Origin of the sequence: Halomonas sp. YLB-10 (assembly GCF_003856855.1) — a bacterium.
In the GTDB taxonomy this organism is placed as follows: domain Bacteria; phylum Pseudomonadota; class Gammaproteobacteria; order Pseudomonadales; family Halomonadaceae; genus Halomonas; species Halomonas litopenaei.
In genome coordinates, this window is sequence record NZ_RRCU01000004.1 from 169,748 (window position 1) to 226,354 (window position 56,607).

Consider the following 56,607-nt stretch of genomic DNA (forward strand, 5'->3'; position numbering starts at 1 on the left):
CCCGCTGCGGGAGCAAAGATGTGCCCCTGATGCCCCCCCGAGAAGGGGGTTGTCGTGTTATCATCCCGGCTTGAACTGATGCGAGGATTGTTTCATGGGTGTAGTGGCCAAGCGGTCGTCGATGATCTTCTACTCCGGTGGCGAGGACCATTTCAGCCATCGTGTGCGGATCGTGCTGGCTGAGAAGGGCGTGGCCGTGGATATTGTCGAGGTGACCGACGACAAGCATCCCGAGGAGTTGGCGGACCTGAACCCTTACAACAGCGTCCCCACGCTGTTGGATCGTGACCTGGTGCTCTACGAGTCCAAGGTCATGATGGAGTATCTGGACGAGCGTTTCCCGCACCCGCCGTTGCTGCCGGTCTATCCTGTCGCGCGTGCCCAGAGCCGACTGTGGATGCATCGTATCGAGCGCGAGTGGTGCCCGATGGTCGATCGCATCCTGTCCGGCAGCAAGAAGGAAGCCGACAAGGCGCGCAAGGAGCTGCGTGAAAGCCTGATCGGTATCTCGCCGATCTTCGAGGACATGCCCTTCTTCATGAGCGAGGAGTTCACCCTGGTGGACTGCTGCCTTGCGCCGATCCTGTGGCGTCTTCCTGCGCTCAATATCGAGCTGCCCGAGAAGCAGGTACGGCCGCTGATGGGCTACATGGAGCGCGTGTTCGCCCGTGATGGCTTCCGTGCTGCGCTGTCCGAGGCCGAGCGCGAAATTCGTCCCTGATGTTTTGCTTGAACGGAATGCCTGAGCCGTGTGTGTCCGGTCGCCACCGGAGTCGCCCGAGTTCCCATTCGCCAACCAAGAGGGCCATATCATGAAGTCGAGCCGTCCCTACCTGGCCAGGGCGCTGTACGAGTGGCTGCTGGATAATGAATTGACGCCGTATATCGTCGTCGATGCGGAGTACGAGAACGTCGAGGTTCCCAGGCAATTCGTGCAGAACGGCCAGATCGTGCTGAACCTTGGCCCTACCGCCGTGCGTGATCTGGACATGGGCAACGACGTGATTCGTTTCTCGGCGCGCTTCAGTGGCAAGTCGGAGTTGCTGTTTGTACCGCTGCCTGCACTGATTGCCCTGTACGCCCGCGAGAACGGCGTCGGCATGGTCTTTGGTCACGAGCCTGAGCTTCCCGTCGAAGAGGCCAACGACGTCGATGCGCCGGCCCTGGAGAGCGTCAAGGATTCGTCAGAGGAGGAGTCTCCTGCCGCTTCCGATGAGGACGCAGGCGGTGAGTCCGATGGCGGCGATGGCGTGGATGAAGGTGTCGAGAGGTCCAAGCCGCCTCGCAAGGGGCGTCCATCCCTCAGGGTGATCAAGTAAGGCCATCGGGCGCATCGCGCTCTAAAGGTGGTCGGCGGCGAGCTGTCGTCGGCTTGATCTGCTGGAAAAGCGTGACCTCTTCACAAGCGGGACCTCTTCACAAGCGTGATCTCATAAAAAGCGGCGAGCCCTCAGGCTCGCCGCTTTTTTGTGCATCTTTTGCGCTTGAGGGGCGTGCCTTCTTGCGAGGGCACGCCTGTCGCCATCAGTCGATGTAGTCGAATACCTTGACGATACGCTCCATGCCGCCGGCGTTGGATACCACATTGACCGCACGGTCGGCCTCGGCGTGGGTCACCAGGCCCATCAGGTAGACGGTAGCGTTCTCGGTGACCACGGTGATGCGGCCGGAGTCGACCTGATCGCTGGTGGCGAGGGCGGTACGTGCCTTGGTGTCCAGCCAGGCGTCGTTGAGGCGCTGACTGGTGGGCAGGTTGGCCGCCACGCTGAGTTCATTGTGGACCCGGCGAACGTTGCGCACCTGGCTGACGATCTCTTCGGCGCGCTGCTTGAGCTCTTCGCTGGGGACCTGGCCGGTCAGCAGTACCACGCCGTTGTAGCTGTCGACGTTGATCCTGGCGTCCTTCAGGCGTGCATCGACGCGTCCCAGGTTGTGGGCGGCCTTGGTCTCGATGCTCTCGTCCTCGACGGTCGCGCCCAGGGTGCGCTCGCCGTAATCCTCGTCGATGGTGCCGGGGTTGGTCACCGAGGTTACGGTGGTGCAGCCGGCCAGCAGGGCGGACAGCAGCAGGGCGGTAATCAGGGGGCGTGTCGAACGGGAATCGCGTTGCGTCATGTTATTCACTCGCACCAAAGAGTTGTTCGTCGATAAGGTCACACAGGCAGTGGATCACCAGCAGGTGAACCTCCTGAATACGGGCCGTGGAGGTGGCCGGCACCCGGATCTCGCAATCGTCCTGTCCCAGCAGGGAGGCCATGTTGCCGCCGTCCCGTCCAGTCAGGGCCACCACCGTCATGTCACGGTCATGAGCGGCCTGGATGGCCTGGATGACATTGGCCGAGTTGCCGCTGGTGGAAATCGCCAGCAGCACGTCGCCAGGCTGGCCCAGGGCGCGCACCTGCTTGGAGAACACCTCGTTGTAGCTGTAATCGTTGGCGATGGAGGTCAACGTCGAGGTGTCGGTGGTCAAGGCCAGGGCCGGCAGACTGGGGCGCTCGCGCTCGAAGCGATTGAGCAGTTCGGAGGAGAAGTGCTGGCTGTCGCCGGCGCTGCCGCCGTTGCCACAGGCGAGAATCTTGCCGTCGGTGACCAGGCTCTGGACCATCATCTGGCTCGCGACCTCGATGAACGGTGGAAGCACTTCGCTGGCGTAGGTCTTGGTGTCGATACTGTCGTTGAACTGTCCGAGAATTCGGCTCTGGAAATCCATGCTGCCTTCCTGGTCCATGGGGGCTCGCCGGGAGCCCGCTGTGTCAGTTTGCTTCGAATGCACCGGCGATCCACTGGATGTCGAGGCTCGGTGACGAGCCGGTAACGGCCAGGACATCGAAGCGGCAAGGACATGATAGCCCGTTGCGGTGGAGATAAAAACGCGCCGCCCGGATCAGGCGGCGTTGTTTGGTGATGGTGATTGTTTCTGCAGGATGGCCGTGGCGGATGCTGCGGCGGTGGCGCACCTCGACGAACACCAGGGTCTCGCCGTCGCGCATCACCAGATCGATCTCGCCTCCCTTGGCGCGCTGGTTGCGCGAGATCGCTATCAGTCCACGCTGGCACAGCCAGGCCTCGGCGTGACGCTCGATGGCCTGGCCGCGGGCGACGGCGTCTATGGCGTCAGGGCGCCGCATCACCGAGGCCGTCACTGAACACGGGAGCCGGCACGCCGCTGCTGAACTGCGCCCATGGCAGTTCGCGGTAGATGCGGCCATCGCCGGCGGCGCTCAGGGTGCCGGTAGCGCCCTGCATGCGTGAACCCGGCAGGGCCTGGATCTGCGGCATGCGGCGTGCCAGTTCGTAGGCGTCGACGCCCATCGCCATCAGGCGGAAGATGGCTGGCTTGTCCTCGGCCTTGAGCTCTCGATAGGTGTCGTAGAACGGGAGAGCCTCGGCACCGCCCACGGCGGCGTCGGGAATGTTCCAGGGGATATCGGGGAACTGCACGCCGTCGAGGTCGCGGTCCAGGCGCGACTGAGGGGTGCCTTCGTAGAGGTGTGAGGTGGCGTACACCGGCAGATCGGAGGCCGAATAGTATTCCAGTGTCGGTGGCACCTGGCGGGCGAAGTCCGGCAGGGCCAGCAGGAACAGCATGTCCGGACGCGGGTTGCTGATGGCGCGGCGGGTGCTGTCGGTGGCCGAGGCGCCGGGGTTGTAGCGCACCGCCGTGGCGATATCGCCGCCCAGTTCGCTCCAGGTGTTCCAGAAGGCCTCGCCGACCCGCTGACCCCAGTCGTTGTCCGGTACCAGCATGGAGGCGCTGCGGTGGCCGTCCTGCCAGCCGCGGCGGGCCGCCTGGCGGGCTTCGTCTTCTGCCGACAGGCCGTACTCGTAGAGGTTCTTGGTCTGGTTGGAGGCGGACTGGCCGTAGTTCAGCGCCAGGGTCGGCAGGGGTACCTCGGCGCGGCTTTCGAGTCGGGTCACGTCGCTCTTGTCCAGCGGGCCGATGACCACCTGGGCGCCGCTGCTCTGGGCCTGCTGATAGAGTTCGTCGAGATTGCCGTTGGAGGCGTCGAAGAAGCTGAGCTGGGCCCCGTTTCCGCCGCCGTTGACCACATTGGCCTGGTGGCTGCGAATTCCCTTTTCGATGGCGTCGGCGACGCCGGAAAGCGGGCCCGACTCGGGCAGCAGCACCGCGATGCTCTGCACGCTCTTGCCACGCAGTTCACGCAACTGGGTGATCTGGGTAGGCAGGCGACGGTTGGCGGGGTGGTCCGGATTAGCCACGCGCCAGTCATCGAGACGAGCGAATAGTCTCTGGATGTCACCGCCGCTCTGGTTGACCAGGCGGGTCAGCTCGAGCCAGCCGGTGACGATGGCATTGCCGGGCTCTTCAAGTGCCTCGAGCTGGCGGCCGTTGAGTGCGCTCAACTGGTCCCAGATGGCGTCGTTGATGTCCTCGCGGCCGGTGGCGCTCTGCACCTGCATCAGCAGGCGAGCCGACTCGAGTGGTTCGCCCAGCTGGCCCAGCGCCAGCCCCTGGCGCAGGCGCAGCAGATTGGCTTCATCGTTGGGCAGCTGCATCTCGTCGAGCACGCTGGCGGCTCTGACGACCGCCTGGGGATCGCCCTCACTGTCCCCCAGTTCGGACAGCAGCAGTGCCCACTGACGCCGGCTGTCGCCGGAGAGCTGGCTGTCGTCCAGGCTGTTGAGGACTTCCAGTGCCTGGGGGCGGCGTCCGGAGCGTGCTAGGATGTCGGCCGCCCTCAGCCGGGTCTGCGCCGCTTCGGTGCCTTGTTGCTGGGCGGCTTGCGCCAGTAGTTGGTCCGGGTCGTCGTCCATGGCCCGCTGTACGATGCTCGGCGTGAAGCTGCAGCCGGCCAGCGTGATGGCCAGTACAGCGGCGGCCACGGGGCCGCGAGTCAAAGTCCTCATGAATCCTTCCTTGTCCGTGTTCCGGATGGCAGCCCAGGGAGCCAAGATGTCAGAAGCGAAAGCTGGTTCATTGTACGTGGTCGCCACGCCAATTGGGAATCTGGAAGATCTCAGTCCCCGCGCCGCCCAGGTGCTGGGCCAGGTGGCGTTGGTCGCGGCGGAGGATACCCGCCACAGTGGCCGCCTGATGCGTCATCTCGGTCTGTCGCCGGCGATGATTTCCGTGCACGACCATAACGAGGCGTCCCGAGTCGAGACGCTCAGGCAGCGGCTCGCCCAGGGCGACGACGTGGCGCTGATCAGTGATGCCGGGACTCCCTTGATCAGCGATCCCGGCTACGTCGTGGTGCGTGAGCTCAGGGCGGCGGGTTTTCGGGTGGTGCCGATCCCCGGTCCCTGCGCCCTGGTCACTGCGCTGTGTGCCGCCGGGCTGCCTACCGATCATTTCAGTTTTCATGGCTTCCTGCCGGCCAAGGGTGCGGGGCGGCGAGCGCGCATCGAGGCCTGGAGGAATTCACCCGTCACCCAGGTCTGTTACGAGTCTCCCCATCGTATCCGCGACACCCTGGCCGATCTGGCCGCCGTACTGGGCGAGCGCAGAGTGGTGCTCGGGCGTGAGTTGACCAAGACCTTCGAAACCTTCCTCGACGGCAGCGCCGCGGAGCTGCTGACACTGATGGAGTCTGACCCTGATCAGGCGCGTGGCGAATTCGTGGTGATGGTGGCCGGGGCCTCGGGGCCGGCACCGGACCAGCGAGCGGTGGATGATGAAGCGCTGCTGTGCGCGCTGCTGGCCGAAGGAGTGGGGGTCAAGCAGGCCGCGGCCGTGGCCGCGCGCGTGCTCGGCGGGCCGAAGAAGCAGTGGTACGCCCAGGCGCAGGCGTTGAAGGACGCCGATTGAATCCAGTCCCGGTTCGCTGCCAGGCGGTCGTTAGGACGAGCTATGGGGTGTCCCGGGCCCGTCACGGCAAGGCGGGGATTGAGGGCGTCGAGAGGGCGTCGAGAGGGCATCAGGAGTGATCGCCTGAAGAGGCTGGGGGTTGTCCCGGGCCCGTCACGGCGAGGCGGGGATTGAGGGGGTGGCAGGGCACTGGTATGCTTGCCGCGGGAGTTGGCCAGACAGTCGCCGCCGCTTGATGCGGGGGAGGAAAGTCCGGGCTCCATAGGGCGGAGTGCCAGGTAACCCCTGGGCGGCGTGAGCCGACGGAAAGTGCAGCAGAGAGTAGACCGCCTACGTCTCCCTCGGGAGGCCGGCAAGGGTGAAAGGGTGCGGTAAGAGCGCACCGCGCGCCTGGCAACAGTGCGTGGCACGGTAAACCCCACTCGGAGCAAGACCAAATAGGAACCCGTTGGCGTGGCCCGCGCTGGGTTCGGGTAGGTTGCTTGAGGGCAGTGGTGACACTGCTCCTAGAGGAATGACTGTCCTCGACAGAACCCGGCTTATCGGCCGACTCCCCATTTTTCTTGCGCGCTCGGGCCTGGCTCGAGCGGCGCGATCACTAGTTTGTGCGGCCAGGAGTCCAGTGGCGTGAGGGTTTTCCACCGCTGACGGCGCTGATGGCTGGCCGCGCGTAGGAACACCGCCGTCGAACGAGACCCGCATGCCGTCACCTTCCCCTGAATCCTCCGTGCGCGGCTTCGCTCATGAAAGCGTCCTGCTCGACGGTGCCGTCGACGCCCTGGTGCATGATCCCGCTGGCGTATATCTGGATGGCACCTTCGGACGAGGCGGTCATTCCCGCGCCATCCTTTCCCGCCTTGCACAAGACGGTGGCCTGCTGGCCCTTGATCGCGACCCCCAGGCGATCGCCGAGGCGGCCAGCATCGATGACCCACGCTTTACCATCGAACGTGCCGAGTTTGCGCGGCTGAGAGAGGTCGCCCGCGATCACGGTCTGGATGGCAAGCTGTCCGGTATCCTGCTCGACATTGGCGTGTCCTCCCCTCAGCTTGACGATCCCGATCGCGGTTTCAGCTTTCTGCGCGACGGCCCGCTGGACATGCGCATGGACCCGACCCAGGGCGAGAGCGCGGCCCAGTGGATTGCGCGTGTGGGCGAGGCCGAGATGGCTTCGGTGTTCAAGCGTTACGGCGAGGAGCGCTACGCTCGTCGGCTGGCGCGGGCCATCATCGCTCGGCGCCAGGAACGGCCTTTCACCCGCACGGCCGATCTTGCCGAGGTGGTCAAGGCCGCCCATCCCGCCTGGGAGAAGGGCAAGCATCCCGCCACTCGCGTGTTCCAGGCCATGCGTATCGAGATCAACGGTGAGCTCGATCAGCTCGATCAGGCGCTGGAAGCCGCGCTGGAGGCACTGGCGCCCGGCGGACACCTGGTGGTGATCAGCTTCCACTCGCTGGAGGATCGACGGGTGAAGCGATTTATCCGCGATCACGTCAAGGGCGATACCCAGGTGCCCCGGGGAATACCGCTGCGCGACGATCAGATCGCGCGACGGCTGGAGTCACTGGGCAAGGCGATGAAGGCCAGCGCCGAAGAGGTCGAGGCCAATCCACGCTCCCGCAGCGCCGTCATGCGCATGGCGCGCAAGCGCTACTGAGGACCTTCCATGGCTCAAGGACGACTGGATATCAACGCCTTTGGCTGGCCGCTGCCGCGCACCATGTCGCCGCGCCTTTTGCTGGTGGTGGCGCTGCTGCTGGCATGCCTGGTGTCGGCGCTGGCGGTGATCAGCGTCAGTCACCAGACTCGCCAGCAGTATGCTCGGCTCCAGGAGCTGGAGCGTGAACAGCAGCAGTTGCAGACGGAGTGGGGGCAGTTGCTGCTGGAGGAGAGCGCCTGGTCGACGCCGTCGCGTGTCGAACGCCTGGCGGTGGAGCGTCTGGAGATGCGGCTGCCCGATATCCATGACATCGAGGTGATCACGCCATGACCGCGGAACTTCCCCGGGGCGTGACACCTCGCCGCCCGCCGCCGATGGAACCGATGGGGCGGGCGCGCTACGTGGTGATGATGACGCTGATCCTGCTGGGCCTGGGTCTGCTGGCCGGGCGGATCGTCGATCTTCACGTCATCGATCGCAACTTTCTTCAGGTGCAGGGGGACGCCCGTACCCTCAGAACCGATCCGATCCCCGCCCACAGGGGCATGATCACCGATCGTCACGGCGAACCGCTGGCGATCTCGACCCCGGTGGTGACGCTGTGGGCCAACCCCCAGGACCTGCCCGCCGACGACATCCAGCGGTTGCGTCTGGCCCAGGCGTTGGGCCAGGACCTCGATGCCCTCAACGAGCGTATCGCCCGCTACAGCGAACGGGAATTCATGTACCTGCGTCGGCGCATGACCCCGGCCCAGGCCGAAGAAGTGCTCAAGCTGCGGGTGCCTGGCGTCCACGCCCGGGAAGAGTACAAGCGCTACTATCCTGCCGGCGAGGTGACCGCCCAGTTGCTGGGGGTCACTAACGTCGACGACCAGGGCCAGGAAGGACTGGAGCTGGCCTATCAATCCTACCTGTCCGGTGAGCCCGGCAAGCGCCGCGTGCTCAAGGACCGCCGTGGACGTCTGGTGCGCGACCTGGAGGTGCTGCAGGAGGCAGAGCCAGGCGGCAACCTGACGCTGTCCATCGATCAGCGACTGCAGTACATGGCCTACCGTGAGCTCAAGGCTGCCGTGGATGAGAACGACGCCGACGGCGGCGTACTGGTGATGATGGACGCGCGCAGCGGCGAGGTGCTGGCGATGGCCAATCAGCCCTCCTACAACCCCAACAACCGCGCCGGCCTGGACCCCCAGGGGCTGCGCAACCGGGCCATGGTCGACGTGTTCGAACCGGGCTCGGTGATGAAGCCGCTGGCCATGTCGGCGCTGCTCGAGACCGGTCGCTTTCCACGTGACACCGTGGTGGATACGTCGCCTGGCTGGATGCGAATCGACCGCTACACCATCCGCGACGTCTCCAACAATGGCGAGCTGACCCTGGCCGGGATCCTGCGCAAGTCCTCGAACATCGGCATGGCCAAGCTGACCCTGCAGCTCGACGACCCGGTGGTGCCAGATCGCTACCGCGCGCTGGGCTTCGGCCAGGCCCCGGGCACCGGCTTCCCCGGAGAGGCCACCGGCAACATGCCGGCGCCGGCGGTGTGGTCGAGCAGTCAGTGGGCCGCGCTGTCCTACGGTTACGGTCTGTCGGTCACCGCCTTGCAGCTGGCCAGTGCCTATACCTCCATCGCCAATCATGGCGAACGCCTGCCGCCGTCGCTGCTGCGCCTCAACCGCGCCGCCCAGGGCGAGCCGGTCATCGAGCCTGACGTCGCCGACCGCGTCCTGGCCATGATGGATGAGGTGGTGGCACCAGGCACCGGCGCCCGACGCGCGCTGGTGCCCGGCTACAGTGTGGCCGGCAAGACCGGCACCGTGCGCAAGAGCGGCAGCGGTGGCTACGAGCAGAACGCCTACCGGTCGTTGTTTGTCGGGATTACCCCGGTCTCCGACCCGCGCATCATCACCGTAGTAATGATCGACCATCCCCGGGGCGACGCCTACTACGGCGGCGCCATCGCTGCCCCGGTGTTCTCGCGGGTGGCGGGCAGTGCCCTGCGCATCCTCGACGTACCGCCGGATCGCCCCGAACAGGAGGGCGACAGCCCATGACGCAGAAGGCGACGGAATCCGCCATGACCCTATCCCTGGCGCGTCTTGAAGACGTGCTGACCCAGTTCTGGAGTGAGCTTGCGCCGAACGCCGCGGTCGCCGGCGAGGTGGCGACCTGGCTCACTACCGACAGCCGCGAGGTGTCGCCCGGCGCGACCTTTGTCGCGATCCCCGGCGTCGCCGCCGATGGCCGCGACTACATCGACAAGGCACTGGATGCCGGCGCCGCCCTGGTGCTGGCGGAAGGTCCGCAAGACGCTCCGCCGCGGGTCGATGGTCGCGTACTGTGGCTGCCCGGGCTGCGCGCCCGACTCGGCGAGCTCGCGCGCACCCTGTATCAGGTGCCCGATGGGCTCGAGCTGATCGGTGTCACCGGCACCAACGGCAAGAGCTCGGTGACCCACTATATTGCCGAGCTGTCCCGCGCCACGGGCAGCGACTGTGGCCTGATCGGTACCCTGGGTCACGGTCGCCCGGGTGCCTTGACCCAGGGCATGCTGACCACCCCCGAGCCACTGGCGCTGCAGCGCCAGTTGGGTGAGCTCGCCGACCAGGGCATCACTCGGATAGCCATGGAAGTTTCCAGTCACGCCCTGGAGCAGGAGCGGGTGGCGGGCTGTCGCTTTACTGCCGCGGTGTTTACCAACCTGAGCCGCGACCACCTCGACTATCACGGCAGCATGATCGCCTACGCCGCCTCCAAGGCGAAGCTGTTCAAGCGCCCGGAGATCACTCTGGCCGTGGTCAATGGCGACGATCCCCTGGCTCGGCTGATGCTGGCGGGCATCGGCGAGGGCACCCGGGTGCTGGCCTGTGGTGAAGACGATGCCGTCTCGCTCAGGGTGCTGGATGTCGAGCCCGACGTCGGTGGGCAGCGTGCGCTGATCGCCACGCCGGAAGGCGAGAAGGTGGTGGTGCTGCCGCTGCTTGGTCGCTTCAATCTCGACAACGTCCTGCTGGCCATGGCCACCCTCTACGGTCTGGGTGTCGGCATCGACGAGCTGGTGACTGCCGCCGCGACCCTGACGCCGGTGCCGGGACGGATGCAGGCGTTGACACGGCCCGGGGCTCCCACCGTGGTGATCGACTACGCCCACACGCCGGATGCGCTGGACAACGCCCTGGCGGCGCTTCGCGCCCACCTGCCCGGACGCGGGGCGCTGTGGTGCCTGGTCGGCTGCGGCGGTGATCGCGATAGCGGCAAGCGCCCGCTGATGGCCCAGGCGGCCGCAGGCCAGGCCGATCGACTGGTGATCACCGACGACAACCCCAGAAGCGAGGACCCGGACGCCATTCGCCAGGCGATGCTCGCGGGGCTGGAGGGCCAGGCCCGCCAGCAGGCATGGAACATCGCCGGTCGCGGTGACGCCATCGCCCGTACCATCGCCGAGGCGAGCGCCGATGACGTGATTCTGATTGCCGGCAAGGGACACGAGGCCTACCAGGAGATTCAGGGCGTGCGCCACGACTTCTCCGACCTGGCCGAGGCCGAAGCCGCCCTGGACCAGTGTCGACAGGGGCGGGACCAATGAGCGCGCCAGGGCTCGCGTCGCTGGGGTCGGTGTGCCGTGCGCTGGGTGTCGATGAAGAGGGCCGCGGCCTTCAGGGGCTTGCCAACTCGCCGATAGCCGCCATCGTCACCGACACCCGTCGGGTGGCGGCGGACACGCTGTTCGTGGCCTTGAAGGGCGAGCGCTTCGATGCCCATGACTTTATTGCCAAGGCCCGCGAAGGCGGTGCCGTGGCGGCGGTGGTCGAGCACCCGGTGGACGACCCCTTGCCCCAGCTGGTGGTGGGCGATACCCGCATGGCGCTGGGGCTGCTGGCCCGTGAGCGGCGCCGGGCCTGGGGCGGTCCGCTGGTGGCGGTGACCGGCAACAGTGGCAAGACCACGGTCAAGCAGATGCTGGCGACATTGCTGGCTCGTCAGGGCGAGACCCTCGCCACCCACGGCAACCTCAACAACGATATCGGCGCGCCCTTGACGCTGCTGGCGCTTGACTCGGATCACCAGAGAGCCGTGGTGGAACTCGGCGCCAATCACCTGGGCGAGATCGCCTGGACGGCAGCGCTGGCCGAACCCCAGGTCGCCATCATCACCAATGTCACCGGGGCCCACGTCGGCGAGTTCGGTGGCATGGGGCGCATCGCCCAGGCCAAGGGTGAGATTCTCGGCGGACTCGGCCCCGAGGGCGTCGCCGTACTCAACCGTGACGACCGCTACTTCTCGCTGTGGCAGAGCCTGGCGTCGCCCAGTGAGGTGATCGATTTCGGACTGACGCCCGAGGCGCGACTCCATGCCGGGGAACTGGTCTGCGATACGCGCGGGCGCTATGCTTTCACGCTGACTTTCGACGCTCAGGTGCTGGGGCGTGTCGAGCTACCGCTGATGGGTCGTCACAACGTGTCCAATGCCCTGGCGGCTGCAGCAGGGGCGCTGGCCATGGGACTGTCCGCCGCCGACGTGGTGGCGGGGCTTGGCGAGGTGGTGCCGACGCCGGGACGCCTGACCGTGGAGGAGGGGTTACGCGGTGCGCGGCTGCTCGATGATACCTACAATGCCAACCCGGGGGCGATGAAGGCGGCCATCGACGCCCTGCTGGGACTGCCCGGCCCGCACTGGTGCCTGCTCGGCGCCATGGGAGAGCTGGGTGAAGCGTCTGCCGATCTGCACGCAGAGATCGGACGCTACGCGCGGGAACGCGGCATCACATTTCTCGGTACTCTGGGCGAGGCGGCCGAGACCGCCGCCCGAGCCTTCGGCGAAGGCGGGTACCATTTTTCTGATCAGGCGGCGATGGTCCGCCATGTGCGTCAACATCTGCCCGAGGCGGCCAGCGTGCTGGTCAAGGGCTCCCGCGCCGCGGGGATGGAAGGCGTCGTGGCGGCCTTGCGGCCGGATGTTTCAAGGTGAACCTGATACATGTTGCTTTTCCTGGCTGAATTGTTGGCGAACTATCAAAGCGCCTTCAACGTCTTTGGATACCTCACCCTGAGGATGATTCTGGCGACCATCACCGCGCTGGTGCTGTGTCTGTGGTTTGGCCCCCTGATGATCCGCCGTCTGGTGGAGCGTCAGATCGGCCAGGCGGTGCGCGACGACGGTCCCCAGTCCCACCTGTCCAAGGCCGGTACGCCGACCATGGGCGGCGCCATGATTCTGATGGCTATGGCCGTCAGTACCCTGCTGTGGGGCGATCTGACCAACCATTATGTGTGGGTGGTGCTGGTGGTCACGCTGGGCTTCGGCGCCATCGGCTGGGTCGACGACTATCGCAAGGTGGTGGAAAAGAACCCGCGTGGACTGCCGGCCCGCTGGAAGTACTTCTGGCAGTCGGTGATCGGCCTGGGGGCTGCCGTGGTGCTCTACCTGACCGCGGCCTCGCCGGTGGAGACCAGTCTGATCCTGCCGCTGCTCAAGGACTTCGTGCTGCCCCTGGGTGGCTTCTACATCCTGCTGACCTACCTGGTGATCGTCGGCTCCTCCAACGCAGTCAACCTGACCGACGGCCTCGACGGCCTGGCGATCATGCCCACGGTGATGGTCGCCATGGGCCTTGGCGTCTTCGCCTACGCCAGCGGCAACGCGGTATTCTCCGAGTACCTGCAGATTCCGATGATCCCCGGTGCCGGCGAGCTGGCGGTATTCTGCGCCACCATTTCCGGCGCCGGACTCGGCTTTCTGTGGTTCAACACCTATCCTGCCCAGGTGTTCATGGGTGACGTCGGCGCCCTGGCGCTGGGTGCGGCCCTGGGCGTGGTCGCGGTGATCGTGCGCCAGGAAGTGGTGCTGTTCATCATGGGTGGCGTCTTCGTCATGGAGACCATCTCGGTGATCCTGCAGGTCGGCTCCTACAAGCTGACCGGTCGTCGTATCTTCCGCATGGCGCCGCTGCATCACCACTTCGAGCTCAAGGGCTGGCCCGAGCCTCGCGTGATCGTGCGCTTCTGGATCATCACCGTGGTGCTGGTCCTGCTGGGTCTGGCCACCCTCAAGATCCGCTGAGGTGGCCATGGACGCCAGTCAGGATGTGCGACTGCCGCAACGCCATGTCGTGCCCGCCCACCTGAGCGTGGTGGTAGGGCTCGGCCTGTCGGGGATGGCGATCTGTCGTCATCTCAAGCGTGAAGGCCGCGATTTCATGGTGGTGGACACCCGCGAGGCGCCGCCGGGACTCGACGTCTTCCTGGCGGACTTTCCGGGGGTGCCGGTGCGCCTGGGGCCGCTCGATGGATTGGTGCTGGACGACGCGCGGGAGGTGATCCTGAGCCCCGGCATCGACCCCCATCAGGCGTGCTTCGAGACGCCGGCCAGGCGCATCGATCCGGACACCGGCGAGCCCCGTCTGGTGGGAGAGATCGCGCTGTTCCGGCGGGCCTGTCGCGCGCCGCTGGCGGCCATCACCGGTGCCAACGCCAAGTCCACCGTGACCACCCTGGTCGGCGAGATGGCCCGCGAGGCGGGGCGGCGGGTGGCCGTGGGGGGTAACCTCGGTACCCCGGCGCTGGACCTGCTGGTGCAGGAACCCCAGGCGGATCTCTTTGTGCTGGAGCTGTCCAGCTTTCAGCTCGAGACGACCCCGTGTCTGGGGGCCGACAGTGCTGCCTTCCTTAACCTCAGCGAGGACCACCTCGATCGCCACGGCGACATGGCCGGCTATCGCCGCGCCAAGCTCGCGATCTTTCGTGGTGCCAGGCACGCGGTGGTCAATGCCGAGGACCCCCTGACCTGGCCGGACGAGGCGTTGCCTGCACTGTCACGCTTCGGAGTGACGGCGCCGCAATCCGGCGACGACTGGGGCGTGGTGGAGCACCAGGGCGAGCCCTGGTTCTTCCACGCGGACCAACCGCTGTTGCCGGTGGCTCGCATGCGCCAGAGCGGCCGTCACCACCAGGCCAATGCGCTGGCCGCCCTGGCCATGGGCCAGCGTCTGGGTTTTCCGCTGGAGGCCATGGCCCGGGTGCTCGAACGTTTCAGCGGGCTTGCCCACCGCAGCGAGTGGCTCGCCACCATCGACGACGTCGACTGGATCAACGACTCCAAGGGCACCAATGTGGGCGCGACCCTGGCCGCCATCGCCGGTCTCGGCCCGACCCTGGATGGGCGTCTGGTACTGCTGGCCGGCGGTGTCGGCAAGGGTGCCGATTTCTCGCCGCTGGCCGCCCCCCTGTCGCGCTACGCCCGTGAGGTGGTGCTGTTCGGTCGCGACGCCGAGGCGCTGGCCCAGGCCCTGAAGGACGCGGTCGCCATCACCCGTGTCGACGACCTGGACGCCGCCATGTGTCGCGCACGGGAGGTGGCAAGGCCCGGTGATGCGGTGCTGCTGTCACCGGCCTGCGCCAGTCTCGATCAGTTCGTCAACTATCAGGCCAGGGGAGACGCCTTTCGCGCCTGGGTGCAGGACCTTTCCAGCGGAGCCAAGCCATGAGTCGTCTCGCCCGATCTCGCCAGCGCCTCGGTGCCCTGCGCGAGCGTCTTTCCACCCGCGACCATGCCTTCGATGGCTGGCTGGTGGTGGCTACTCTGTCGCTTCTGCTGATCGGCTGGGTGATGGTGACGTCGGCCTCCACCGAGGTGGCGTCGAGCCTGACCGGCAACGCCTGGTACTTCAGTATTCGCCACGGCATCTTCGTGCTGGGTGGGTTGACCGTGGGGTGCCTGGCGCTGCGCGTCCCCCTGGCCTGGTGGAAGGCCAATGGCCCGCTGCTGCTGGTGGTGGGGCTGGTGCTGCTGTTGCTGGTACTGCTGGTGGGGCGCGAGGTCAACGGCAGCCGCCGCTGGCTGTCGATCCCCGGGGTGCCCTTCAATCTACAGGCCTCGGAGGTCGCCAAGCTCTGCTTGATCGCTTACATGGCGGGCTATCTGGAACGCTTTCTGCCACAGGTCAGGCGTCAGTGGGGGGCCTTCCTGCGCCCGTTGGTAGTGGTTGGAGTGGTGGCCGTGCTGCTGATCCTCGAGCCCGACTACGGCGGTGTGGTGGTCATGACCAGCTGCGTCATGGGCATGTTGCTGATGGCCGGGGCGCCCTGGGGGCGCTTTCTGCTGTTGTTCGTGCTGGTGGGAACCCTGGGTGCCATCCTGGCGGTGGCCGAACCTTACCGCATGGCGAGACTGACAAGTTTCATCGATCCCTGGGCGGACCAGTTCGCCAGCGGTTACCAGCTGACCCAGGCGCTGATCGCCTTCGGTCGCGGCCACTTGATCGGCATGGGCCTCGGCAACAGCGTACAGAAGCTGTTCTACCTGCCGGAGGCCCACACCGACTTCGTCTTTGCGGTGCTCGCCGAAGAGCTCGGCATGGTCGGCGCGATCGCCGTGGTCGGCCTGTTCGCACTGCTGGTGTGGCGGGCCATGGCGGTTGGGCGTCGGGCCGAGCTTGCGAGGCTACCGTTTGCCGCCTACCTGAGCTATGGCATCGCCCTGGTGATCGGCGCCCAGGCCTTTATCAACATCGCGGTGAGTACTGGCATGTTGCCGACCAAGGGGTTGACCCTGCCGCTGTTGTCCTACGGTGGGTCGAGCCTGGTGGTGAGCTGTATCATGGTGGCGTTGTTGCTGCGGGTGGACATCGAGACGCGCGAGCGCCAGCGTCGGCAGTCGCCGGCGGCGCGGCGTGACCAGGCCCGCGAAGCGCCCAGGAGAACCAAGGCTGCAGGAGTGAAGCCGTGAGTGACACACAGGGAAGGCGAGCGCTGATCATGGCCGGCGGCACCGGGGGGCACGTCATCCCGGCGCTGTCGCTGGCCAGGGGATTGCAGCAGCAGGGCGTCGAGGTGGCGTGGCTGGGTAGTCCCAGAGGTATCGAGAATCGCCTGGTGCCCGAGGCCGGCATAGTGCTTCACCAGATCGCCATCAGCGGCCTCAGGGGCAACGGTCTGGCGGGCTGGCTCAAGGCGCCGGTGCGCCTTGGACGCGCCGTGTGCCAGGCGAGAAGCGTGATTCGCGAGTTCGACCCACAGCTGGTGGTTGGGCTCGGAGGCTTTGCCAGCGGCCCCGGCGGGCTTGCCGCCCGACTGTGCGGCAGACCGCTGGTCATCCACGAGCAGAACGCCGTGGCCGGGCTGACCAATCGTGCACTGTCGCACCTGGCCAAGCGAGTCTACGCCGCCTTTCCCCAGGCCTTCGGTGGCCGCGCCGAGGTCGTCGGCAATCCGGTCAGGGACGACATCGCCGCCCTCGGCGAGAGTGCACGCGTGGCCGACCAGATGCGCGGACGACGCCTGCGGCTGCTGGTGGTCGGCGGCTCCCTGGGGGCGCTGGCGCTTAACCAGCAGATGCCCAGAGCGCTGGCCGAGCTACCCCCCGAGTCGCGTCCCGAGGTGCGCCACCAGGCCGGTAGAGACAAGGACCAGGCGACCCGAGAAGGCTATCGTGCCGCGGGCGTGGAGGCCGAGGTCAGCGACTTTATCGGTGACATGGCCGGCGCCTATGATTGGGCGGACCTGGTGGTCTGTCGTTCTGGCGCGCTGACCGTGGCGGAGCTGGCGGCGGCGGCCAAGCCGGCGCTGTTCGTACCCTTTCCCCACGCCGTGGATGATCATCAGACGGCCAACGCCCAGGCGCTGGTCGGTGCCGGTGCCGCGGCGCTTATTCAGCAGCGTGACATGAATCCGACGTCCCTGGCCGAGCGCCTGGGGACCTTGCTTGAGCCCGACACCCTGGCGGCCATGGCGAGCAAGGCAAGGGCCGAGGCCCACCTTGACGCTGTGGAACGGCTGGTGGCGGGCTGTATGGAGACAGGTTTTGAGTAATTCGACCCAAGGGCCGGTCCCCGGCCAACTGAGCTCATCCGCTGCCACCAGGCCCGGTCTCGGCATGCGGCGCATTCGTCGTATCCACTTCGTCGGCATCGGCGGCGCCGGCATGTGCGGCATCGCCGAGGTGCTGGCCAATCAGGGCTACCAGGTCAGCGGCAGCGATCTGCGTCATTCGTCGGTGGTGGCGCGACTCGAACAGTGCGGCGCCCAGGTGTTCATCGGACACGCTGCCGAGCACGCTGCCGGTGCCGATGTGGTGGTGGTATCCACCGCCGTGGACGCGGACAACCCGGAGCTTGTGTGGGCCCACGAGCATCGCGTGCCGGTGGTACGTCGCGCCGAGATGCTGGCCGAGCTGATGCGCTTCCGTCACGGCATCGCCGTGGCCGGGACCCACGGCAAGACCACCACCACCAGCCTGACCGCCACTCTGCTCGGCGAGGGCGGGCTCGACCCGACCTTCGTCATCGGCGGCAAGCTGACCAGCGCCGGTACCAACGCCCAGCTGGGGCAGGGCGACTACCTGGTGGCCGAGGCGGACGAGTCCGATGCCTCCTTTCTGCACCTGCAGCCGATGGTCAGCATCGTCACCAATATCGATGCCGACCATATGAGCACCTATGGTGGCGACTTCGAGCGTCTCAAGCACACCTTCATCGAGTTTCTGCATAACCTGCCGTTCTACGGTCTGGCGATACTGTGCATCGATGACGACAACGTGCGTGGCCTGCTCGACCGCATCAATCGCCAGTTCGTCACCTACGGCTTCTCCGACGACGCCGACTATCGCATCGAGAACTTCACCCAGAGTGCCGGCGAAGTCCGCTTTACCGCAGTGCGACCCGGCAACCTCGAGGATCTCGATGTCAGTCTGGCCATGCCGGGCCGTCACAATGCGCTCAATGCGCTGGCGGCGATCGCCGTGGCCAGCGACGCCGGGGTCGACGCCGAGGCGATTCTGCGGGGACTTGCGAGCTTTGCCGGGGTTGGCCGTCGCTTCCAGGTACACGGTCACTTCGCCGCGCCCAACGGTGAAGGTGAGGTGATGCTGGTGGACGACTATGGTCACCACCCCCGCGAGGTGGAGATGGTCATCAAGGCGGTGCGCGATGGCTGGTCCGAGCGCCGGCTGGTGATGGTCTACCAGCCCCATCGCTATTCGCGCACGCGCGATCTCTATGAGGACTTCGTCAGGGTGCTGTCCGGCGTCGATACGCTGGTACTGCTCGACGTCTACAGTGCCGGCGAAGCCGCGCTGCCCGGCGCCGATGGTCGCAGCCTGGCGGGTTCCATCCGTCAGCGTGGCGAAGTCGATCCGATCTTCGCCCAGGACAAGGCGGAATTGCCGGCGCTGCTGGCCAAGGTGCTCAGACCCGGCGATATCCTGATTACCCAGGGCGCCGGTGACGTGGGTGGCATCTCCCAGCGTCTGGCGGATGCCCAGCTTCAGTTCGACGAGGTGATCCTGTGACACGACAAGTACAGTCCTACGGCCATGTGGTGGTCATCTACGGTGGCCATAGTGCCGAACGAGAAGTGTCGCTGAACAGCGGTGCCGCCGTGCTGGCGGCGTGTCAGCGCCAGGGCCTTGAAGTGACCGGCTATGACCTTGCCGAGGGCGGCGTTGCCGGGCTGCAGGCGCTGAACCCCGATCTGGTGTTCATTGCCTTGCACGGCAGGGGAGGGGAGGACGGCTGTCTGCAGGGGGCCCTGGAACTGGCGGGAATCCCCTATACCGGCAGCGGTGTGCTGGCCTCGGCGCTGGGCATGGACAAGCTCAGGACCAAGGCGCTGTGGCAGACCCTGGGTCTGCCGACGCCCGAGAGCGTGCTGCTGTCGCCCGAAGCCGACTGGAACGAGGTGGCCGACCGACTGGGTCTGCCGCTGGTGGTCAAGCCGGTCCATGAAGGTTCGACCATCGGCATCAGCATCGTCAACAGCCGTGATGAACTCGAAACCGCCTATCGTGAGGCCGCCACCTTCGATACTCGGGTGATGGCCGAGCGTTTTGTGTCGGGAGACGAATTTACCTTGTCGGTACTTGGCGACAGCGCGCTGCCGGCCATTCGCGTCGAGGTGCCCAGCGGCTTCTACGACTACGAGGCCAAGTACCTGTCCAACGAGACGCTTTACCACCTGCCCTGTGGTCTGGATACCGAGCAGGAGACCGCGCTGGGCGAGCTGTGCCTGGCGGCGTTCGAGGCGGTGGGCTGTCAGGGCTGGGGCCGCGTAGATGTGATGCGCGACGCTGAAGGTCGGTTCTGGCTGCTCGAGGTCAATACCGTGCCCGGCATGACAGATCACAGTCTGGTGCCCCAGGCGGCGGCCCATGCCGGCATCGACTTCGACGAGCTGGTCCTGCGTATCCTCGATACCGCCAGGGAGCGCGGCTGAGATGGCCAGGCGCGGCACCTGGCTTGGCGTCGTGCTGCTGGCTGCCCTGGTGGGCGCCGGTGGCAAGGCGCTGTGGTTGTGGCTGGATCGGCCCATCGAGCGAGTGTCCATCGGTGGTGAGTTGCACCACGTGGACGCCAGCTACCTCAAGGGCCAGCTGGCGCCGCTGGTCAGGGGCCGGACCTGGCTGTCGGTGGACCTGGAGGCGCTGCGTGAGCAGGCATTGCAGGTGGGCTGGCTCAAGGAGGTGCGCATTCGTCGCGAGTGGCCCAATGCACTGACCTTCGAGCTCGAGGAGCAGCGCCCGGTGGCGCGCTGGAACGACGATCAACTGCTCAACGGCGATGGCGAGCCCTTTGTCTTTGCCCCGGTGGAGCCGCCCATGGGACTGCCGGATATGGCGGGACCCGGTGGCGCCGGTCCCGAGGTGCTGGCCTACTTCGATGACCTGGGGCAGCGGCTGGACAAGATGGGGCTCGGGATCGACCAGCTACGTCTGGAAGCCCGCGGCGCCTGGCGCTTTCAGCTGGACAGCGGCGTCTGGATCATGCTCGGCCGTGGAGATCTGGACGCCCGCCTCGGGCGCCTCGAGGCGGCCTGGCGGCGTGAACTGGGTGAGGTCGCGTCGCACATTCGCTACATCGATCTGCGCTACCCCAACGGCGTCGCCGTGGCCTGGCATGGCGAGACGGAGCCGGTCGATGATGAGGCCGCGACTCGCGGTTAACGAAAAGACGGCATGGATCAGACGCGAGAACGGAATTATATGGCGACACTTTTCCGGCCATCGGCAAAGTTTTCTCGGTTTCTTTTGTTTAAATGTGTCCGTATCGTGGAATGAATGTACGCCCCGGGCTGGTCGAACAAGCGCTATTGTTCCTATAATCGTCCCAGGTTTTTTTATAACAGAGGCAGGTTCCGAGGTAACGGAATCCGTTCAAGGAGATTTCCCGGCTCATGGCAGGTCCATCCAACGTGTCCAATATGGTAGTCGGGCTGGATATCGGAACATCCAAGGTCGTCGCGATCGTGGGGCAACCCACCGACGATGGTGGTATCGAAATTGCCGGTATCGGCTCTCATCCCTCCCGTGGCATGAAGAAGGGAGTGGTGATCAATATCGAATCCACGGTCCAGTCGATTCAGCGTGCGGTTGAAGAAGCTGAGTTGATGGCCGGTTGCGACATACATTCGGTTTATGTGGGCATTGCCGGCAGTCATATCAGTTCCATGAATTCCGACGGGGTCGTGGCGATCAAGGAGCGCGAAGTTGCGCCTTCCGATATCGAGCGAGTGATCGACTCGGCGCGGGCCAGGGCCATTTCCGAAGGGCAGCGGGTGCTGCACGTGTTGCCCCAGGAGTTCGCCATCGACACCCAGGGCGGTATCCGTGAGCCGCTGGGCATGTCGGGTGTGCGTCTGGAGGCGCGAGTTCATCTGGTGACCGCCGCACTCAACGCGGTACAGAACATCGAGAAGTGTGTGCGTCGCTGTGGGCTCGACGTCGACGCCATCATCCTCGAGCAGCTGGCTTCCAGTCATGCCGTGCTTACCGAGGATGAGCGTGAGCTGGGCGTCTGCATGGTCGACATTGGCGGGGGCACCACCGATATCGCGGTATTCACCGAGGGCGCCATCCGCCACACTGCGGTGATACCGATCGCCGGTGACCAGGTCACCAACGATATCGCCATGGCGCTGCGTACCCCGGCTCAGTATGCCGAGGAGATCAAGGTCAAGTACGCCTGTGCGCTGACCCAGCTGGCTTCCAGCGACGAAATGATCAAGGTGCCGAGCGTCGGCGACCGTCCCGCCAGAGACCTGTCTCGACAGTCGCTGGCCGAAGTGGTCGAGCCGCGTTACGAGGAATTGTTCACCCTGGTGCGCGACGAACTGCGCCGCAGCGGCTTTGAGGATCTGGTCGCCGCAGGGGTGGTGTTGACCGGTGGCACATCACGCATGGAAGGTGTGGTGGAGCTTGCCGAAGAGATATTTCACATGCCGGTCAGGGTCGCTTGTCCGCAGAATGTGAGGGGCCTGGCCGACGTGGTGCGAAATCCGATTTATTCGACGGGTGTCGGTTTGTTACATTACGCTCTACATGAGGCCCGTCAGGGTCGTGTCCACCAGGGGCAGGGTGGCACCATCTCGTCGCAATCGAGACGCGAGGACGTCTCCCGGCGTGGACCAGAGGAAAGGACTCCGGCGCTGGAAAAGATCAAAGGCTGGTTCAAAGGAAATTTCTGAAAGGGCCGCACAAGCGGCTCAGGAGACGGGGCAAATGTTCGAAGTCGTAGATAGCGCGCCCTCAAGCAGCGCGGTCATAAAGGTCATCGGCGTCGGTGGCGGCGGCGGCAATGCCGTCAATCACATGGTCGAGAGCAGCATCGAAGGGGTGGAGTTCATCTGCGCCAATACCGATGCCCAGGCGCTCAAGCGCGTCTCCGCCAAGACCGTGCTGCAGCTCGGCAGCGAGATCACCAAGGGGCTCGGCGCCGGTGCCAACCCTGACGTGGGTCGTCAGGCCGCGATGGAAGATCGTGAGCGGATCGCCGAGTTGCTCGGTGGCGCCGACATGGTCTTCATCACCGCCGGCATGGGTGGCGGTACCGGCACCGGCGGGGCACCGGTGGTCGCTCAGGTCGCCAAGGAGTTGGGCATCCTGACCGTTGCGGTGGTCACCCGCCCGTTCCCCTTCGAGGGCCCCAAGCGCATGCGCGCAGCGGAAGAGGGCATGAAGGAGCTGTCCGAGCATGTCGACTCGCTGATCACCATCCCCAACGAGAAGCTTCTGTCCGTGCTTGGCAAGAGCGCGACACTGCTGACTGCCTTCAGCGCCGCCAATGACGTCCTGCTGGGTGCCGTGCAGGGTATCGCCGAGCTGATCACCAGCCCGGGCATCATCAACGTCGACTTTGCCGACGTGCGCACCGTGATGTCAGAGATGGGCATGGCGATGATGGGCACCGGTGGTGCCACCGGCGAAAATCGCGCTCGCGAGGCCGCCGAGAAGGCGATCCGCAGCCCGCTGCTCGAGGATATCGATCTGCACGGCGCTCGCGGCATCCTGGTCAACATCACCGCTGGGCCGGATCTGTCGATCGGTGAGTTCAACGACGTCGGCGCCACGGTGCAGGAGTTCGCCTCCCAGGACGCCACCATCGTCGTGGGTACCTCCATCGACATGGACATGACCGACGAGCTGCGGGTCACCGTGGTCGCGGCGGGTCTCGACAATCAGGTGTCACGCCAGCAGAAGCCGGCGGCGCAGCAGCAGGTTCGTCGTCCCGAGGCGCGCCAGCGTCCTCAGCAGAGTGCCATCAATCGCGCCCAGGGCGGCGCCGGTGTGGCCGCAGCGAGCAAGCCAGAGGCGCAGGAATCACCGCGACCGCAGGCCGAGAAGCGCAAGTCTCAGGAGTTGGACGATTATCTCGATATTCCCGCCTTCCTGCGGCGTCAGGCGGACTGATCGAGAGCAGAGTGCGCGAAATTTCCGGGGTGCAGGGATCGAAAGGCGATGTTTTTTTGTTGAAACGTCCGTTTGGTGTTATAGTGAACGGTGTTTGATAACCAACGACTGCCTGGCGACTGCACAATGATCAGACAACGTACCCTCAAGAATGTCATCCGCGCCACGGGCGTGGGACTGCACTCCGGCAAGAAGGTCTACCTGACGCTTCGCCCCGCGCCGGTGGACACGGGCATTGTGTTCGTGCGCACCGACCTCGAGCCGGAGGTCCGCATTCCCGCCCAGGCGTTGAATGTGACCGACACCACTCTCTGCACCGCCCTGTCTCAGAATGGTGAGAAGGTCGCGACCGTGGAGCACCTGATGTCCGCCTTCGCGGGTCTCGGCATCGACAATGCCTACGTCGATGTGAGCGCGCCCGAAGTGCCGATCATGGACGGTAGTGCCGGACCCTTTGTGTTCCTGATCCAGTCCGCCGGGATCCAGGAGCAGAGCGCGGCCAAGAAGTTCATCCGCATCAAGCGTGAGATCAAGGTCAGCGAAGGCGACAAGGAAGCCGTCTTCCTGCCCCATCAGGGCTTCAAGGTCTCCTTTGCCATCGACTTCGATCACCCGGTGTTCGAGGACCAGAAGCAGACCGCCATGGTCGACTTCTCCACGACGTCCTTCGTCAAGGAGGTGTCTCGCGCGCGGACCTTCGGCTTCATGCGTGATCTCGAGTACCTGCGCTCGAACAACCTGGCGCTTGGTGGCAGCCTCGACAATGCCATCGTGGTGGACGACTACCGCATCGTGAACGACGGTGGTCTGCGCTACGACGACGAGTTCGTCAAGCACAAGGTGCTGGACGCCATCGGTGACCTTTACCAGCTCGGTCACAGCCTGATCGGCGAGTTCCGTGGCGTGAAGTCCGGCCACGCGCTGAACAACCAGCTGTGTCGTGCGCTCATCGAGCAGCCCGAGGCCTGGGAGATCGTGACCTACGAGAGCGAAGCCGAATCGGCGCCGATTTCCTACGCGGCACCGGCCATGGCGTGATGCAAGCCTCGGTGATGGCCAGGCCAAGGTTAGCCCCGCAGATCGCCAGTCTTCCGTAGCAACTTGTCTTCGGCCATCACTCGCTTGAACGCCGCCCCTCGGGGCGGCGTTCTGCTGTCTGGGGTTTCATGTTCGCCTCATGTTCACGTCGTGTTCGGCGTCGCCAAGCGGCGCGGGCAGGGTCGGGAGGCCGCGGCGATTCATGCGCGGGGAGCGCCGATGGGGCTAGGCGTCGTCTTTCCCTGAGGGCGATTCGGCGTGGGCCGCCAGGCGCTCCAGGGCGCGCTTGAGTCGCGGATCCTCGACATCGGCGGCGCAGCTCGAGAGCTCGTCACCGGCCTGGGCGGGCAGGCGCCTTACCTGGCGCGGCGCCACCTTGGCCGGGCGCACCGGACGTACCTTGAGGTGGAAGCCGGTCACCGCCTGGAACTCCGGCAACTGGTGCAGGCAGTCGAGCAGACGCGGCTGTTCGTAGCGCAGACGGGTCAGCCAGGCTGCGCCGTCGGTGATCAGGGTCAGACGGCCGTCACGGAAGCCACCGACAAACAGGTGTTCCGCCAGGGTGGGCGAGAGTTCATTGCGCAGATGCTCCTGAGCGCGCTCGATCAGGCGCGCCATGCGCATCAGTCCGCCCAGTTCGCCGCGGCCCTGAAGAAGCCCTGTCATGGACTGGGCGCGGAACCGCTTAACCTTTATACTCATGTGCTTGTGTCTTGGGATGCCCCAGGATCAATGAATTTGTCGCTCGGCGGCGTTCGTCTGTGGAACGCAGGTGTCATGGCCGTTTGCATGATGGCCGCTCGAGTGATGGGCAGCCGGCATGGCGCCGGCCCGAGACTAGCACGCCAGGGAGTTCCCCGACAGCATGACTGCCATCGACCCACATCGCTGCTGTCCCCGCGAGGCTCGTGCCCGTCGGGTGGCCAGATGGTGGTTGGCAGGGCTGCTGGTGGGTTGCCTGCTGCCGGCGAGCCTGAGCGCCGCCGAATCTCCCCGAGCCACCGAGCGACTGGTGCAGATCTGCATCATGGCGCCGGCGGTCATCCGGGCCCATACCATGCTCAAGGCCTGCCGCCATCGGCTGGCCCGACATCCCCTCAAGACCCTGCCCAAACCATCGTCCCCGTCGGTGGCCTGGTCGGCGCCGATACTGGTGCCGGTGGCCGCCCTCGACGTGGTGTCTCGCCGGGGTCCTCCTGACATCGCCTGAATTCGATGAAGCGTGACGGTCGCCAATGCCTGGCGGCCTCTTTTTCAGGTTCCAGATTTCAGGAAGTTTCATGATCAATTCTCTGCTGCGTAAAGTCGTCGGCTCCAAGAACGACCGCGACGTCAAGCGCATGTCCCGCCAGGTTCGCGCCGTCAATGAGCTCGAGCCGAGCCTCGAAGCCCTCGACGACACTGCGCTGGCCGCCCGCACCGCTGAGTTCCGTGAGCGTCTGGCGGCCGGTGAGTCGCTCGACGCCCTGTTGCCCGAAGCCTTTGCCACCGTACGCGAGGCCAGCAAGCGGGTGATGGGCATGCGTCACTTCGACGTACAGCTGATCGGCGGCATGACCTTGAACCGCGGCCGGATCGCGGAGATGAAGACCGGTGAGGGCAAGACCCTGGTCGCGACCCTGGCGGTGTACCTCAACGCCTTGCCCGGCAAGGGCGTGCACGTGGTCACGGTCAACGACTACCTGGCCCGGCGTGACGCCAACTGGATGCGCCCCCTGTACGAGTTCCTCGGCCTGTCGGTAGGCGTGATCTACTCCGGCCAGACCTCCGAGGAGAAGCGTGACTCCTACGCCTGCGACATCACCTACGGCACCAACAACGAGTTCGGCTTCGACTACCTGCGCGACAACATGGCGTTTTCGCTGGAAGACAAGGTTCAGCGGGAACTGCACTTTGCCATCGTCGACGAGGTGGACTCCATCCTTATCGATGAGGCGCGCACGCCGCTGATCATCTCCGGTGCGGTGGACGAGAACACCGAACTGTACAAGGTGGTGGATCGGCTCGCCAGGGAGCTCACGCCCTGCACCGACGAAGAAGATCCCGAAAGCGGCGACTTTACCCTCGACGAGAAGCAGAAGCAGGTCGAGGTGACCGAGCGCGGCCACCACAAGGTCGAGGAGCTGATGCGCGCCCAGGGGCTGCTCGGCGAGGACGACTCGCTCTACGCCGCCCAGAACCTCAACCTGTTGCAGCATATGCACTCGGCGCTGCGTGCGCGCCACCTGTACCACCCTGACGTCGACTACATCGTCAGCGAGGGACAGGTGGTCATCGTCGACGAGCACACCGGGCGTACCATGCCGGGACGTCGCTGGTCAGAGGGCCTGCACCAGGCGGTGGAAGCCAAGGAGGGTGTGACCGTCCAGCGCGAGAGCCAGACCCTGGCCTCCACCACCTTCCAGAACTACTTCCGCCTGTACGAGAAGCTGTCCGGGATGACCGGTACCGCCGACACCGAGGCCTTCGAATTCCGTCAGATCTACGGGCTCGATGTGGTGGTTATCCCCACCAACAGGCCGCTGGCGCGCAAGGACATGAACGACCTCGTCTACCTCAGCGCCGAAGAGAAGTTCGAGGCGATCATCGAGGACGTCAAGGTCCAGGTCGAGGCCGGCCGTCCGGTGCTGGTGGGTACCGCCTCCATCGAGACGTCCGAATACCTGGCCGAGTTGATGCGCAAGGCGGGCATCGACTTCAACGTGCTCAACGCGAAGCAGCACCAGCGCGAGGCCGAGGTCATCGCCCAGGCCGGGCGCCCAGGTGCGGTGACCATCGCGACCAACATGGCCGGTCGTGGTACCGATATCGTGCTCGGCGGCAACTGGGAGGCCGAAGCGGCCAAGCTGGAGAACGCCAGCGACGCCGAGGTCGAGGCATTGAAGGCAGCCTGGCGCGAGCGCCACGAGGCGGTGCTGGCCGCCGGCGGCCTGCACGTCATCGGCTCCGAGCGCCATGAGTCACGGCGCATCGACAATCAGCTGCGTGGTCGTAGTGGCCGCCAGGGCGATCCGGGCTCGACCCGCTTCTTCCTGTCGCTGGAAGACAACCTGATGCGTCTGTTCGGTTCCGAACGGGTGCAGAAGCTGATGCAGGCGCTGGGCCTGGAGCGGGGCGAGGCCATCGAGCACAAGATGGTGTCCAACGCCGTCGAGCGTGCCCAGAAGAAGGTCGAGGGACGCAACTTCGATATCCGCAAGCAGCTGCTCGAGTACGATGACGTGGCCAACGATCAGCGTCGCGTGATCTACGAGCAGCGCAACGAGATCCTGGCCGCCAGCGACGTCTCCGACAACGTCATGGGCATTCGTGAAGAGGTGCTGGACGAGGCCATCAGTGCCTACGTGCCGCCCCAGAGCCTGCCCGAGCAGTGGGACCTGGCGGGGCTCGAGGCTCACCTCAAGAGCGAGTACCAGTTGGACGCGCCGGTGGTGCAGTGGGCCGAGGAGGACGAGCGCTTCCACGAGGAGCAGCTGCGTGAGCGACTGCAGACTCAGCATCGCGAGACCTACCAGGCCAAGGTCGCCATCGCCGGCGAGGAGCTGATGCGGCGCTTCGAGAAGCAGGTCATGCTGCAGGTGCTGGACACCCGCTGGAAGGAACACCTGCAGTCCATGGACCATCTGCGTCGCGGTATCCATCTGCGTGGCTACGCTCAGAAGAATCCGAAGCAGGAGTACAAGCGCGAATCCTTCGAGCTGTTCCAGAACCTGCTGACCAATATCAAGGCCGACGTCACCCGTATCCTCAGTCACGTGCAGGTGCGTGCCCCCGAGGAGGTGGACGCCCTGGAGCGTCAGCGTCGCGAGGCCCTGGCCCGTGAGAGCGCCCAGGCGGCCAGTCGCCACGACGCACCTGCCGCGACGGACGCCGAGATGGCCGACGAGGGCGGCGAGCGTCACGTCAACGAGGTTGCCGATCAGCGCCCGGTGCGTCGAGACGCCCCCAAGGTTGGCCGCAATGATCCCTGCCCCTGCGGCTCCGGCAAGAAGTACAAGCAGTGCTGCGGCAAGCTCAGCTGAGCAAGCCTCGCAACCCATGACGACGGCGACCCCGGGCTTCAAGGCCTGGGGTCGTCTTTGACGCAAGGAGAAAACAATGGCAGTCGGTGACAGCATTTTTCCGGCAATGGGGCCGATCCCCGGGGTTCGCCTGGGCAGTGCCATGGCGGGCATCAAGAAGCCGGGCCGGCGTGATCTGGTGGTGATCGAGGTGGCCCCGGGCGCCAGGGTGTCCGGCACCTTCACCCGCAACGCCTTCTGCGCGGCGCCGGTCCATGTGGCCCGCCAGCATCTGGCCGCGGGCGACGCGGTTCGCTACCTGGTCATCAATACCGGCAATGCCAACGCCGGCACCGGCGAGATCGGCATGCGCGACGCCTACGCCACCTGTCAGGCGCTGGCCGAACTCGCCGAGGTGTCGGCCGACCAGGTGCTGCCGTTCTCCACCGGCGTGATCGGCGAACCGCTGCCGATGGAGCGACTTCTCGGTGGCCTGCCAGAGGCGCTCGATCAGCTCGACGACGGTGGCGACGCCTGGGCTCGGGCGGCCGAAGGCATCCTCACCACTGACACCCGGACCAAGGGCGCGACCCGCCAGGTGGCGCTCAAGCAGGGCACTGTCACCCTCAATGGCATCGCCAAGGGGTCGGGCATGATCCGTCCCGACATGGCCACCATGCTGGGTTTTGTCGCCACCGACGCGGCGATCGAGTCCGAGCGTCTTGATGCCCTGCTCAGGGAGGGCGTCAAGCGCTCGTTCAACAGCATCACCGTGGACTCCGATACCTCGACCAACGACGCCTGCATGCTGATCGCCACCGGCCAGGGCGCAGCGCTTGCCGATGACGATGACGAGCGGATATTTCGTCAGGCCCTCGATGAGGTGCTGGTGGAACTGGCCCAGGCGATCATTCGCGACGGCGAGGGTGCGACCAAGTTCGTCACCCTGGATGTCAGCGGTGCCCTGAGCGTCGAGGAGGCGCGCGAGGTAGCCTTTACGGTGGCCCATTCGCCGCTGGTAAAGACCGCGCTGTACGCCAGTGACGCCAACTGGGGCCGTATCCTCGCTGCGGTGGGGCGTGCCCGGGTCGAGGACTTCGATGTCGATCGGGTGACCATCGATCTGGGTGATGTGCGCCTGGTCGAGAACGGTGGGCGTGCAGAGGGCTACAGTGAGGACGCCGGCAGTGCGGTGATGGCGGCAGAAGAGATCACCATTGCCATCGATCTGGGGCGTGGTGACGCTGCCGCGCGGGTGTGGACCTCCGACCTGTCCCACGACTATGTATCGATCAACGCCGACTACCGCAGTTGATTCCGCATGGGTTCGTCGGCGGCAGATGAATCTCGGCCAGTGAATCGGTATCCTGTGTCGTCTTTTTTGCCTGTCCGGCGGGTAGCGGTGGAGCCGATCCATCGGCGATGCATCAGCGGCAGATGAATCTCGGCGAGCGAATCGGTATCCTATGCCGACTTTTATCGCCCTCCCGACTGAAAACTGGTGCGGGCGTGGCCCGCGAACCGAAGCTGGTATTGTTGAATGAACACTATGGTGAAGAGAAGGGTGCACGTGGCGGCGGCCGCCATCATCAGCCCGAACGGTGACGAAGTGCTGCTGGCCCGGCGTCCTTCCAATGTGGACCACGGCGGCCTGTGGGAGTTTCCCGGTGGCAAGCTGGCGCCCTACGAGACCGGGCTTGAGGCGCTCAAGCGCGAGCTGCACGAAGAACTCGGCATCGAGATTCGTCGCGCCCAACCGCTGATTCGCATCCACCACGAGTACTCCGACAAGCACATTCTGCTCGACGTCTGGCAGGTCAAGGACTTCTCCGGTGAGCCCTTCGGTCGAGAAGGACAGGCGGTACGCTGGGTGCCCATGGGCGAACTGATTGGCTATCCCTTCCCGGCCGCCAACCTGCCGATCCTGCGTGCGGTGATGCTGCCCTCGGAATACCTGATCAGTGACGAGGAAGCGGACGAGGACGCCTTCGACGCCAAGCTCGAGCGGGCCCTCGAGGAAGATGGCGTGCGTCTGGTTCAGCTGCGCGCCAAGACCCTCGACGAGGACGCCTACGTGGCCCGTGCGGAGCGTGCTCTGGCGCTGTGCCGTCGTTACGGTGCCAAGCTGATGCTCAACGGTGAACCGGAGCTGCTCGAGCGGATCGATGCCGATGGTATCCATCTGACCAGCGAGCGGCTGATGGGCCTGGAGCGTCGCCCCATCGCCGAGGCCAAGTGGTTGGCGGCCTCGACCCACGACAAGGCCCAGCTCGACCAGGCCCACGCCATTGGCTGCGACTTCGTGACCCTGTCACCGCTGCGCACCACTCCGTCCCATCCGGAAGTGGCACCGATCGGCTGGCATGACTTCCAGCAACTGGTCGAACGCGCCGGCATGCCGGTCTACGCGCTGGGTGGCATGACGCGCCACGACGCCAGCCATGCCCGCGCCGTGGGGGCCCAGGGGATCGCGTCCATCCGTGACTTCTGGCGCTAGGGCATTGGCGAAAAGGGCCAGCACCGGCCGTTAGCTACCAGATGCAAGAAACCCCGCCAGGGAGACCTGGCGGGGTTTCTTGCGTTCAGGGGCATGTCGTTCCATTGCCGCGTGGTTCTGTTCTCAAGCTCGACGAGCGTCGGCGCTTTTCGTACAAGCCCTGGGCTTTATGCGAGAAGTCGACGAAGCCCGGCTCTTTGGCGGCAAGCCCTAGTCGCGGTAGCGGCGGGTCAGATCTCCATAGGCGTCGATGCGCCGGTCCCGCAGGTAGGGCCAGATCCGCCGCACGTTTTCGCCATGGTCGAGATCCAGGGTCACCAGCAGGGTCTCGGGCTCGGTGCCGGCGTGGGCCAGCAGCTCACCCTGGGGCCCGGCGACAAAGCTGCCGCCCCAGAAGTCGATGCCTTCGCTGACCTTCGAGTGATCCTCCTCGTGGCCCACCCGGTTTGCGACCAGCACCGGGACACCGTTGGCCACGGCGTGGCTGCGCTGGATCAGCGTCCAGGCGTCCTTCTGGCGCGTCTTTTCGGCGTCGTCGTCGCCCGGCGCCCAGCCGATGGCGGTGGGGTAGAGCAGCAGTTCGGCACCGGCCAGGGCCATCAGGCGCGCGGCCTCCGGGTACCACTGATCCCAGCACACCAGTACCCCGAGCCGGCCCACCGAGGTGTCGATGGGGGTAAATCCCTGCTTGAGGCCGGCGTCATGATCTCCGGGGGTGAAGTAGAACTTCTCGTAGAAGCCCGGGTCGTCGGGGATATGCATCTTGCGGTAGTGACCCACCGCGCCCTTGGCGCCGTCGTAGACCACCGCCGTGTTGTGATAGATGCCCGGCGCGCGGCGCTCGAACAGCGAGCCCATCAGCACGATGTCGAGCTCCGCGGCGAGTTCGGCCAGTCGTGTGCCGGTGGGCCCGTCCAGCGGCTCCGCCAGGTCGAACAGGGCCGGATCCTCGTACTGACAGAAGTAGTGGGTGGCGTGGAGTTCCTGCAGCATCACCAGTCTGGCACCGCGGCCTGCGAGATCGCGGATGCTCGCTTCACTGGCGTCAAGGCTTCTGGCCTTGTCGGGCCAGGCGGGTTGCTGGACCAGGCCCACGGTCAATTGGCGTGTCATCGGCGGTCTCCTTCGGCGGTGGTGAGGGTGCCCTGGGGCCACTGCATGGTCAGGCAGTGCAGGCTGCCGTGTTGAACGATGGCGGCGCTGGCGTCCACCGGGATGATATCCCGGTCGGGGAAGGCCCCGGCCAGGGCGTCGAGCGCCGCCAGGTCGTGACGATCGCCGTAGACCGGCACCAGCACCGCCCCGTTGATGATCAGGAAGTTGGCGTAGGTGGCCGGCAGGCGGTGGCCATCCTCGGCGTCATGGCAGGCGCCAGGCCAGGGCAGCGGCACCAGACGATAGGGCGAGCCGTCCGCGCGGGTCAGCGCCTTGAGTTCGCGCTCCATGGCGGCGAGCTCGGCGTAGTGCGCGTCGCTCGGATCATCGCAGCGCACATAGGCGATGGTCTGGGGATCACAGAAGCGCGCCAGGGTATCGATATGGCTGTCGGTATCGTCGCCTTCGAGATGTCCGTGGCAGAGCCACAGCACCCGTTGGATGCCCAGCGTCTCGGCCAGCCAGGTCTCGATATCGGCCCGCGACATCGAGGGGTTGCGGTTGGGATTGAGCAGACAGGCCTCGGTGGTCAGCAGCGTCCCTTCGCCATCGGTCTCCAGGGCGCCGCCCTCCATGATCACCGCGCTCTCGCTTGTCGGGCAGGCGATCAAGCCAGCATCCTTGAGCTGGCGGGTCAGGGTGTTGTCGCGATCGGCCGGAAACTTGCCGCCCCAGCCGTTGAAGCCGAGGTCATGGAAGGTAACGCCGTCGCCGTCACCGGTCGCCAGCGGGCCATGGTCCCGGGCCCAGGTGTCGTCGGCGTCGACCACGGTCAGGCGCAGACGCTCGGGTGGCGCGCCTCGGGCCAGCAGGCGGCCTGACAGCGCCTCGCCGGTGTCACGGTCGGGCACCCCGATGATCACGCTCTGATAACGACTGATGATCAGGGCGAGCTGCTCGAGCATCGCCTCGATGGCGGGCAGCGTCGGCGCCCAGTCGCTGTCGCGGCGGGGCCAGGTCAGCTGGACGGCATCCTGAGGGTGCCATTCGGGTAGCAGGCGGGGCATGGGTGATGTCCTGGGGCCAAGAAACGGCGAAATGTAGGCGGCTGTGACCGAAGATGCAAGGATCTCGCAATTCCTCTGCCGTGGCGATGCAGTCGCTCGCAAAAAACCGTACCATGACGGCCCGCCGACAAGGAACGAGTCCATGCTTGATCGATTGCCCTTTCTGATCGGGTTGCGTTATGTGCGAGCCAAGCGACGCAACCACTTCATTTCGTTCATCTCGCTGACCTCCATGCTGGGTCTTACCCTGGGCGTGGCGGTGCTGATCCTGGTGCTCTCGGTGATGAACGGCTTCGACCGGGAGCTGCGCCAGCGGGTGCTGGGCATGGTGCCCCACACCCAGATCGAACAGGCCGGTGGGATGACCGACTGGCAGCCCCTGGCCGAGCGCCTGACCCAGCGCGAACATGTCATCGGGGCGGCGCCCTATATCCAGCAGCAGGGCATGTTCTCGGTGGCCGGGCGCAATCAGGGCGCCATGGTCAACGGCATCGAGCCCGAGTGGGAGAGCCGGGTGTCGATCGTCGACGAGAACATGTCGCGTGGCTCGCTGGACGACCTCAAGGCAGGGGAGTGGCACATCGTGCTCGGCTCCATCCTCGCCAACAACCTCAACGTCGACGTGGGGGACAGCGTGACCCTGCTGGTGCCGGAGGCCTCGATCACCCCGGCAGGCGTCTTCCCCAGGCTCAAGCGCTTCACCGTTAGCGGCATCTTCAGTGTCGGTGCCGACCTGGACGCCAACCTGGCCTACGCCAACATCGAGGACATGCAGACCCTGGCGCGCATGGGGGACAGCATTGGCGGGTTGCGTCTGGAGCTCGACGATCTGTTCCTGGCCGGTCAGGAGACCCAGGCCATCGTCAATGAGCTGGGCGGTGGCTATCGCGGCTACGACTGGACCTTCACCCGGGGCAACCTGTTCCAGGCGATCCAGATGGAAAAGCGCATGATCGGCCTGCTGCTGACCGTGATCATCGCCGTGGCTGCCTTCAATATCGTCTCGACCCTGGTGATGGTGGTGACCGACAAGCACGCCGACATCGCCATCCTGCGGACCATCGGTGCCACCCCGGGTTCGATCATGGGCATCTTCATGGTCCAGGGTATCGCCATCGGGGTGATCGGTATCGTCATCGGGGTCGCGCTGGGTATTCTGCTGGCGCTGACGGTGTCCGATATCATTGCCTTCGTCGAGTCGACCTTGGGTATCCACTTCCTCGACGCGGGGGTCTACTTCATCAGTGACCTGCCGTCCCAGCTGATCTGGAGCGATGTCTATCAGATCGTGGGGGCCGCCTTCGTGCTGACTTTCCTGTCCACCCTGTATCCGGCCTGGCGCGCGGCGCGGGTCCAGCCTGCCGAGGTGCTGCGCTATGAATGATTCGGTAATCGCCAAGCCTGGTGTCGAGGCATCGACCCCCGCCGGCAACGATCTGATGCTCGAGTGCCGCGAGTTGTCCAGGGTCTACGATGAAGGTCCCGCCGACCTGGTGGTGCTCGACCAGCTCGAGCTCAAGGTGCACGCCGGCGAGCGAGTCGCGGTGGTCGGCAGTTCCGGCTCCGGCAAGACCACCCTGCTCAACCTGCTCGGTGGCCTCGACAGCCCCAGCGCCGGCGAAGTACGGGTGGCCGACACCGTGTTGCACAAGATGGGCGACGCCGAGATCGGGCGCTTCCGCAATCGCCACATCGGCTTCGTCTACCAGTTCCACCACCTGCTGGCGGAGTTCTCGGCGCTGGAGAACGTGGCGCTGCCGTTGATCATTCGCGGTAGCCGCAAGCGTGACGCCGAGGACAAGGCGCGTGCTCTGCTGGACAAGGTAGGGCTGGGCCCCAGGGCCGAACACAAGCCCGGCGAGCTGTCCGGCGGTGAGCGCCAGCGTGCGGCGATCGCCAGGGCCTTGGTCACCGATCCCAGCCTGATGCTGATGGACGAGCCCACCGGCAACCTCGACAAGCACACCGCCGCCAGCATCCTGGCGCTGATGGATGAGCTTGCCGCCAGCGCTCGCTGCGCCTTCGTCATCGTCACCCATGACCCGGCCCTGGCCGCCCATCAGGACCGCGTGCTGAGACTCGACAACGGCAAGCTGCACGCCGAGTAGGTCTTTCGCAGCGTCCAGAAGAAGCCAGAAGAAGGCCCCGATGCAATCGCATCGGGGCCTTCTTTCGTAGGGGATTGCTTGTCCGGGCTTTCTCGGCAGACCAGCGGGAACGGCGCCGGGCCGAGCAGGGCCTTTTGCGCAGGCTGAGTCAGGGCGGCTGGGGCAGTGTGGCTGGGTCGATGCGGTTGAGTCAGTGTGGTTGGTTCAGTGCGGCTGGGTCCTGCGGCGTCGCCGGCGCGCGCGTGCCTTCCAGCTGCGTGCCACCTGCCAGCGCCACAGCAGGCGTATCACCAGGTTGGCCAGGCCGCCGACGGCGATCGCCGCCACAAGCGAGCCGATCAGCAGGGACGGCAGGATGTCCAGCAACTGGGACTGCAGCCAGTCGGTGGTCAGCCGATGGGGCGCCTCCAGCGCCGGGCGTTGCATCAGCCAGGCGCCGAGACAGTAGTTGGCGTAGAAGATGATCGGCATCGTCAGCGGGTTGGTGATCCACACCAGAGCCACCGACAGCGGCAGATTGCAGCGTCCGACACGGGCGCCGAGGGCGGCGACGACCATCTGACACGGGATCGGCAGCAGCGCGCTGAACAGGCCAACGCTGAAGGCGTTGGCCACGCTGCGGCGCGTCAGCACCCACAGGGCGGGGTCGGCGATCAGGTGCGCCATGAAGCGTAGCGAGCGCTGCCGGCGCAGGGCGTCCGGCGAGGGCAGATAGCGCTTGAGTAGTCGACGCGGCATGGCGAATCAGCTCGAGGCTGCGGATGCGTGGCTATTATCCATACAAGCCGCCGCCCTTGCCATGACGTCGGCCAACGATGGGCATGCGTGACGCCGTCGACAGGCTGTCGGGCTTCGGGGCCCCAAGCCTCCAGGGCTCCAGAGAGAGGGCGATGGAATCTGACGAAAACTCGCAACGATCGATGCGTCGGCCGTCAGGCCGCCTCTGGCAAGGCACCTGTTCTCTCTCGCTGGCATGGGCGCTGGCCCTGGGCAGCGTCCTTGGAGGCGCCGGTCTGACGCTGCCCGAGGCCGCCCTCGGCCTGAATCTGCTGACAGCGGCGGCACTGGTATCACTGGCCTTGCGCCGGACGGCGGCGCTGCTGGTGTGTCTGGCCGGGCTGTGGGTGCTTGGCTGTCTGTTGCAGCAGCAGGCGGCCCGCTTGCCCTCGGGGCTTGCCGGGGTGCCGCTGACGGTCGAGGGGCGGGTGTTGGCAAGTCGCCAGAGCGATGGCCTGCAGCGTCTGACCATGAGGGTCGAGAGCTGCCGTCCGCTGGAAGCCGGACTGCCTGACTGCTCGGGACTCGAGCGGATACGGGTCAGTCGCTATAGCCCCATGGACGGCGAGGTCGGGGCCGCGTCGGCAACAGCGCACACGATGATGGCCGTCGGTGAGCGCTGGCGGTTCGATGTACGACTGCGCCCACCTGGTGGCCTCGCGAATCCCGGGCGCTTCGACTATCGCCGCTGGCTGTGGCGTGAAGGGATTCACGCCACCGGATCGGTCCTCGCACAACCGCCGCCGCAACGCTTGGCCGCCGCCCCCCAGGACCCACGCCGGGCGTTGCTGCGACAGCTCGATGGCCAGCCGCTGCATGAGACGACGCAGCGCTGGCTGGCGGCCTTGACCCTGGGCCGTGGCGAGCGGCTCGAGGCCGATGACTGGGCGCTGCTCAACGCCACCGGGACGACCCATCTGGCGGTGGTGTCCGGGCTGCACGTGGGCCTGGTGGCGGCGCTGGCGCTGACCCTGTCGCGACTGGTGGCGCGGTTGATTCAGCCGGGGCGCTGGCGGCTTTTGCGTTGGCCGTGGCTGGCCGCCGCAACGGCCACCACCGGCTTTGTCTGGCTGGTCGGCGCCGAACCGCCGGCGCTGCGGGCACTGGTGATGGTCCTTATCGCCCTTTGGGTGGCCGGGGGGCGGCATTCTCCTTCGCCGTGGCAGGGCTGGGCACTGGCCTGGGCGGTGGTCGTGCTGTGGGATCCTTTGGCGCTGTGGCGCCCCGGGCTTTGGCTGTCCTTCGGTGCTGTAGCCCTGCTGATCCTGATGTGGCAGGGCAGGCAGGTGCCGTCCGGGCTCAAGGGTGCCTTGGCGGCGCTATTGCGTACCCAGCTGTTGCTGGCGCTACCCATGGCGGGTCTGGTGCTGCTGGCGATGGGTCAAGTGGCGCCGTTGGCCCCCTTGGCCAATCTGCTGGCGGTGCCCCTGGTGACGCTGGTGCTGGTGCCGCTGGGGATGCTGGGCTGGGTGCTGTCGACGGTGTCGTCTGAGGCGGCGATGGCGAGCTGGTGGCTGTTCGAAGCGGGCCTTGAGGTGATGCTGGCGTCGTTGCGGATGTTCGCCGAACTGTCACCCGGTCAGTCACTGCGAGAAGGAGGGCGCTGGACGCTCGGCATTCTGCTGCTGGGCCTGGGCGCGCTGCTGTTGCTGCCTGGCCTGGGTGCCGGGCTGCGATCAGCAAGCCTCCTGGCACTTGTTGCGGCCATGGCGATGATGCCGGCCTTCGGTGGCAGGCCTGGACCGGGCGAGGTACGGCTGATGGTCTGGGACGTGGGGCAGGGGCTGATGGTGGAGCTGATCACCGCCCGTCATCGACTGCTGTACGACAGCGGTCCTCGCTTTCGCTCCGGCTTTACGCCGCTGGCGTCCATCTGGGCATCTCCGCAAGCCTTTGACGAGGTGGTGATCAGCCACGCCGACCAGGACCACGCAGGAGGACTCGCCAGCCTGGTGCGTGATCATCGGGTGGCTCATTGGTGGTACCCCGAGGGCGAGACGCTGGCGCTGTCGGCGCACACGCCGCGACACCCTTGTCATGCCGGGGAGGGGTGGCGCTGGGACGGTGTCGACTTCACCTTTCTGTGGCCGCCTGCCTCGGCCGGCAGCGCAACGGCAAGCGACGTTGCCGGGCATGGCAGCAATGATCGCTCCTGCGTGCTGCTGGTGAGTACCGCCGGTGGCAGCGTGTTGCTTACCGGCGATGCGGGAAAACGCGTCGAGCGCTTCCTGATCCCGCGCTTGCCGCTGGCGCCTGCGGTTCTGGTGGTGGGGCATCATGGCAGCGCGGACAGCACCGGCGAGGCCCTGGTGACGGCCAGGCCGCCCCGCCTGGCGGTGATTTCCCGCGGTGCCTACAATGGCTTCGGTCATCCTGCCGACCAGGTGGTGCGTCGCCTGCGACGCGTCGGCAGTTGCCTGATGGACACCGCTGTGGATGGGCGAGTGAACATCCTCCTGTCGCAGGTCGGGATAGCGGCGGCGCAGGGTATCCATCCCCGTCTGACCGGTGGCGGTGTCGAAGGCCCCTGCCATGGGGTAGAATCGCGGCACTGAATCTCACTGCCCTGTGTGTCGGCCGGCCAGGAGCGACGCCGCGTCCGCTGTCGGCGGCAGACGGCCGTGCGGGTCCTGGTGATCGCCACCTGGACCATCCGCGGCGGCCAGACAGGACCGATTCCCTCGCAACTGGAGCCAACGTGATCGAATACTCCGGCTGGACGCTCTACAAGCGTCTTCTTGGTTACGTCAAACCCTTCTGGAAGTCCTTTCTCGTCGCCGTGGTCGGCTACGCCATCTACGCGGCGTCCAGTACCGCCCTGGCCGAGATGATGAAGCGCCTGATCGATGGCATCCAGAATCCCGACGCCGCCTTTCGTCTGTTTCTGCCGCTGTTCGTCGTCGGCATGTTCGGCGCCAGGGGTGTCGGCACCTTTCTCGGCACCTACTTCATGAGCAACGTTGCACGCAACATGGTGCACGCGCTGCGCTGTGACGTCTTCAACCATATGCTGCGCCTGCCGGGGCGCTTCTTTGACAATCATTCTTCCGGCCACCTGATCTCGCGGGTGACCTACCATGTGGAGCAGGTGACCGGCGCAGGCACCAAGGCGATCACGGTAATCCTCCAGGAGGGCCTGTTTGTACTCGGCCTGCTGGGCTATCTGCTGTGGACCAACTGGATGCTGACGCTCTTGTTCATGGCCGTGACGCCGCTGATTGGTGGCGTGGTGAGCTACGCCAGCAAGCGCTTTCGGCGCATTTCCAAGCGCATCCAGCGCTCCATGGGGGACGTCACCCACGTCGCCTCCGAGGCCTTGACCGGCTACCGCGTGGTGCGTACCCACGGCGCCGAGAAATACGAGATGGGGCGCTTCCACGACGCCAGTGAAGTCAACCGTCGCCAGAGCCTGAAGGAGGCCCTGACCAAGGCCACCAGCACCCCGGTCATCCAGATGCTGGTGGCACTGTCGCTGGCGCTGCTGGTGTGGCTTGCCATGTCACCGGCGCTGATGGACAACATGACGCCGGGTGAATTCGTGGCCTTCATCACCGCCGCCTCGCTGATGGCCAAGCCGATTCGCTCGCTCAGCGAGATCAACGGCACCATCCAGAAGGGTATCGCTGCCTCCAGTGAACTGTTCGGGCTGCTCGACGAGCCTGAGGAACGCGATACCGGAACCCTGATGCCCGAGCGCCTGCAGGGGCGGATACAGCTCGAACAGGTGCGCTTCGCCTACGGAGACGATCAGCCCGAGGTGCTCAAGGGCATCGACCTGGACGTGCGCAAGGGCGAGATGGTGGCCATCGTCGGCCGCTCGGGCAGCGGCAAGTCGACCCTGGTCAGCCTGTTGCCGCGCTTCTACCGACCGACGGGCGGGCGTATCCTGATCGATGGCACCCCCATCGAGGAGTACCAGCTGACGGCGTTGCGACAGCAGATTGCGCTGGTGTCCCAGCAGGTCACCCTGTTCAACGCCACCATCGCCGAGAACATCGCCTACGGGGTCCCCGATGCCGATCCTGCTGACATCGAGGCAGCGGCCCGCGCCGCCCACGCCCATGAGTTCATCGAGCGCATGCCCGGCGGCTACCAGGCGCTGGTCGGAGATAACGGCGTGATGCTCTCCGGTGGTCAGCGTCAGCGCATGGCGATCGCTCGGGCGATCTTCAAGGATGCTCCCATCCTGATCCTCGACGAGGCGACCTCGGCGCTGGACACCGAGTCCGAGCGCCATATCCAGGCGGCCCTGGAAGAGGTCTGCAAGGACCGCACCACCCTGGTCATCGCCCACCGCCTGTCGACCATCGAACGGGCCGACCGCATCCTGGTCATGGAGCAGGGCGAGATCATCGAGCAGGGCTCCCACGCCGAGCTGCTGGAACGCGATGGCGGTGCCTACGCCGCGTTGCACCAGCTGCAATTCCAGGAGGCGTAGATGGGGCTTGGGCAGCGCTGGCTCGAGGCGGCCTATCGTGGGGCTCCCTGGCTTGCCGTCCTGCGGCCGCTGGAGGCGCTCTATCGCCGCGAGGTACGCCGGCGAGCCGACGCCTTTGCGCGTGGCGACAAGCCGGTGTGGCGCGCTTCGGTACCCGTCATCGTGGTCGGCAACCTGACTCTCGGCGGCACCGGCAAGTCGCCGCTGGTCGCCTGGATGGGGCGGCACCTGGCCGAACACGGCTTTCGCCCCGGGATTCTGTCACGGGGCTACGGTGGCAAGGCCGATGGCTACCCGCTGCACCTTGCCGCCGATACACCAGTAGCGGCCAGCGGCGATGAGCCGCGAATGCTGGCCGATCAGACCGGGCTGCCGGTGGTGGTCGATCCGGACCGCCCGCGTGGGGCCCAGTGCCTGATCGACGCCGGTTGTGACGTCATCGTCACCGACGACGGTCTTCAGCACCATGCCCTGGGGCGTGATCTCGAGGTGGTGGTGGTGGACGCCAAGCGAGGATTCGGCAACGGGCGCTGCCTGCCGGCAGGGCCGCTGCGCGAACCGCTGGAGCGGCTGGAGCGCATCGACGCGCTGATCGTCAACGGCGAATCGTCGAGCGCGCTTGCCGCCGACGGCTTCACCATGCAACTGGAGCCCGCCTGCTGGCGCAGGGTCGGTGACGACGAGCGGCGTCCACTGACGCCGCTGCCTTTCGCCACGCCGGTCACCGCGGTGGCAGGGATCGGTCATCCGGAGCGTTTCTTTACCACCCTGTCGGAGCTGGGAGTCGCCCATCGACCGGCCCCCTTTTCCGACCATCACCGGTTCAGCCCGGCCAACCTGACGACCAGCGACCAGCGACCTGTGGTGATGACCGCCAAGGATGCGGTCAAGTGTCGAAGCTTTGTTCCCGACGATTGCTGGGCCCTGGATGTCGAGGCTAGACCCGAGGCGTCCTTCGTGGCCTGGTTCGATCGGCGAGTGTCCGCCTGGCGAGGCACCGACGATGCGCAGGTCGCTCATGATACCGGGATCGCGCAGCGGCAGAGTGACTGAGCACTGCCGCCGAAGGCTCAAATTCAACAGGAGAAACGATGATGGACAAGGAACTACTGGCGATGCTGGTGTGCCCCCAGTGCCAGGGCAAGCTGCGCTACGACCGCGATGCCGGCGAGCTGTGCTGCCAGTTCGATGGCCTGGCCTATCCGATCCGTGACGGCATCCCGGTGATGCTGGTCGAGGAGGCGCGGGTCATGGAGGTCGACGAGACCCTCAAGACCAACCCCGGGCGGGGCACCTCCAGCACGGACGAGACGTGAAGGAGCGCTAGCCGATGCAGGATTTTATCGTTGTCATACCGGCGCGTTACGGCTCGAGTCGTCTGCCCGGAAAGCCGCTGGCAGATATCGCCGGCCGACCCATGGTCGCCCGGGTCTGGGATCAGGCCCGGCGCTCCTCGGCGAGCCGAGTGGTGATCGCCACCGACGATGCGCGCATCGAAAGCGTGATGCTCGAGCTGGGCGCCGAGGTAGTGATGACCCGCGAGGACCATACCACCGGGACCGATCGGCTGGCGGAGGTGGTCGAGCGCCTGGCGCTGCCGGACGAGGCGGTGCTGGTCAACGTCCAGGGGGACGAACCGCTGTTGCCGCCCGAACTGATCGATCAGGTGGCGGGGCGCCTGATGCGCGACGAGGGCGCCTCGGTCGCGACCCTGGCCGAGTCCATTGGCGACGTCGATACCTTGTTCAACCCCAATGTGGTCAAGGTAACCCGGGCCGCATCGGGCAGGGCGCTGAGCTTTTCTCGCGCCCCGATGCCCTGGGACCGGGAGGGCTTTCGTGAGCCTCCGACGCTGCTCACCACCGACGCTTGGCTACGCCATATTGGCCTCTATGCCTATCGAGCGAGCTTTCTGCGGGCCTTCAGCCAGTGGCTGCCGGCTCCCATCGAACAGCTCGAACAGCTCGAGCAGTTGCGTGCGCTGCACTATGGGCACGCCATCCAGGTGGCGCTGGCCGAGCAGACGCCCGGGGCGGGGGTGGACACCGCCGAGGATCTTGAGCGGGTTCGCGCCCATTTCGGCGGCCAGCAGACGTCGCCGGACCAGTGAAGGCCAACGATCAGGAGACAAGCATGCGGGTACTGTTCGTATGTCTGGGCAATATCTGCCGCTCGCCCACCGCCGAGGGGGTAGTGAGGCAGCGACTCGAGGAGCACGGTCTGGCGGACCGGGTGGTGCTGGATTCCTGCGGCACCGGGCCCTGGCACGTAGGTGAGCCACCGGATGCCCGCGCCCAGCAGGCCGCGCGCAAACGGGGTATCGACCTGTCGGCCCTGCGCGGTCGCCAGCTCGAGGCCGCCGATTTCGAAACATGTGACTACCTGCTGGCGATGGACGCCGACAACTTGAGCGTGCTCGAGCGCCAGGCGCCGGCGAATTGCCAGGCCCATATCGGCCTCTTGATGGAGTTCGCCGGGGAGCCCGGCGTTGCGGTGCCGGACCCCTACTACGAGGGCGGTTTCGATGGCGTCTACGCGATGATCGAGCGTGCCGCCGATGGCCTGGTGGCCACCTTGTCGCAGCGTCTGGGGGCGTCCTCTTGAGGCCCGTCATAGGCCTCGATCAGGACTTGACCCGAGCCAATACCCTGGGGCTGCCCTGTGTCGCCGAAGAGGTCGTCGACGTCTTCAGTCGTGATCAGCTCGCCTCCCTGATCAGGCAGGTCGGAGACCGCCGATTGACCCTGCTCTCCGGCGGCAGCAATCTGATTCTGCCCGACTATCTGCCGGGGATGACGCTGCGACCGCGGCTCGATTACTGGTGGGTCGAGCGGCGCGGACAGGATGCGCTGGTGCATGTCGGTGCCGGGGTCAACTGGCATCGACTGGTCATGGCGCTGGCGTCGAAGGGGTGGTGGGGCATCGAGAATCTGGCGCTGATACCCGGGCACTGTGGTGCGGCACCGGTACAGAACATCGGTGCCTATGGGGTCGAACTGGCCGATGTGCTTGAGTCGGTGACCCTGGTCCATCGCGACAGTGGTGCGGTAGAAAGCTTGCCGGCTGGTGCCTGTGGCTTCGGCTATCGGGAGAGCCGCTTCAAGGGGGAGTGGGACGGCAAGGTCATCATCACCGACCTCACCTTGAGGGTCAGCCGTCACGGCGCGCCGAAGCTTGGCTACGGCGATCTGGCGTCCCGGGTGGGGGAGAACCCCGGCCCTCTGGCGGTGGCCGAGGCGGTCTGCCAGGTGCGCCGCGAGAAGCTGCCCGACCCAGAGCAGCTCGGCAATGCCGGCAGCTTCTTCAAGAATCCTGTGGTCGAGGCAGCGCGTGCCGGGGCGCTGCGTGAGAGCTATCCGGGTATGCCGGCCTATGAACTGGAAGACGGACGGGTCAAGCTGGCGGCGGGGTGGCTGATCGATCAGTGCGGCCTCAAGGGCTGGCGACAGGGTCACTTTGGCGTCCATGATCGTCAGGCGCTGGTGCTGGTGCACCACGGTGGCGGCAATGCCACGGAATTGCTGGCGTTCGCCGACCAGGTGTCCGCGCGGGTCGCCGAACGCTTCGGTGTGACGCTCGAACGAGAGCCGCGTCTGGCCTGACCAGCTTCTGGCCTGATTAGTAGCACCTGACTTGGCCAGCACCTGACTTGGCCGGCGCCGAAGGCGCTGTGTGACTATCGAAAGCGCATAAATGAAAACGCCCGCGTCCTTGGACGCGGGCGTTTTGCTTTCCGGCGAGTGATCAGCTGTTGTGGCCGTCACTTGCCTTTTCGGCCTCGAGCTTGCGACGCTCGCGCGGGTCGTTGTGGGCCCGGCGACGGCGACGGCGGCGAGGCGCCTGGCCATCATCAGTGGCGCCACTCAAGGCGTCGTCTTCTGCCTTGGCTTCTGTCCTGGCGTCGTCGGCCTTGGCGTCAGCCTTGGGCGCCTCGGCTTTCTCTTCCGCCTTGGTATCGGCCTTGGGTGCCTCCGCTTTCTCTGCAGCTTTCGCTACGGCTTTCTCTGCAGGTTGGGCGTCAGCCTTGGGCGTCTCGGCCTTGGGGGCCTCAGTCTTGGGAGTCTCGGCCTTGAGGGCTTCAGCCTTGGCTTCGGCTTTCGGCTCGGCTTTCTCTGCAGCTTTCTCAGCAGGCCTGGTGTCAGCCTTTGGCGTCTCGGCCTTGGGGGCCTCAGTCTTGGGAGCCTCGGCCTTGGCTTCGGCTTTCGGCTCGGCTTTCTCGACGGCTTTCTCTGCAGCTTTCTCGACGGCTTTCTCTGCAGGCTGCGCGTCAGCCTTGGGAGTCTCGGCCTTGGCTTCGGCTTTCTCTCCAGGCTGGGCGTCAGCCTTGGGAGCTTTGGCTGCTGCTTCTGGCTGGGCGTCAGCCTTGGGAGCCTTGGCTGCAGCTTCAGGCTGGGCGTCAGCCTTGGGAGCCTCGGCCTTGGCTTCGGTCTTCGGCTCGTCTTTCTCTACGGGCTTGGCGTCGTCCGACTTGGGAGCCTCGGCGTTGGCGACGGGCTTGGTATCCGCCTTGGGGGCTTCGGCTTTGGCGTCGGCCTTGTCGTCAGCCTTGGAAGTCTCGGCCTTGGCTTCGGCTTTTGGCTTGGCTTTCTCTGCAGCTTTCTCGACGGGCTTGTCGTCAGCCTTGGGAGCCTCGGCCTTGGCGTCAGTCTTGGCGTCAGCCTTGGGGGCTTCGGCCTTGGCTTCGGCTCTTGTTTCGGCTTTTGCTTCGGGCTGGGTCTGTTCGGCCGTAGCTTCCGTAGCGCTTGCCTGGCCCGCCTCGGGCTGAGCTTCCTGAGCCGCGGCCGCTTCCGCCTGCAGGCGTTGCTGCTCTTTCAGCGCCTCGGGGTTGATGGCGTGCTTGCGGCTGCGGTTGCGCGGATTGTTGCGGGTGCGCTTGGGCTTGCTGTCCTTGGCAGCATCGCTGCTGGCAGCATCTGCCTGCTGCGTTTCACCGCGGCTGGCCGAACGGGGCGACTTGTTGTCGTCGCTCTTGCGGCTATCCGGCTGGCGGCTTTCCTGTTGACGACCCTCCTGCTGACGACCCTCTTGCTGACGTCCTTCAGCCTGGCGGTTGTCCTGCTGACGATTGTCGTCACGGCGAGAGCGCTGGCGGTTGTCGTTGCCGTCATTTCTGTCGGCTCGAGTGTCTGCCTTGCTGTCGGTGCGTGCGTCGTTTCGAGTCTCGCTGCGGCCGTCGCTCTTAGCGGCCGGCTGGCGGCGATCCTGCTGGCGACGGTCCTGGCTGTTGCCATCGCTACGGTTGGATCTGTTGCTGCTCTGACGCTGGCCGTTCTGGCTGCCTCCACGGCGATTGCGCTGGCGCGTGTCGCTACCGCGCTGCTGGCCGTTGTCGCTGCGCTGTTGGGCGCCGCGCTGAGCATTGTCGTCGCGACTCGAGGACTGAGTGCGAGTGCTGCACGAGCCTTGGCTGCCGCTCGCGGCGCCGTTACTGGTTTCTTCCTCGCCGCCGAGGAAGCGAGCGAAGCCCTTGACCAGTCGACCGAACAGGCCGGCGTTCTGAACCGCCTGACGAGACTCTGCGGGGCTCTGACGGCCTGGCTGGCGATTAGCCTGAGGGCTGCTCTGCCTGCGGCTGGACGACGAGGCCTGGCGACCAGCTTGAGCGCCCTGAGCGCTGGGCTGGCGACTCGGCTGTGCGGGCTTGTCCTCGCTGGCGGCCTCTTCCTGGCTCAAGGAAGCGGGGGCAGGAGCGTTGTGGACCACGCTCTTGACCGCGGCTTCGGCGCGTTGCACCGGCTTGCCGAAGGCGGCGTCGGGCTCCTTGCCGACCTCGGTGTCGGTGGACAGCTCGAAACTGGAGGCGTTGGCGGTGCCTTCCTCGTCGACGTGGTCGTCGCGCAGACGCTGGACGTCGTAGTGGGGGGTGTCCATGTCCGGGCTTGGCAGGATGACCACGCGGACGCCCTGGCGACGCTCGATATCGGCCAGGATGGCGCGCTTCTCGTTAAGCAGATAGGTAGCGACAGGCACCGGCAGGATGGCGCGGATCTGAGCGCTGCGCTCCTTCATGGCCTCTTCTTCGATCAGGCGCATGACCGACAGCGAGAGCGAACGCACGTCACGGATGGTGCCCTGGCCGTCACAGCGGGGGCATACCACGCCGCTGGTTTCGCCGAGGGACGGACGCAGACGCTGACGCGACATTTCCATCAGGCCAAAGCGCGAAATACGGCCGATCTGTACCCGGGCGCGGTCGAGCTTGAGGGCATCGCGAGCGCGGTTTTCGACCTCGCGCTGGTTGCGTGCTGGCCCCATGTCGATGAAGTCGATGACCACCAGGCCGCCGATGTCACGCAGGCGCAACTGGCGAGCGATCTCGTCGGCCGCCTCCAGATTGGTCTGCAGCGCGGTCTCTTCGATGTCACTGCCGCGTGTCGCTCGCGCCGAGTTGATGTCGATGGACACCAGTGCCTCGGTGTGGTCGATCACGATGGAGCCGCCGGAGGGCAGCTTCACTTCACGCTCGTAGGCGGTCTCGATCTGCGACTCGATCTGGAAGCGCGAGAACAGCGGCACCTCGTCGGCGTAAAGCTTGATCTTCTGCTGGTAGGACGGCATCACCTGGCGAATGAAGGCCAGCGCCTCCTGGTGCACCTCGGGGCTGTCGATCAGTACCTCGCCGATATCCTGGCGCAGGTAGTCGCGCATGGCGCGAATGATGACATTGGACTCGCGGTAGATCAGGAAGGGGGCGGCGCGCTTGCCGGCTTCCTCGGTGATGGATTCCCACACCTGTACCAGATAGTCGAGGTCCCACTGCAGCTCTTCGGGCGACCGACCGATACCGGCGGTGCGCACGATCAGGCCCATCTTGTCGGGCACGCTGAGCTGGCCCATGGCTTCCTTCAGCTGGGCGCGTTCCTCGCCCTCGATGCGACGCGAGATGCCGCCTGCGCGGGCGTTGTTGGGCATCAGCACCAGGAAGCGGCCGGCCAGGCTGACAAAGGTGGTCAGGGCAGCGCCCTTGTTGCCACGCTCTTCCTTGTCGACCTGAACGATGACTTCCTGACCTTCCTTCAGTACTTCCTTGATGCTGGGGCGGCCGGAAGGCTCCTTGACGAAGTACTCGCGAGCAATTTCCTTGAGGGGCAGAAAACCGTGGCGTTCGGCGCCGAAATCGACAAAGGCGGCTTCGAGGGAGGGTTCCACGCGGGTGATCTTGCCGCGATAGATATTGGCTTTTTTCTGTTCCCTGGCACCGGATTCGATGTCCAGGTCGTACAGGCGTTGTCCATCCACCAGGGCGACACGCAGCTCTTCGGGCTGGGTCGCGTTGATGAGCATCCGTTTCATGTTGTCTCGCAATATGGGCGCGCCGGAGGGCGCCCATGGGCAACGGCAAGGGTGAACCGTTGGTGCAGCGTGCTTGTGCTCAGCGCATGTCGCGGAAGCTGCGCCCGGCCGCGACGTTACTTCATCAGGAACGTCACGGCATGATCATGTTGAGTACGGGGCGGAGGGAGGACGTGTCTCGGTGGGGCCTTGCCCATCCGGTCCTGCCGTCACCGCCAACACCTGGCATTCATCGATTCACCGCTGCCGGCCTCCGGCACGGTGTTGTACGTCTCCCGGCGACGCCCCATCCCTTCGGAAAGGTATCCAGCTGGGGTGGGGCGCGCCGGGCTCGGTGTTGTCACTTGACATCGGCGGCGGGACCTCTGTGGGTCGTCGCGGCCTCTGTGGCAAACGCTGTGTCAGTCACGTTTCGCTCGGGCCTGCGTGTCTAGTCGTGCAGGCGCTTGCAGGGGTCAATCGGACCCGGGGAGCGAACAAGCAATATAACAGCAATGCCAGGGGTCAGCAATTGGCGACAAGCTGCGCTAGAATGGCGCTTTATTGCGGGTTTCGAGTGGGGTGACAGCGTGGCCGAAGGGCGTGAAGTGCAGTGGGTGGAAGTGACCGAAGGCCAGGTCGGCCAGCGCGTCGACAATTTTCTGATGAGTCGCCTCAAGGGCGCCCCCCGTTCGCTGGTGTATCGCATCGTGCGCAAGGGTGAGGTGCGCGTGAACAAGAAGCGGGTCAAGGCGGATACCCGTCTGGCGCTTGGCGATCTGGTGCGTATTCCCCCGCTCAAGCTGGCACCGCAGGAGGCAGTGCGCGAGGTCAGCGATAATCTGCGTAATCTGCTGGCCGGCAGCGTGCTGCTGGAAGGGCCAGACTGGATGGTCTTGAACAAGCCGTCGGGACTGGCGGTGCACGGCGGCAGTGGTGTCAAGATCGGACTGATCGAGGCGCTGCGGCAGGTGCGCGAGGACCTGGACTTCCTGGAGCTGGTGCATCGGCTGGATCGGGATACCTCAGGGTGTCTGCTGCTGGCCAAGTCCCGGCCGGCGCTGCTTGCGCTGAACCAGTCACTCAAGCAGCACAAGATGAACAAGCAGTATCTGGCGCTGGTGGCAGGCCGCTGGCCAGCCCGTCGGGATTTCGTCAGTGCCCGCCTGGATCGCTACGATGCCGGCAACGGCGAGCGTCGAGTCAGGGTCGATCCGCAGGGCAAGGTGGCTCGGACCCGCTTTGGTGTGCGTGAGACCTTTGCCGGTGCAACCCTGGTGGAGGCGGAGCCGATCACCGGGCGTACCCATCAGATTCGCGTCCACGCTGCCCACGCCGGACACGTGCTGTTGGGCGACGACAAGTACGGTACCCGAGAGGGCGCTCGCCTCGGTCGCGAACTGGGGCTGGATCGCCTGTTTCTGCATGCTGCCTCGCTGACCTTCCCCGAGCCGACCAGTCAGCGGCCGGTGCAGATTCGCGCTCCCCTCGACGATGCCCTGGAAACTGTGCTCGACAAGGCTCGGCGGCGACAGTGAAAGATGTCGCCGGCGGCCTTGCCTGGTGCCGGCCTTGTGGCAAGAAAGACTGAAATTACAGTGCGCTAAATGAGCAAGTGTGGGTGAATCGCTGTGTCTGGCGGACGTGGTGAGCCCGCGCCGGGCAGGCGAGCCAGGTTGCCAAACGATCGTCCTCGGCCAAGGATTCAGGTAAGGCATCGGCGGTTTGTGCCGGCGATGCGCCCATGAGTCTTCGGAGGGTAGGACGGTCATGCGTGTCATCAGCGAAAGAGAACAGTTTCCCGGCCACGACGGCAACCAGCTGGCAGCGAGGTTCGACCGGCCGGAGGTGGGTGAGCCCCAGGCGGTGGCGATCTTCGCCCATTGCTTTACCTGTACCAAGGATATCCTCGCCGCCAAGCGTATCGCGGCACGACTGGTGTCGCGGGGCGTGGCGGTATTGCGCTTCGATTTCACCGGTCTTGGTCATTCCGAGGGTGAGTTCGCCAATACCCATTTCAGCTCCAACGTGGATGACCTGGTGGCCGCTGCCAAGCATCTCGAGGGGCGTGGGCTGTCACCGTCTCTGCTGGTCGGCCATTCGCTGGGCGGTGCGGCGGTGATCGCCGCCGCCGAGCGACTGCCCGGGGTCAAGGCGGTAGCCACCGTCGGGGCGCCTTACGACCCGGCTCATGTGGTGCACAATTTCGGCTCGAACCTCGACGTCATCGAACGCGAAGGGGAGGCCGAGCTGGTCCTGGCAGGCCGTCCCTTTACCATCCGCAAGGCCTTTATCGAGGATCTCCAGAGTCAGCGTCAGCACGAGCGCATCGAGAACCTGGGGCGTCCGCTGCTGGTGCTGCACGCGCCCAACGACGAAACGGTGGAGATCGAAAACGCCTCGGCCATCTTCACCGCCGCCCGTCATCCCAGAAGTTTTGTTTCGCTGGATGACGCCGATCATCTGCTGACCCGGCCCCAGGACGCCGAGTACGCCGCCGAGGTCATCGTCGGCTGGGCGTCGCGCTATCTGGGCCTGGAGGCGCCGAAGCCCCCCGCGGGAGCGCCTGAAGGTGTCACCCGAGTATCCGAAGCCGATCCCGCAGGCTTTCGCCAGGACGTGGTGGCGGGTGCGCACCACCTGCTGGCCGACGAGCCGCTTTCCTACGGTGGGACCAATCTCGGTTTTACGCCGTACCAGTTGCTGGCGGCGGCGCTCGGCTCCTGCACGGCGATGACGGTGCGCAGCTATGCCAGGCGCAAGAAGCTGCCGCTCGATGATGTCACCGTGGACGTCTCCCATGACAAGATTCACGCCAAGGATTGTGGCGAGTGCGAGGCGACCAGTGGCAAAATCGACCACTTCGAACGTGTCCTTTTCCTGACGGGGGATCTCGACCAGGAGGCCCGCGACAAGCTCTTGGCCATCGCTGACCTGTGTCCGGTGCATCTGACGCTGGAGGGCAAGGCCAGGGTGGTGACTCGGCTGGCCGACTAGCCTTGGCGGGCGCAGGCCGCTGTCACTGCTAGTCGCGGCGTCTGGTTCTCTGGTGCTGCGCCGAGCCGGTCTGCGTGCTTGAGTGTCCCATCATCGGGGAAGAGGCATTTATCCATGGGCGATGGCGTGGACGCCGTCGTCTCTCGAGGAGTTGTCTCTTGCGCTATGACCTGACCATCTTTGACTGGGATGGCACCCTGATGGATTCCATCGCCCGGATCGTATCCTGCATGCAGGCGGCTGGCCGCGAGGCCGAGTGGGGCGAGCTGGGGGAGGGCGAGATTCGCGATATCATCGGTCTCGGCCTGCCGGAAGCCATCGCCACACTGTGTCCGGGTATCCAGTCGGAGCAGGCTGAGCGTTTGAAAGCACGCTATGCCTGGCACTTCGTCGAGGGTGATGCCACCCCGGTCACCTTCTATCCCGGCGTCGAGGCGGGTCTGGCCTCGCTATCCTCGACCTCGGCGCTGGCCGTGGCCACCGGCAAGAGCCGTCGCGGGCTCGATCGTATCTTCCGCCAGAGCGACACCGGTCGCTTCTTTCGTGCCAGTCGTACCGCCGACGAGACGCGTTCCAAGCCGGATCCCCTGATGCTGGTCGAGCTGCTCGAAGAGTGCGGCGTCGACGCCTCCCGCGCCGTCATGATCGGCGATACCGAGTACGATATGGAAATGGCGCGTGCCATCGGCATGCCGCGCATCGCTGTCTCGTATGGTGTGCACGATGTGCAGCGGCTGTCGCGCAGTGAGCCGCTGCTGGTGGCAGATCGCTTCGATCAGGTGCTGGATCACCTGGCTGGCTAGATCGCGTCGATCGTCTGGCAAATCGTTTTCTATTCCTGGTTGTCGCCAGGCTTGCAAGGAGTGGTGGGATGTCGGATACCCCCAAGGATGACCCCTGGACCCAGGGGGAGATGTCGTCTTCCAGCGGTAAGGGAGCGGCGGCAGCCGGCGGTAGTGGGCCGGACAAGAGCGGCGGCAGCGGGCCGGCTGAACCCGGCGGCACCGGGCCGGTTGGATCGTCCGGCGCCAGCGGGCCGGCTGGATCGTCCGGCGACAGCGCCGAAGTATTGCGGGAGCGCCAGCGCCTTGCCCAGATCGAGAGCATGGACCGATGGATCCAGAGCGTACTGGTCGAGCAGCGGCGTAGTCGGCGCTGGAAGCTGTTCTTTCGTTTCGCCTGGCTGGCGCTGCTGCTGGGAGTGGCGGCGCTGGTGGGCTTTGCACTGCTGATGGTGCCTGGCGATGAGCGAGAGCAGGCCAGGCATCTTGGGGTGGTCAAGGTCGACGGTGTGATCGATAGCGAGTCGCCGGCCAACGCCGAGCGCCTGATCGAAGGTATCGAAGCCGCCTGGGAGTCGCCCAGCAGCGCCGCGGTGGTATTGCATATCAACAGTCCGGGCGGCAGTCCGGTGCAGTCCCAGCGGGTCTACAAGGCGGTGATGGCCCTGCGCGAGCGCGGCGACAAGCCGATCGTCGCGGTGGTCGAGGACCTGGGGGCCAGCGGCGCCTATTACATGGCGTCTGCGGCGGACGAGATTGTCGCTGCGCCGTCCAGTCTGGTCGGCTCTATCGGCGTCATCTACGCCGGCTTCGGGCTGGAGGGGGCCATCGATGACCTGGGTGTGGAGCGGCGCGTCTTCACCGCAGGCGACAACAAGGCCTTTCTCGATCCCTTCTCCGAGATGCGTCCCGAACAGCAGGCGTTCTGGCAAGAGGTGCTGGATACGACCCATCAGCAGTTCATCGATGCGGTCAAGGCAGGGCGCGGTGATCGTCTGGCCGATGATCCCCGGATCTTCAGCGGCCTGATCTGGACCGGAGAGCAGGCGCTGGAGCTGGGCCTGGTGGATCGCCTGGGTACCCTGGACGAAGAGGCCCATGAATGGCTCGACCAGCCGCGAATCAAGGACTACACCCCATCCCAGGACCCCTTCGACCGCCTGGCTCGGCGCTTCGGTGTGGGCGTGGCCCAGTGGATGGGGCTGCCGCAGGCGTCATCGCCGGTGCGTTATCAGTTGCCCTGATCGCCGTTCGCGACATCGGTGGCGGATGCCGCCAGGGGGTCGGCGCCAGCCTCGCGCAGCCACCGGCACAGCAGAATCAGAGGGAGGCCGATCAGACTGTTCGGGTCGTCACCCTCCAGGCGCTCGAACAGGGTGATGCCGAGGCCCTCCATGCGAAAGCTGCCAGCGCACTGAAGCGGCTGCTCGCGGGCGACGTAGGTGCTGATCTCGGTGTCGGTGAGACGGCGAAAGACCACGTCATAGTGCTGGTAGCCGACCCAATGGCGATGCTCGGCGGTGTCGAGCAGCGCCAGTCCGGTGACAAAACGCACCCGTTGCCCCGAGAAGGCTCGCAGTTGTGCGCAGGCGCGCTCCTGGGTGTGGGGCTTGCCCAGGATCTGGTCGTCGAACAGGGCTACCTGGTCGGAGCCGATGATCAGGTGGCGCGAGTAGGCGTCGGCCAGCGCTTCGGCCTTGGTCAGCGACAGCCGCTGCACCAGTGATGTGGGCGTCTCGTCCGTTCGGCGGGTCTCGTCGATGTCCGGGCTCGCCCAGGAGAAGGGCAGGCCCAGCCGTTCAAGCAGTTCGCGGCGCCAGGGTGAGCTGGAGGCAAGCACCAGTGGGGTCATGCGTCCTTCCTTGCAATGTGTGGAGTCGTGTCGGGGAGGCCCGCTATGGGCAGGTTGTGCTCGTCGGGTTCGAGCGGATCCCGGGACATGGTAACCTATTGAGCACAGGGCTTTGACAGGGGCGGAACGAGTGCCTATCATTGCGCGCCTATGTTGACCTCACGATTGCCCGGCCGGGTCGAGCCCTACAAGCTCGCCGCCCAAGCCGAACACCTCGAAGGCCTGGTGGCGCTGGCCGACATGAGCCGCCTGACCGAAGAGGTCGGCGCTCAACAGGGCGATGCCAGCGCCTGGCTGGAATTCGCCATCGACGCTCAGGGGCGTCGGGTGATCCGGGGGCGCCTGGAGGCCGATCTGCAGCTGCCGTGTCGCCGCTGCCTCGAGCCCATGGCCCAACATGTCACGAGCGACTTCCTGCTCGGGCTCGTCAGCAGTGACGACCTGGCCGCCGATCTGCCGAGCACCCATGAACCGGTGCTGGTGGAGAATGAACAGCTGGACCTGCTGGGCGTGGTCGAGGATGAACTCATCCTCAGTCTGCCCCAGGTGGTCTACCACGACGAGTCAGAGTGTCCTGTCTCGCGCGACCAGCTGAGCAGCGGGGCGGATGCCGAAGTCTCGGAAGCGCCCTCTGGCAGTCCCTTTGACGTGCTCAAGCGCCTCAAGGGCAACACCGATACCTGATCGATTTTTTGTGGAGTGATTTCCCATGGCAGTTCAGCAGAACCGTAAGACCCGTTCCAAGCGCGGCATGCGTCGTAGCCACGACGCCCTGAGTGCACCGACCCTGTCCCAGGACAAGGAAACCGGCACCACTCACCTGCGTCACCACGTCTCCCCGGACGGTTTCTATCGCGGTCGCAAGGTCGTCGACGTATAAGTTGACGACGCCTCGATAGCGCCTGGCCGCCGGGATGCGGATTGCCGTAGATGCCATGGGCGGGGACAAGGGTCCCCGCGCCACCGTGGCGGGGGCGGCCAGGGCAGTCATCGAGGACCCGCAGCTCGACATTCAGCTGTTTGGCCCTGCGGGCCTGCTGGATGACGAGATTTCACGCCTGCCGCGGCCTCTGGCCGCGGCGGCGTCGCATCTGCACCTGTGTGACGCACCCGATATCATCCCCGCCGATATGCGCGCCTCTCAGGCGCTGCGCCGAGGTCATGCTTCAAGCATGGCTCGCATGCTTGACTGTGTGGCGGCGGGTGAGGCCGATGTCGGCGTCAGTTCCGGCAATACTGGCGCCTTGATGGCGCTGTCGCGCCGCGCCCTTGGCATGGTGCCGGGCGTGCCGCGCCCGGCCATCAGTACGGCGATTCCGACGCGAGGCGACGGACGCTGCTATTTGCTTGATCTGGGTGCCAATGTGGATGTGTCGGCGGAGCGCCTGGTGGACTTCGCCCTGATGGGCGATATCATGGCGCGCCACGTCGACGGTCTGGCGGCTCCACGGATTGCCCTGCTCAACGTTGGGGTGGAGTCGACCAAAGGCTCCCTGGCGGTACAGCAGGCCGATGCGGCACTGCGCCAGGTGGCCGGGATCGACTATCTTGGCTTTATCGAGGGCGATGGCGTGTTTGCCGGTCAGGCGGACGTCGTGGTCTGTGACGGCTTTGTCGGCAATGTGCTGCTCAAGGCCAGCGAGGGCCTGGCCAAGATGCTGGTCGGTCGCGTCCAGGCGACCTTCGAGGCGCACTGGGGGAGTCGGCTGGTGGGGATGCTGGCCCGTCCAGCGCTCAGACGATTGAAGAGTGAACTGGATCCGGTTCGCTACAACGGCGCCAGCCTGCTGGGGCTGGCGGGTATTGTGATAAAGAGTCATGGCAGCTGTGACGCTCAGGGTTTTTACTACGCCCTGAAGCGCGCCTCCCAGGAGGTCAGCCGTGACTTGCCGAGCCGGCTGGAGGCCGAGCTCGACCATCGTCGTCCATCTTCCGGTCCCTTGTCAGGGGGCAGTGTGGATATGGATGATGGCCAACAAGAGCTATAGGTGATCAAGATGACTCAACCGCTTGCCCTTATCTTCCCTGGGCAGGGGTCGCAACAGGTCGGCATGCTGCGCGATCTGGCCGAACGCTACAGCGTGGTGAGGACGACCTTCGAGGAGGCCTCGGAGGCGCTGGGTTACGACCTGTGGCAGGTGGTCCAGGAAGGTCCTGCGGAGGCGCTCAATGCCACCGCCTGCACCCAGCCGGCACTGTTGGCCTCCAGCGTGGCGATCTGGCGCGTGTGGCAGGAACTCGAGGGCCCGCGCCCCGGTGCCATGGCCGGCCATAGTCTCGGCGAATACAGCGCCATGGTGTGCGCCGGCGCGCTTTCCTTTGCGGAAGGGGTTCGTCTGGTTCGCCTGCGCGGCGAAGCCATGCAGCAGGCCGTGCCGGCCGGGCAGGGCGCCATGGCAGCGATTCTCGGTCTGGACGACGCGGCCGTCGAGCAGGCCTGCGCCAAGGCGGCCGACGGGGACGTGGTCTCTGCTGTCAACTACAATGCTCCCGGGCAGGTGGTGATCGCCGGCAGCAAGGCCGCCGTGGATCGTGCCATCGCCGCCTGTCAGGAGGCCGGGGCCAAGCGCGCGATGCCGTTGCCGGTATCGGTGCCTTCCCACTGTGACCTGATGCGGCCGGCCGCCGAGCGGCTAGAGCAGGCGCTTGGTGATATCGAGCTCAAGGCGCCGCGCTATACCGTGGTGCAGAACGTCGATGCCCAGGCCCATGCCGATGTGGCCACCCTGCGCACTCGCCTGATCGAGCAGCTCTACCAGCCGGTGCGTTGGGTCTCCTGCGTCGAGAAGATGGTCGACGGCGGTGCCGAGGTGTTCATCGAGTGCGGGCCCGGCAAGGTCCTCACCGGCCTCAACAAGCGTATTGCCCGGGGCAGTCGCGGACTGGCGGTGAATGATCCCGACAGTCTCAGTGCCGCCCTGGAGCTGGCTCGCGAGATCAACTGATCGAAAGCCTCCTGGCCCGGCGCTGTGCCGGGCGACAACGACGAAGCAATGGAAGTGACCATGACAACCGAGCCTAGAGTCGCCCTGATTACCGGGGCCAGCCGCGGTATCGGCCGTGCCATCGCCCACGAGCTGGGGCGGCAGGGTCGCATCGTGATCGGCACCGCCACCACCGATGCCGGTGCCGACCGCATCGATGCGGACCTCAAGGAACAGGGGTTTCAGGGCGCAGGGCGCCGCCTCGACGTCACCGATCCGACCAGCGTCGAAGCGCTGCTGAAGTCGATCAACGATGAGTTTGGTGCGCCGACCATCCTGGTCAACAACGCCGGTATCACCCGAGACAACCTGCTGATGCGGATGAAGGAAGACGAGTGGGATGGCGTGCTCGACGCCAACCTCAAGTCGGTCTTTCGCCTCAGCAAGGCCTGCCTGCGCGGCATGAGCAAGGCCCGTTGGGGCCGTATCGTATCCGTCAGTTCGGTGGTCGCCACCATGGGCAACGCCGGCCAAAGCAACTATGCTGCCGCCAAGGCGGGCATGGAAGGCTTCACCCGGGCGCTGGCGCGCGAGGTGGCCTCCCGTGCCATCACCGTCAACGCCGTGGCGCCTGGCTTTATTGCCACCGACATGACC

The 56,607-nt window shown here is 65.8% G+C and carries 50 protein-coding genes and 1 other RNA gene (1 of these 51 running past the window's edge); 41 read left to right on the forward strand and 10 right to left on the reverse strand.

The features are described 5' to 3' along the window. Positions 1-94 precede the first annotated feature (94 nt). Together sspA and EBB56_RS10725 are read left to right on the forward strand one after the other, a co-directional pair. Positions 95-721 carry a stringent starvation protein SspA gene (sspA, locus tag EBB56_RS10720; RefSeq protein ID WP_045993367.1) on the forward strand — a complete coding sequence of 209 codons (627 nt, stop codon included), beginning with the start codon at positions 95-97 and terminating at the stop codon, positions 719-721. Positions 722-812: 91 nt separating this feature from the next. After that, positions 813-1,319 (forward strand): ClpXP protease specificity-enhancing factor, encoded by a 507-nt coding sequence (locus EBB56_RS10725; RefSeq protein ID WP_045993368.1) that lies wholly within the window; start codon positions 813-815, stop codon positions 1,317-1,319. Positions 1,320-1,524: 205 nt separating this feature from the next. Here the strand turns inward: EBB56_RS10725 and EBB56_RS10730 are convergent, their stop codons facing one another. Genes EBB56_RS10730 through EBB56_RS10745 form a run of 4 tightly spaced genes read right to left on the reverse strand, consistent with a single transcriptional unit; the run spans position 1,525 to position 4,869 of the window. Beyond that, entirely contained in the window at positions 1,525-2,115 is a 591-nt protein-coding gene (locus EBB56_RS10730; protein WP_045993369.1) for a BON domain-containing protein, read from the reverse strand. 1 nt (position 2,116) lies between these two features. Beyond that, positions 2,117-2,710, reverse strand: a complete 594-nt coding sequence (locus EBB56_RS10735) for a phosphoheptose isomerase (protein ID WP_045993370.1) — start codon at positions 2,708-2,710, stop codon at positions 2,117-2,119. A gap of 43 nt (positions 2,711-2,753) precedes the next feature. Further along, a complete protein-coding gene (locus EBB56_RS10740) occupies positions 2,754-3,128 on the reverse strand; it encodes a YraN family protein (protein ID WP_045993371.1) in 375 nt (124 codons plus the stop codon). After that, a complete protein-coding gene (locus EBB56_RS10745) occupies positions 3,115-4,869 on the reverse strand; it encodes a penicillin-binding protein activator (RefSeq protein ID WP_124804355.1) in 1,755 nt (584 codons plus the stop codon). The genes EBB56_RS10740 and EBB56_RS10745 overlap by 14 nt, the downstream gene beginning before the upstream one ends. Positions 4,870-4,915: 46 nt before the next feature. On the opposite strand from EBB56_RS10745, the gene rsmI reads away from it, so the two are divergent. The 17 genes from rsmI to lpxC all read left to right on the forward strand — a co-directional run bounded on the left by rsmI (position 4,916) and on the right by lpxC (position 24,140). Next, the gene (rsmI, locus tag EBB56_RS10750) at positions 4,916-5,770 is read left to right on the forward strand and encodes a 16S rRNA (cytidine(1402)-2'-O)-methyltransferase (protein WP_124804356.1); all 855 of its coding nucleotides are present in this window, start codon (positions 4,916-4,918) and stop codon (positions 5,768-5,770) included. 206 nt (positions 5,771-5,976) lie between these two features. Further along, positions 5,977-6,328: RNase P RNA component class A (rnpB, locus tag EBB56_RS10755), an RNA gene on the forward strand. 142 nt (positions 6,329-6,470) lie between these two features. Further along, on the forward strand, positions 6,471-7,427 hold the full coding sequence (gene rsmH, locus EBB56_RS10760) for a 16S rRNA (cytosine(1402)-N(4))-methyltransferase RsmH (protein ID WP_045993374.1): 957 nt from the start codon (positions 6,471-6,473) through the stop codon (positions 7,425-7,427). Positions 7,428-7,436: 9 nt separating this feature from the next. Further along, positions 7,437-7,760: a cell division protein FtsL gene (gene ftsL, locus EBB56_RS10765; RefSeq protein ID WP_052704393.1), complete on the forward strand. Its 324-nt coding sequence runs from the start codon at positions 7,437-7,439 to the stop codon at positions 7,758-7,760. Between the two features lie 53 nt (positions 7,761-7,813). Continuing rightward, positions 7,814-9,481: a peptidoglycan D,D-transpeptidase FtsI family protein gene (locus tag EBB56_RS10770; protein ID WP_375038222.1), complete on the forward strand. Its 1,668-nt coding sequence runs from the start codon at positions 7,814-7,816 to the stop codon at positions 9,479-9,481. A gap of 23 nt (positions 9,482-9,504) precedes the next feature. Then, positions 9,505-11,013: a UDP-N-acetylmuramoyl-L-alanyl-D-glutamate--2,6-diaminopimelate ligase gene (locus EBB56_RS10775; RefSeq protein ID WP_124804357.1), complete on the forward strand. Its 1,509-nt coding sequence runs from the start codon at positions 9,505-9,507 to the stop codon at positions 11,011-11,013. Continuing rightward, a complete protein-coding gene (gene murF, locus EBB56_RS10780; RefSeq protein ID WP_124804358.1) occupies positions 11,010-12,395 on the forward strand; it encodes a UDP-N-acetylmuramoyl-tripeptide--D-alanyl-D-alanine ligase in 1,386 nt (461 codons plus the stop codon). Before EBB56_RS10775 ends, murF begins: the two co-directional genes overlap by 4 nt. A gap of 9 nt (positions 12,396-12,404) precedes the next feature. Further along, positions 12,405-13,487: a phospho-N-acetylmuramoyl-pentapeptide-transferase gene (gene mraY / locus EBB56_RS10785; protein WP_108132663.1), complete on the forward strand. Its 1,083-nt coding sequence runs from the start codon at positions 12,405-12,407 to the stop codon at positions 13,485-13,487. Between the two features lie 7 nt (positions 13,488-13,494). After that, positions 13,495-14,910, forward strand: a complete 1,416-nt coding sequence (gene murD / locus EBB56_RS10790) for a UDP-N-acetylmuramoyl-L-alanine--D-glutamate ligase (protein ID WP_124804359.1) — start codon at positions 13,495-13,497, stop codon at positions 14,908-14,910. Next, positions 14,907-16,151, forward strand: a complete 1,245-nt coding sequence (gene ftsW, locus EBB56_RS10795; protein ID WP_045993378.1) for a putative lipid II flippase FtsW — start codon at positions 14,907-14,909, stop codon at positions 16,149-16,151. The genes murD and ftsW overlap by 4 nt, the downstream gene beginning before the upstream one ends. 29 nt (positions 16,152-16,180) lie before the next feature. Beyond that, a complete protein-coding gene (gene murG / locus EBB56_RS10800; protein ID WP_124804475.1) occupies positions 16,181-17,233 on the forward strand; it encodes an undecaprenyldiphospho-muramoylpentapeptide beta-N-acetylglucosaminyltransferase in 1,053 nt (350 codons plus the stop codon). 64 nt (positions 17,234-17,297) lie between these two features. After that, the gene (gene murC, locus EBB56_RS10805; RefSeq protein ID WP_045993379.1) at positions 17,298-18,710 is read left to right on the forward strand and encodes a UDP-N-acetylmuramate--L-alanine ligase; all 1,413 of its coding nucleotides are present in this window, start codon (positions 17,298-17,300) and stop codon (positions 18,708-18,710) included. Further along, positions 18,707-19,633, forward strand: coding sequence for a D-alanine--D-alanine ligase (locus EBB56_RS10810; RefSeq protein ID WP_045993380.1), 927 nt, complete (start codon positions 18,707-18,709; stop codon positions 19,631-19,633). Before murC ends, EBB56_RS10810 begins: the two co-directional genes overlap by 4 nt. Position 19,634: 1 nt before the next feature. Further along, a complete protein-coding gene (locus EBB56_RS10815; protein WP_108132665.1) occupies positions 19,635-20,360 on the forward strand; it encodes a cell division protein FtsQ/DivIB in 726 nt (241 codons plus the stop codon). 230 nt (positions 20,361-20,590) lie between these two features. Continuing rightward, complete coding sequence (gene ftsA / locus EBB56_RS10820) at positions 20,591-21,880, forward strand: cell division protein FtsA (protein WP_045993382.1); 1,290 nt, start codon at positions 20,591-20,593, stop codon at positions 21,878-21,880. Between the two features lie 34 nt (positions 21,881-21,914). Next, positions 21,915-23,102 (forward strand): cell division protein FtsZ, encoded by a 1,188-nt coding sequence (gene ftsZ / locus EBB56_RS10825; protein ID WP_124804360.1) that lies wholly within the window; start codon positions 21,915-21,917, stop codon positions 23,100-23,102. 126 nt (positions 23,103-23,228) lie between these two features. After that, the gene (gene lpxC / locus EBB56_RS10830) at positions 23,229-24,140 is read left to right on the forward strand and encodes a UDP-3-O-acyl-N-acetylglucosamine deacetylase (protein WP_045993384.1); all 912 of its coding nucleotides are present in this window, start codon (positions 23,229-23,231) and stop codon (positions 24,138-24,140) included. Between the two features lie 225 nt (positions 24,141-24,365). Here the strand turns inward: lpxC and EBB56_RS10835 are convergent, their stop codons facing one another. Then, entirely contained in the window at positions 24,366-24,842 is a 477-nt protein-coding gene (locus EBB56_RS10835) for a DUF721 domain-containing protein (RefSeq protein ID WP_045993385.1), read from the reverse strand. A 163-nt stretch (positions 24,843-25,005) separates the two neighbouring features. Between EBB56_RS10835 and EBB56_RS10840 the strand changes: the two genes are divergently transcribed. The 4 genes from EBB56_RS10840 to EBB56_RS10855 all read left to right on the forward strand — a co-directional run bounded on the left by EBB56_RS10840 (position 25,006) and on the right by EBB56_RS10855 (position 30,638). Next, positions 25,006-25,350, forward strand: a complete 345-nt coding sequence (locus EBB56_RS10840) for a hypothetical protein (protein WP_045993386.1) — start codon at positions 25,006-25,008, stop codon at positions 25,348-25,350. Positions 25,351-25,420: 70 nt separating this feature from the next. Beyond that, positions 25,421-28,162, forward strand: a complete 2,742-nt coding sequence (secA, locus tag EBB56_RS10845; RefSeq protein ID WP_124804361.1) for a preprotein translocase subunit SecA — start codon at positions 25,421-25,423, stop codon at positions 28,160-28,162. Between the two features lie 76 nt (positions 28,163-28,238). Then, positions 28,239-29,456, forward strand: coding sequence for a bifunctional glutamate N-acetyltransferase/amino-acid acetyltransferase ArgJ (gene argJ, locus EBB56_RS10850; protein WP_124804362.1), 1,218 nt, complete (start codon positions 28,239-28,241; stop codon positions 29,454-29,456). A 234-nt stretch (positions 29,457-29,690) separates the two neighbouring features. Beyond that, positions 29,691-30,638, forward strand: a complete 948-nt coding sequence (locus tag EBB56_RS10855) for a Nudix family hydrolase (RefSeq protein ID WP_045993389.1) — start codon at positions 29,691-29,693, stop codon at positions 30,636-30,638. 210 nt (positions 30,639-30,848) lie between these two features. On the opposite strand, the gene EBB56_RS10860 is transcribed toward EBB56_RS10855, so the two are convergent. Together EBB56_RS10860 and EBB56_RS10865 are read right to left on the reverse strand one after the other, a co-directional pair. Then, positions 30,849-31,751, reverse strand: coding sequence for a carbon-nitrogen hydrolase (locus EBB56_RS10860; RefSeq protein WP_045993390.1), 903 nt, complete (start codon positions 31,749-31,751; stop codon positions 30,849-30,851). Then, positions 31,748-32,800, reverse strand: a complete 1,053-nt coding sequence (locus EBB56_RS10865) for an agmatine deiminase family protein (protein ID WP_045993391.1) — start codon at positions 32,798-32,800, stop codon at positions 31,748-31,750. Before EBB56_RS10865 ends, EBB56_RS10860 begins: the two co-directional genes overlap by 4 nt. A gap of 142 nt (positions 32,801-32,942) precedes the next feature. Here EBB56_RS10865 and EBB56_RS10870 point away from each other — a divergent pair, with 142 nt between their 5' ends. Continuing rightward, positions 32,943-34,184 (forward strand): lipoprotein-releasing ABC transporter permease subunit, encoded by a 1,242-nt coding sequence (locus EBB56_RS10870; protein WP_045993392.1) that lies wholly within the window; start codon positions 32,943-32,945, stop codon positions 34,182-34,184. Continuing rightward, positions 34,177-34,908 (forward strand): ABC transporter ATP-binding protein, encoded by a 732-nt coding sequence (locus EBB56_RS10875; protein WP_045993393.1) that lies wholly within the window; start codon positions 34,177-34,179, stop codon positions 34,906-34,908. The genes EBB56_RS10870 and EBB56_RS10875 overlap by 8 nt, the downstream gene beginning before the upstream one ends. A gap of 204 nt (positions 34,909-35,112) precedes the next feature. Here the strand turns inward: EBB56_RS10875 and EBB56_RS10880 are convergent, their stop codons facing one another. Further along, a complete protein-coding gene (locus EBB56_RS10880) occupies positions 35,113-35,646 on the reverse strand; it encodes a DUF2062 domain-containing protein (protein WP_045993394.1) in 534 nt (177 codons plus the stop codon). Positions 35,647-35,798: 152 nt separating this feature from the next. Between EBB56_RS10880 and EBB56_RS10885 the strand changes: the two genes are divergently transcribed. From EBB56_RS10885 to murB, 7 genes are all read left to right on the forward strand, one after another. Beyond that, positions 35,799-38,240, forward strand: a complete 2,442-nt coding sequence (locus EBB56_RS10885; protein WP_240184121.1) for a DNA internalization-related competence protein ComEC/Rec2 — start codon at positions 35,799-35,801, stop codon at positions 38,238-38,240. 146 nt (positions 38,241-38,386) lie between these two features. Continuing rightward, positions 38,387-40,123, forward strand: coding sequence for a lipid A export permease/ATP-binding protein MsbA (msbA, locus tag EBB56_RS10890; protein ID WP_045993428.1), 1,737 nt, complete (start codon positions 38,387-38,389; stop codon positions 40,121-40,123). After that, complete coding sequence (gene lpxK / locus EBB56_RS10895; protein WP_124804363.1) at positions 40,124-41,176, forward strand: tetraacyldisaccharide 4'-kinase; 1,053 nt, start codon at positions 40,124-40,126, stop codon at positions 41,174-41,176. 41 nt (positions 41,177-41,217) lie between these two features. Beyond that, on the forward strand, positions 41,218-41,439 hold the full coding sequence (locus EBB56_RS10900) for a Trm112 family protein (RefSeq protein WP_108132807.1): 222 nt from the start codon (positions 41,218-41,220) through the stop codon (positions 41,437-41,439). Between the two features lie 14 nt (positions 41,440-41,453). After that, complete coding sequence (kdsB, locus tag EBB56_RS10905; protein ID WP_108132673.1) at positions 41,454-42,233, forward strand: 3-deoxy-manno-octulosonate cytidylyltransferase; 780 nt, start codon at positions 41,454-41,456, stop codon at positions 42,231-42,233. Between the two features lie 23 nt (positions 42,234-42,256). Further along, positions 42,257-42,727, forward strand: coding sequence for a low molecular weight protein-tyrosine-phosphatase (locus EBB56_RS10910; RefSeq protein WP_124804364.1), 471 nt, complete (start codon positions 42,257-42,259; stop codon positions 42,725-42,727). A 26-nt stretch (positions 42,728-42,753) separates the two neighbouring features. Then, entirely contained in the window at positions 42,754-43,725 is a 972-nt protein-coding gene (gene murB / locus EBB56_RS10915) for a UDP-N-acetylmuramate dehydrogenase (RefSeq protein WP_240184122.1), read from the forward strand. Between the two features lie 142 nt (positions 43,726-43,867). On the opposite strand, the gene rne is transcribed toward murB, so the two are convergent. Continuing rightward, positions 43,868-47,416, reverse strand: coding sequence for a ribonuclease E (gene rne, locus EBB56_RS10920; RefSeq protein WP_185696418.1), 3,549 nt, complete (start codon positions 47,414-47,416; stop codon positions 43,868-43,870). Positions 47,417-47,985: 569 nt separating this feature from the next. On the opposite strand from rne, the gene EBB56_RS10925 reads away from it, so the two are divergent. The 4 genes from EBB56_RS10925 (at position 47,986) to sppA (ending at position 52,418) form a co-directional block, all read left to right on the forward strand. Continuing rightward, entirely contained in the window at positions 47,986-48,933 is a 948-nt protein-coding gene (locus EBB56_RS10925; protein WP_045993400.1) for an RluA family pseudouridine synthase, read from the forward strand. Positions 48,934-49,165: 232 nt separating this feature from the next. Beyond that, positions 49,166-50,392: a bifunctional alpha/beta hydrolase/OsmC family protein gene (locus tag EBB56_RS10930; RefSeq protein ID WP_045993401.1), complete on the forward strand. Its 1,227-nt coding sequence runs from the start codon at positions 49,166-49,168 to the stop codon at positions 50,390-50,392. 158 nt (positions 50,393-50,550) lie between these two features. Next, on the forward strand, positions 50,551-51,195 hold the full coding sequence (locus EBB56_RS10935) for an HAD-IA family hydrolase (protein ID WP_045993402.1): 645 nt from the start codon (positions 50,551-50,553) through the stop codon (positions 51,193-51,195). 68 nt (positions 51,196-51,263) lie between these two features. After that, positions 51,264-52,418 (forward strand): signal peptide peptidase SppA, encoded by a 1,155-nt coding sequence (gene sppA / locus EBB56_RS10940; RefSeq protein WP_045993403.1) that lies wholly within the window; start codon positions 51,264-51,266, stop codon positions 52,416-52,418. Here the strand turns inward: sppA and EBB56_RS10945 are convergent. Beyond that, complete coding sequence (locus EBB56_RS10945) at positions 52,406-53,026, reverse strand: nucleoside triphosphate pyrophosphatase (protein WP_045993404.1); 621 nt, start codon at positions 53,024-53,026, stop codon at positions 52,406-52,408. The genes sppA and EBB56_RS10945 overlap by 13 nt on opposite strands. A gap of 150 nt (positions 53,027-53,176) precedes the next feature. On the opposite strand from EBB56_RS10945, the gene EBB56_RS10950 reads away from it, so the two are divergent. The 5 genes in view from EBB56_RS10950 to fabG are tightly spaced (at most 60 nt apart) and all read left to right on the forward strand, a layout consistent with a single transcriptional unit that may run on beyond the window. Continuing rightward, a complete protein-coding gene (locus EBB56_RS10950; RefSeq protein WP_045993405.1) occupies positions 53,177-53,710 on the forward strand; it encodes a YceD family protein in 534 nt (177 codons plus the stop codon). 25 nt (positions 53,711-53,735) lie between these two features. Continuing rightward, complete coding sequence (rpmF, locus tag EBB56_RS10955) at positions 53,736-53,906, forward strand: 50S ribosomal protein L32 (protein ID WP_010627954.1); 171 nt, start codon at positions 53,736-53,738, stop codon at positions 53,904-53,906. A 34-nt stretch (positions 53,907-53,940) separates the two neighbouring features. Beyond that, positions 53,941-55,014, forward strand: a complete 1,074-nt coding sequence (gene plsX, locus EBB56_RS10960; protein ID WP_083970469.1) for a phosphate acyltransferase PlsX — start codon at positions 53,941-53,943, stop codon at positions 55,012-55,014. Positions 55,015-55,023: 9 nt separating this feature from the next. Then, a complete protein-coding gene (gene fabD / locus EBB56_RS10965; RefSeq protein ID WP_045993431.1) occupies positions 55,024-55,971 on the forward strand; it encodes an ACP S-malonyltransferase in 948 nt (315 codons plus the stop codon). Positions 55,972-56,031: 60 nt separating this feature from the next. Continuing rightward, positions 56,032-56,607 carry the 5' portion of a 3-oxoacyl-ACP reductase FabG gene (gene fabG, locus EBB56_RS10970; protein ID WP_045993432.1) on the forward strand. The gene runs 168 nt beyond the window's last position, so 576 of the gene's 744 nt are visible here — the first part of the coding sequence; its start codon is at positions 56,032-56,034; its stop codon lies beyond the right edge, outside the window.

Excerpts from the sequence above, each read along its gene's own strand:
- sspA (WP_045993367.1), top strand. The coding sequence starts at position 95 with ATGGGTGTAGTGGCCAAGCGGTCGTCGATGATCTTCTACTCCGGTGGC.
- EBB56_RS10725 (WP_045993368.1), top strand. The coding sequence starts at position 813 with ATGAAGTCGAGCCGTCCCTACCTGGCCAGGGCGCTGTACGAGTGGCTG.
- EBB56_RS10730 (WP_045993369.1), bottom strand. The coding sequence starts at position 2,115 with ATGACGCAACGCGATTCCCGTTCGACACGCCCCCTGATTACCGCCCTG.
- EBB56_RS10735 (WP_045993370.1), bottom strand. The coding sequence starts at position 2,710 with ATGGATTTCCAGAGCCGAATTCTCGGACAGTTCAACGACAGTATCGAC.
- EBB56_RS10740 (WP_045993371.1), bottom strand. The coding sequence starts at position 3,128 with ATGCGGCGCCCTGACGCCATAGACGCCGTCGCCCGCGGCCAGGCCATC.
- EBB56_RS10745 (WP_124804355.1), bottom strand. The coding sequence starts at position 4,869 with ATGAGGACTTTGACTCGCGGCCCCGTGGCCGCCGCTGTACTGGCCATC.
- rsmI (WP_124804356.1), top strand. The coding sequence starts at position 4,916 with ATGTCAGAAGCGAAAGCTGGTTCATTGTACGTGGTCGCCACGCCAATT.
- rsmH (WP_045993374.1), top strand. The coding sequence starts at position 6,471 with ATGCCGTCACCTTCCCCTGAATCCTCCGTGCGCGGCTTCGCTCATGAA.
- ftsL (WP_052704393.1), top strand. The coding sequence starts at position 7,437 with ATGGCTCAAGGACGACTGGATATCAACGCCTTTGGCTGGCCGCTGCCG.
- EBB56_RS10770 (WP_375038222.1), top strand. The coding sequence starts at position 7,814 with ATGGGGCGGGCGCGCTACGTGGTGATGATGACGCTGATCCTGCTGGGC.
- EBB56_RS10775 (WP_124804357.1), top strand. The coding sequence starts at position 9,505 with ATGACCCTATCCCTGGCGCGTCTTGAAGACGTGCTGACCCAGTTCTGG.
- murF (WP_124804358.1), top strand. The coding sequence starts at position 11,010 with ATGAGCGCGCCAGGGCTCGCGTCGCTGGGGTCGGTGTGCCGTGCGCTG.
- mraY (WP_108132663.1), top strand. The coding sequence starts at position 12,405 with ATGTTGCTTTTCCTGGCTGAATTGTTGGCGAACTATCAAAGCGCCTTC.
- murD (WP_124804359.1), top strand. The coding sequence starts at position 13,495 with ATGGACGCCAGTCAGGATGTGCGACTGCCGCAACGCCATGTCGTGCCC.
- ftsW (WP_045993378.1), top strand. The coding sequence starts at position 14,907 with ATGAGTCGTCTCGCCCGATCTCGCCAGCGCCTCGGTGCCCTGCGCGAG.
- murG (WP_124804475.1), top strand. The coding sequence starts at position 16,181 with ATGGCCGGCGGCACCGGGGGGCACGTCATCCCGGCGCTGTCGCTGGCC.
- murC (WP_045993379.1), top strand. The coding sequence starts at position 17,298 with ATGCGGCGCATTCGTCGTATCCACTTCGTCGGCATCGGCGGCGCCGGC.
- EBB56_RS10815 (WP_108132665.1), top strand. The coding sequence starts at position 19,635 with ATGGCCAGGCGCGGCACCTGGCTTGGCGTCGTGCTGCTGGCTGCCCTG.
- ftsA (WP_045993382.1), top strand. The coding sequence starts at position 20,591 with ATGGCAGGTCCATCCAACGTGTCCAATATGGTAGTCGGGCTGGATATC.
- ftsZ (WP_124804360.1), top strand. The coding sequence starts at position 21,915 with ATGTTCGAAGTCGTAGATAGCGCGCCCTCAAGCAGCGCGGTCATAAAG.
- lpxC (WP_045993384.1), top strand. The coding sequence starts at position 23,229 with ATGATCAGACAACGTACCCTCAAGAATGTCATCCGCGCCACGGGCGTG.
- EBB56_RS10835 (WP_045993385.1), bottom strand. The coding sequence starts at position 24,842 with ATGAGTATAAAGGTTAAGCGGTTCCGCGCCCAGTCCATGACAGGGCTT.
- EBB56_RS10840 (WP_045993386.1), top strand. The coding sequence starts at position 25,006 with ATGACTGCCATCGACCCACATCGCTGCTGTCCCCGCGAGGCTCGTGCC.
- secA (WP_124804361.1), top strand. The coding sequence starts at position 25,421 with ATGATCAATTCTCTGCTGCGTAAAGTCGTCGGCTCCAAGAACGACCGC.
- argJ (WP_124804362.1), top strand. The coding sequence starts at position 28,239 with ATGGCAGTCGGTGACAGCATTTTTCCGGCAATGGGGCCGATCCCCGGG.
- EBB56_RS10855 (WP_045993389.1), top strand. The coding sequence starts at position 29,691 with ATGGTGAAGAGAAGGGTGCACGTGGCGGCGGCCGCCATCATCAGCCCG.
- EBB56_RS10860 (WP_045993390.1), bottom strand. The coding sequence starts at position 31,751 with ATGACACGCCAATTGACCGTGGGCCTGGTCCAGCAACCCGCCTGGCCC.
- EBB56_RS10865 (WP_045993391.1), bottom strand. The coding sequence starts at position 32,800 with ATGCCCCGCCTGCTACCCGAATGGCACCCTCAGGATGCCGTCCAGCTG.
- EBB56_RS10870 (WP_045993392.1), top strand. The coding sequence starts at position 32,943 with ATGCTTGATCGATTGCCCTTTCTGATCGGGTTGCGTTATGTGCGAGCC.
- EBB56_RS10875 (WP_045993393.1), top strand. The coding sequence starts at position 34,177 with ATGAATGATTCGGTAATCGCCAAGCCTGGTGTCGAGGCATCGACCCCC.
- EBB56_RS10880 (WP_045993394.1), bottom strand. The coding sequence starts at position 35,646 with ATGCCGCGTCGACTACTCAAGCGCTATCTGCCCTCGCCGGACGCCCTG.
- EBB56_RS10885 (WP_240184121.1), top strand. The coding sequence starts at position 35,799 with ATGGAATCTGACGAAAACTCGCAACGATCGATGCGTCGGCCGTCAGGC.
- lpxK (WP_124804363.1), top strand. The coding sequence starts at position 40,124 with ATGGGGCTTGGGCAGCGCTGGCTCGAGGCGGCCTATCGTGGGGCTCCC.
- EBB56_RS10900 (WP_108132807.1), top strand. The coding sequence starts at position 41,218 with ATGGACAAGGAACTACTGGCGATGCTGGTGTGCCCCCAGTGCCAGGGC.
- kdsB (WP_108132673.1), top strand. The coding sequence starts at position 41,454 with ATGCAGGATTTTATCGTTGTCATACCGGCGCGTTACGGCTCGAGTCGT.
- EBB56_RS10910 (WP_124804364.1), top strand. The coding sequence starts at position 42,257 with ATGCGGGTACTGTTCGTATGTCTGGGCAATATCTGCCGCTCGCCCACC.
- rne (WP_185696418.1), bottom strand. The coding sequence starts at position 47,416 with ATGAAACGGATGCTCATCAACGCGACCCAGCCCGAAGAGCTGCGTGTC.
- EBB56_RS10930 (WP_045993401.1), top strand. The coding sequence starts at position 49,166 with ATGCGTGTCATCAGCGAAAGAGAACAGTTTCCCGGCCACGACGGCAAC.
- sppA (WP_045993403.1), top strand. The coding sequence starts at position 51,264 with ATGTCGGATACCCCCAAGGATGACCCCTGGACCCAGGGGGAGATGTCG.
- EBB56_RS10945 (WP_045993404.1), bottom strand. The coding sequence starts at position 53,026 with ATGACCCCACTGGTGCTTGCCTCCAGCTCACCCTGGCGCCGCGAACTG.
- EBB56_RS10950 (WP_045993405.1), top strand. The coding sequence starts at position 53,177 with ATGTTGACCTCACGATTGCCCGGCCGGGTCGAGCCCTACAAGCTCGCC.
- rpmF (WP_010627954.1), top strand. The coding sequence starts at position 53,736 with ATGGCAGTTCAGCAGAACCGTAAGACCCGTTCCAAGCGCGGCATGCGT.
- plsX (WP_083970469.1), top strand. The coding sequence starts at position 53,941 with ATGCGGATTGCCGTAGATGCCATGGGCGGGGACAAGGGTCCCCGCGCC.
- fabD (WP_045993431.1), top strand. The coding sequence starts at position 55,024 with ATGACTCAACCGCTTGCCCTTATCTTCCCTGGGCAGGGGTCGCAACAG.